At 74.1% G+C, this 56,202-nt stretch carries 46 protein-coding genes; 18 read left to right on the top strand and 28 right to left on the bottom strand.

The features are described from left to right. The 4 genes from ACFWAR_RS16005 to ACFWAR_RS15990 all read left to right on the top strand — a co-directional run. On the top strand, positions 1-2,531 hold a 2,531-nt coding region (locus ACFWAR_RS16005; RefSeq protein WP_385777385.1), incomplete at its 5' end, for a tetratricopeptide repeat protein. Beyond that, complete coding sequence (locus ACFWAR_RS16000; protein WP_385777383.1) at positions 2,528-3,340, top strand: CHAT domain-containing protein; 813 nt, start codon at positions 2,528-2,530, stop codon at positions 3,338-3,340. The genes ACFWAR_RS16005 and ACFWAR_RS16000, both read left to right, overlap by 4 nt. Before the next feature lie 106 nt (positions 3,341-3,446). Further along, positions 3,447-4,421 carry a hypothetical protein gene (locus ACFWAR_RS15995; RefSeq protein WP_385777381.1) on the top strand — a complete coding sequence of 325 codons (975 nt, stop codon included), beginning with the start codon at positions 3,447-3,449 and terminating at the stop codon, positions 4,419-4,421. Between the two features lie 92 nt (positions 4,422-4,513). After that, positions 4,514-4,906, top strand: coding sequence for a hypothetical protein (locus tag ACFWAR_RS15990; RefSeq protein WP_385777380.1), 393 nt, complete (start codon positions 4,514-4,516; stop codon positions 4,904-4,906). A 26-nt stretch (positions 4,907-4,932) separates the two neighbouring features. On the opposite strand, the gene ACFWAR_RS15985 is transcribed toward ACFWAR_RS15990, so the two are convergent. Genes ACFWAR_RS15985 through ACFWAR_RS15975 form a run of 3 tightly spaced genes read right to left on the bottom strand, consistent with a single transcriptional unit; the run spans position 4,933 to position 6,895 of the window. Then, the gene (locus ACFWAR_RS15985; RefSeq protein ID WP_385777378.1) at positions 4,933-5,571 is read right to left on the bottom strand and encodes a phosphatase PAP2 family protein; all 639 of its coding nucleotides are present in this window, start codon (positions 5,569-5,571) and stop codon (positions 4,933-4,935) included. Beyond that, entirely contained in the window at positions 5,568-6,227 is a 660-nt protein-coding gene (locus tag ACFWAR_RS15980) for a phosphatase PAP2 family protein (RefSeq protein ID WP_385777376.1), read from the bottom strand. Before ACFWAR_RS15980 ends, ACFWAR_RS15985 begins: the two co-directional genes overlap by 4 nt. Further along, positions 6,224-6,895, bottom strand: coding sequence for a DedA family protein (locus ACFWAR_RS15975; RefSeq protein WP_385777374.1), 672 nt, complete (start codon positions 6,893-6,895; stop codon positions 6,224-6,226). Before ACFWAR_RS15975 ends, ACFWAR_RS15980 begins: the two co-directional genes overlap by 4 nt. Positions 6,896-7,150: 255 nt before the next feature. On the opposite strand from ACFWAR_RS15975, the gene ACFWAR_RS15970 reads away from it, so the two are divergent. Together ACFWAR_RS15970 and ACFWAR_RS15965 are read left to right on the top strand one after the other, a co-directional pair. After that, positions 7,151-7,747 carry a hypothetical protein gene (locus tag ACFWAR_RS15970; protein ID WP_385777372.1) on the top strand — a complete coding sequence of 199 codons (597 nt, stop codon included), beginning with the start codon at positions 7,151-7,153 and terminating at the stop codon, positions 7,745-7,747. A gap of 51 nt (positions 7,748-7,798) precedes the next feature. Then, on the top strand, positions 7,799-8,734 hold the full coding sequence (locus tag ACFWAR_RS15965) for an NAD-dependent epimerase/dehydratase family protein (RefSeq protein WP_385777370.1): 936 nt from the start codon (positions 7,799-7,801) through the stop codon (positions 8,732-8,734). A 20-nt stretch (positions 8,735-8,754) separates the two neighbouring features. On the opposite strand, the gene ACFWAR_RS15960 is transcribed toward ACFWAR_RS15965, so the two are convergent. From ACFWAR_RS15960 to ACFWAR_RS15925, 8 genes are all read right to left on the bottom strand, one after another. Further along, positions 8,755-9,993 (bottom strand): cytochrome P450, encoded by a 1,239-nt coding sequence (locus ACFWAR_RS15960; protein ID WP_385777368.1) that lies wholly within the window; start codon positions 9,991-9,993, stop codon positions 8,755-8,757. Between the two features lie 25 nt (positions 9,994-10,018). Beyond that, positions 10,019-11,410 (bottom strand): NAD(P)/FAD-dependent oxidoreductase, encoded by a 1,392-nt coding sequence (locus ACFWAR_RS15955; RefSeq protein WP_385777366.1) that lies wholly within the window; start codon positions 11,408-11,410, stop codon positions 10,019-10,021. Then, positions 11,403-11,651, bottom strand: a complete 249-nt coding sequence (locus ACFWAR_RS15950) for a ferredoxin (protein ID WP_385777471.1) — start codon at positions 11,649-11,651, stop codon at positions 11,403-11,405. The genes ACFWAR_RS15955 and ACFWAR_RS15950 overlap by 8 nt, the downstream gene beginning before the upstream one ends. A 128-nt stretch (positions 11,652-11,779) precedes the next feature. Beyond that, positions 11,780-12,445 carry a hypothetical protein gene (locus ACFWAR_RS15945; RefSeq protein ID WP_385777364.1) on the bottom strand — a complete coding sequence of 222 codons (666 nt, stop codon included), beginning with the start codon at positions 12,443-12,445 and terminating at the stop codon, positions 11,780-11,782. A 99-nt stretch (positions 12,446-12,544) separates the two neighbouring features. Next, positions 12,545-14,935 (bottom strand): ATP-binding cassette domain-containing protein, encoded by a 2,391-nt coding sequence (locus ACFWAR_RS15940; RefSeq protein ID WP_385777362.1) that lies wholly within the window; start codon positions 14,933-14,935, stop codon positions 12,545-12,547. A 132-nt stretch (positions 14,936-15,067) separates the two neighbouring features. Then, complete coding sequence (locus ACFWAR_RS15935) at positions 15,068-15,484, bottom strand: VOC family protein (RefSeq protein ID WP_385777360.1); 417 nt, start codon at positions 15,482-15,484, stop codon at positions 15,068-15,070. A gap of 10 nt (positions 15,485-15,494) precedes the next feature. Next, positions 15,495-16,892, bottom strand: a complete 1,398-nt coding sequence (locus tag ACFWAR_RS15930) for a uracil-xanthine permease family protein (RefSeq protein ID WP_385777358.1) — start codon at positions 16,890-16,892, stop codon at positions 15,495-15,497. Next, complete coding sequence (locus tag ACFWAR_RS15925) at positions 16,889-18,010, bottom strand: aryl-sulfate sulfotransferase (protein WP_385777356.1); 1,122 nt, start codon at positions 18,008-18,010, stop codon at positions 16,889-16,891. Before ACFWAR_RS15925 ends, ACFWAR_RS15930 begins: the two co-directional genes overlap by 4 nt. 132 nt (positions 18,011-18,142) lie before the next feature. On the opposite strand from ACFWAR_RS15925, the gene ACFWAR_RS15920 reads away from it, so the two are divergent. After that, a complete protein-coding gene (locus ACFWAR_RS15920; RefSeq protein WP_385777355.1) occupies positions 18,143-18,718 on the top strand; it encodes a helix-turn-helix domain-containing protein in 576 nt (191 codons plus the stop codon). Positions 18,719-18,766: 48 nt separating this feature from the next. Here ACFWAR_RS15920 and ACFWAR_RS15915 read toward each other — a convergent pair whose 3' ends face one another. After that, positions 18,767-19,495: an SDR family oxidoreductase gene (locus ACFWAR_RS15915; RefSeq protein ID WP_385777353.1), complete on the bottom strand. Its 729-nt coding sequence runs from the start codon at positions 19,493-19,495 to the stop codon at positions 18,767-18,769. 75 nt (positions 19,496-19,570) lie between these two features. On the opposite strand from ACFWAR_RS15915, the gene ACFWAR_RS15910 reads away from it, so the two are divergent. Then, positions 19,571-19,948: a MerR family DNA-binding transcriptional regulator gene (locus ACFWAR_RS15910; protein WP_385777351.1), complete on the top strand. Its 378-nt coding sequence runs from the start codon at positions 19,571-19,573 to the stop codon at positions 19,946-19,948. A 209-nt stretch (positions 19,949-20,157) separates the two neighbouring features. Here the strand turns inward: ACFWAR_RS15910 and ACFWAR_RS15905 are convergent, their stop codons facing one another. From ACFWAR_RS15905 to ACFWAR_RS15895, 3 genes are all read right to left on the bottom strand, one after another. Then, the gene (locus ACFWAR_RS15905) at positions 20,158-22,239 is read right to left on the bottom strand and encodes a peroxidase (protein WP_385777349.1); all 2,082 of its coding nucleotides are present in this window, start codon (positions 22,237-22,239) and stop codon (positions 20,158-20,160) included. A gap of 164 nt (positions 22,240-22,403) precedes the next feature. Further along, positions 22,404-23,972: an oleate hydratase gene (locus ACFWAR_RS15900; RefSeq protein ID WP_385777347.1), complete on the bottom strand. Its 1,569-nt coding sequence runs from the start codon at positions 23,970-23,972 to the stop codon at positions 22,404-22,406. A 206-nt stretch (positions 23,973-24,178) separates the two neighbouring features. Then, positions 24,179-24,922, bottom strand: a complete 744-nt coding sequence (locus ACFWAR_RS15895; RefSeq protein ID WP_385777345.1) for a hypothetical protein — start codon at positions 24,920-24,922, stop codon at positions 24,179-24,181. 261 nt (positions 24,923-25,183) lie between these two features. Between ACFWAR_RS15895 and ACFWAR_RS15890 the strand changes: the two genes are divergently transcribed. Both ACFWAR_RS15890 and ACFWAR_RS15885 read left to right on the top strand, forming a co-directional pair. Beyond that, entirely contained in the window at positions 25,184-28,336 is a 3,153-nt protein-coding gene (locus ACFWAR_RS15890; RefSeq protein ID WP_385777343.1) for an AAA family ATPase, read from the top strand. 270 nt (positions 28,337-28,606) lie between these two features. After that, the gene (locus tag ACFWAR_RS15885; protein WP_385777341.1) at positions 28,607-30,466 is read left to right on the top strand and encodes a M1 family aminopeptidase; all 1,860 of its coding nucleotides are present in this window, start codon (positions 28,607-28,609) and stop codon (positions 30,464-30,466) included. Positions 30,467-30,499: 33 nt separating this feature from the next. Here ACFWAR_RS15885 and ACFWAR_RS15880 read toward each other — a convergent pair whose 3' ends face one another. Continuing rightward, positions 30,500-31,051, bottom strand: a complete 552-nt coding sequence (locus ACFWAR_RS15880; RefSeq protein WP_385777339.1) for an HPP family protein — start codon at positions 31,049-31,051, stop codon at positions 30,500-30,502. Between the two features lie 233 nt (positions 31,052-31,284). Here ACFWAR_RS15880 and ACFWAR_RS15875 point away from each other — a divergent pair, with 233 nt between their 5' ends. The 6 genes from ACFWAR_RS15875 to ACFWAR_RS15850 all read left to right on the top strand — a co-directional run bounded on the left by ACFWAR_RS15875 (position 31,285) and on the right by ACFWAR_RS15850 (position 37,306). Next, positions 31,285-31,857, top strand: coding sequence for a cupin domain-containing protein (locus ACFWAR_RS15875; protein WP_385777337.1), 573 nt, complete (start codon positions 31,285-31,287; stop codon positions 31,855-31,857). Positions 31,858-32,177: 320 nt separating this feature from the next. Then, positions 32,178-32,663, top strand: coding sequence for a hypothetical protein (locus tag ACFWAR_RS15870; RefSeq protein WP_385777334.1), 486 nt, complete (start codon positions 32,178-32,180; stop codon positions 32,661-32,663). Between the two features lie 68 nt (positions 32,664-32,731). Next, the gene (locus tag ACFWAR_RS15865) at positions 32,732-33,283 is read left to right on the top strand and encodes a hypothetical protein (RefSeq protein WP_385777332.1); all 552 of its coding nucleotides are present in this window, start codon (positions 32,732-32,734) and stop codon (positions 33,281-33,283) included. 15 nt (positions 33,284-33,298) lie between these two features. Then, positions 33,299-34,522 (top strand): MAB_1171c family putative transporter, encoded by a 1,224-nt coding sequence (locus tag ACFWAR_RS15860; protein WP_385777330.1) that lies wholly within the window; start codon positions 33,299-33,301, stop codon positions 34,520-34,522. Further along, on the top strand, positions 34,519-36,090 hold the full coding sequence (locus tag ACFWAR_RS15855; protein ID WP_385777328.1) for an amidase family protein: 1,572 nt from the start codon (positions 34,519-34,521) through the stop codon (positions 36,088-36,090). The genes ACFWAR_RS15860 and ACFWAR_RS15855 overlap by 4 nt, the downstream gene beginning before the upstream one ends. 94 nt (positions 36,091-36,184) lie before the next feature. Continuing rightward, positions 36,185-37,306, top strand: coding sequence for a hypothetical protein (locus ACFWAR_RS15850; RefSeq protein ID WP_385777326.1), 1,122 nt, complete (start codon positions 36,185-36,187; stop codon positions 37,304-37,306). Positions 37,307-37,363: 57 nt separating this feature from the next. Here the strand turns inward: ACFWAR_RS15850 and ACFWAR_RS15845 are convergent, their stop codons facing one another. The 4 genes from ACFWAR_RS15845 to fusA all read right to left on the bottom strand — a co-directional run bounded on the left by ACFWAR_RS15845 (position 37,364) and on the right by fusA (position 42,596). Beyond that, entirely contained in the window at positions 37,364-38,146 is a 783-nt protein-coding gene (locus tag ACFWAR_RS15845; protein ID WP_385777324.1) for a TIGR04222 domain-containing membrane protein, read from the bottom strand. Between the two features lie 57 nt (positions 38,147-38,203). Further along, a complete protein-coding gene (locus tag ACFWAR_RS15840; protein ID WP_385777322.1) occupies positions 38,204-38,956 on the bottom strand; it encodes an SOS response-associated peptidase in 753 nt (250 codons plus the stop codon). 42 nt (positions 38,957-38,998) lie between these two features. Beyond that, positions 38,999-40,309, bottom strand: coding sequence for a pyroglutamyl peptidase (locus tag ACFWAR_RS15835; RefSeq protein ID WP_385777320.1), 1,311 nt, complete (start codon positions 40,307-40,309; stop codon positions 38,999-39,001). Positions 40,310-40,445: 136 nt separating this feature from the next. Continuing rightward, complete coding sequence (fusA, locus tag ACFWAR_RS15830; protein WP_385777318.1) at positions 40,446-42,596, bottom strand: elongation factor G; 2,151 nt, start codon at positions 42,594-42,596, stop codon at positions 40,446-40,448. A gap of 514 nt (positions 42,597-43,110) precedes the next feature. Here fusA and ACFWAR_RS15825 point away from each other — a divergent pair. Further along, the gene (locus tag ACFWAR_RS15825) at positions 43,111-45,708 is read left to right on the top strand and encodes a SpoIIE family protein phosphatase (RefSeq protein ID WP_385777316.1); all 2,598 of its coding nucleotides are present in this window, start codon (positions 43,111-43,113) and stop codon (positions 45,706-45,708) included. 112 nt (positions 45,709-45,820) lie between these two features. Here the strand turns inward: ACFWAR_RS15825 and ACFWAR_RS15820 are convergent, their stop codons facing one another. The 7 genes from ACFWAR_RS15820 to ACFWAR_RS15790 all read right to left on the bottom strand — a co-directional run bounded on the left by ACFWAR_RS15820 (position 45,821) and on the right by ACFWAR_RS15790 (position 52,408). Next, entirely contained in the window at positions 45,821-46,201 is a 381-nt protein-coding gene (locus ACFWAR_RS15820) for a peptidase inhibitor family I36 protein (protein ID WP_385777315.1), read from the bottom strand. Positions 46,202-46,433: 232 nt separating this feature from the next. Continuing rightward, positions 46,434-47,828: an FAD-dependent oxidoreductase gene (locus tag ACFWAR_RS15815; protein ID WP_385777313.1), complete on the bottom strand. Its 1,395-nt coding sequence runs from the start codon at positions 47,826-47,828 to the stop codon at positions 46,434-46,436. 97 nt (positions 47,829-47,925) lie between these two features. Further along, positions 47,926-48,858: a 2-dehydropantoate 2-reductase gene (locus ACFWAR_RS15810; protein WP_385777311.1), complete on the bottom strand. Its 933-nt coding sequence runs from the start codon at positions 48,856-48,858 to the stop codon at positions 47,926-47,928. Next, positions 48,855-49,397 (bottom strand): winged helix-turn-helix transcriptional regulator, encoded by a 543-nt coding sequence (locus tag ACFWAR_RS15805; protein ID WP_385777309.1) that lies wholly within the window; start codon positions 49,395-49,397, stop codon positions 48,855-48,857. The genes ACFWAR_RS15810 and ACFWAR_RS15805 overlap by 4 nt, the downstream gene beginning before the upstream one ends. A 53-nt stretch (positions 49,398-49,450) precedes the next feature. Then, positions 49,451-50,707 carry an ATP-binding protein gene (locus ACFWAR_RS15800; RefSeq protein WP_385777307.1) on the bottom strand — a complete coding sequence of 419 codons (1,257 nt, stop codon included), beginning with the start codon at positions 50,705-50,707 and terminating at the stop codon, positions 49,451-49,453. Positions 50,708-50,719: 12 nt separating this feature from the next. After that, positions 50,720-51,454 (bottom strand): two-component system response regulator CseB, encoded by a 735-nt coding sequence (gene cseB, locus ACFWAR_RS15795; RefSeq protein ID WP_385777305.1) that lies wholly within the window; start codon positions 51,452-51,454, stop codon positions 50,720-50,722. Positions 51,455-51,514: 60 nt separating this feature from the next. Then, positions 51,515-52,408 (bottom strand): endonuclease/exonuclease/phosphatase family protein, encoded by an 894-nt coding sequence (locus tag ACFWAR_RS15790; RefSeq protein ID WP_385777469.1) that lies wholly within the window; start codon positions 52,406-52,408, stop codon positions 51,515-51,517. Between the two features lie 513 nt (positions 52,409-52,921). Between ACFWAR_RS15790 and ACFWAR_RS15785 the strand changes: the two genes are divergently transcribed. Next, on the top strand, positions 52,922-54,286 hold the full coding sequence (locus ACFWAR_RS15785; RefSeq protein ID WP_385777303.1) for an FAD-dependent oxidoreductase: 1,365 nt from the start codon (positions 52,922-52,924) through the stop codon (positions 54,284-54,286). 36 nt (positions 54,287-54,322) lie between these two features. On the opposite strand, the gene ACFWAR_RS15780 is transcribed toward ACFWAR_RS15785, so the two are convergent. Further along, positions 54,323-56,202, bottom strand: a 1,880-nt coding sequence (locus ACFWAR_RS15780; protein ID WP_385777301.1) for a peroxidase, incomplete at its 5' end; no start/stop codon positions are given.

The raw sequence follows: 56,202 nt of genomic DNA, 5'->3' as shown, positions 1-56,202 counted from the left end.
GACGGCGCAACGAGGCACTCCCCCCGGCCCAAGAAGCCGCCACCATCTACCGCACACTCACCGAGGCCAACCCCGACACCTACCTCCCCAACCTCGCAACGTCGCTCAACACCCTCGCCAACCAGCTCGCGGAAGTCGGACGGCATGACGAGGCACTCACCACAGCCCAAGAAGCCGCCACCATCTACCGCACACTCACCGAGGCCAACCCCGACACCTACCTCCCCAACCTCGCAACGTCGCTCAACAACCTCGCCGCCCGGCTCGCGGAAGTCGGACGGCGCAACGAGGCACTCCCCCCGGCCCAAGAAGCCGCCACCATCTACCGCACACTCACCGAGGCCAACCCCGACACCTACCTCCCCAACCTCGCCGGTTCGCTCAACAACCTCGCCGTTCAGCTCTCGGAAATCGGACGGCGCAACGAGGCACTCCCCCCGGCCCAAGAAGCCGCCACCATCTACCGCACACTCACCGAGGCCAACCCCGACGCCTACCTCCCCGACCTCGCCATGTCACTCAACAACCTCGCCAACCAGCTCGCGGAAATCGGACGGTATGACGAGGCACTCACCACAGCCCAAGAAGCCCTCCAACTCCGCCGCACACTCGCCGAGGCCAACCCCGCCGCCTACCTCCCCGACCTCGCCATGTCATTGAGCAACCTCGGCGCCCAGCTCGCGGAGACCGGACGGCATGACGAGGCACTCACCACAGCCCAAGAAGCCGTCCAACTCCGCCGCACACTCGCCGAGGCCAACCCCGCCGCCTACCTCCCCAACCTGGCCATGTCATTGAGCAACCTCGGCGCCCAGCTCGCGGAGACCGGACGGCATGACGAGGCACTCACCACAGCCCAAGAAGCCGCCACCATCTACCGCACACTCACCGAGGCCAACCCCGACGCCTACCTCCCCAACCTCGCAAAGTCACTGAACAACCTCGCCAACCAGCTCGCGGAGTCCGGACGGCATGACGAGGCACTCACCACAGCCCAAGAAGCCGTCCAACTCCACCGCACACTCACCGAGGCCAACCCCGACGCCTACCTCCCCAACCTGGCCATGTCACTGAACAACCTCGCCGTCCAGATCGCGGAGTCCGGACGGCATGACGAGGCACTCACCACAGCCCAAGAAGCCGTCCAACTCCACCGCACACTCACCGAGGCCAACCCCGCCGCCTACCTCCCCAACCTGGCCATGTCACTGAACAACCTCGCCAACCGGCTCGCGGAGTCCGGACGGCATGACGAGGCACTCACCACAGCCCAAGAAGCCGTCCAACTCCACCGCACACTCGCTGAGGCCAACCCCGCCGCCTACCTCCCCAACCTGGCAAAGTCGCTGAACAACCTCGCCAACCAGCTCGCAGGGACCGGACGGCATGACGAGGCCCTGAGGCTCTACGGGGAAGTCATCAGCTCGTGGCACGGACACCCGCGGGTCGTCACACAGCTCTCCTACAGGCGAGCCATGTTTGTCCTGAAACACAGCGGGACGACCGAAGGGGCCGAGGCGTTGTGCACGCTGCTCGCCTCGCCCGCCACGCTCGATAGGCAGATCATCTTCCAGGTTCACCGACTCCTGCAACGCGTGGTCGAATCCGACCCCGCACAGCGCGAGACCGTGATGCGCCTGTGCGGGGAAGGTAGCCGAGCCGCCGAACCACCGACGTGGCTGGACGTCAGCGAGACGGCCCTCAATCTGACAGCGGACTGGATCAACACCGAGACCTGGGCCGACTCCCGTGACTTCTTGGAAGGCCACACCGCCCTGCTCGATCCCTCATCCGCCTTGGCACTGCAGGAGTGGGCGCTGCTTGCCGGCGCCGCGGCCGAACACGCAGAGCTGCTGGACCAGGTGGCGGCCGGCGTTCCAGTGGACGTGGTCTATCGGCCGATGTTGCTGGCCGAGACCCTGACGGCGTGGATCCGGGCAGGTGCCGGGGACGGAGGTTGGGCCGGTTCGGCCGCCTTCCTGGCCGCGCACGCCGAGGGCCTCCTCGCTCCCGACGTGGACGAGGTGCTGGCCGGCATGGGCGAAGGGCCCCAAGGCGAGAGCCAAGTGATCGCCGTGCACCGCGCGATCCTGGCGCTGGCCGCGGCCGACGGCATCGAGGCCGCCTACGGCCTGTTGGAGGACCGGCAGGTACTGCACGCCCGGGTCCAGCGGGCGCTGGAGGCGGCCGACGCGGAGACGCTCGCATGGCTCGCGGTGGTCGAGGAGGGCGTCTTCGACGCGTCCTGGACGGCAACGGTGCACTGGCTGGCCGCCCGCGCCCTCGACGACGCCCCCGCGGTCGCCGACCCGACCGGGGCGGTGGTGCGTGCGGCCCGGCGGGCCGCCGTACCGGACCCGGGAGGCGTCCTGGCCGCCGCGGCGCACGCGGCCGCGCCCGGTGCCGAGGAGCGCAACCGGGCCGTGGCCGAACTCGCGGCCCTGCTGGCGGCCCGGCCCGCGCGGGCCGTCGCGCTGAGCGCCGTCCTCCAGGCGGTCCTGACCAGCACGACCCCGGCGCTCGAAGGGTGAGCGGGCCGCCACCGGCGACCGTACTGATGCTGTCCGCGGTCGCCACCCGCCTCGGCGGCCCCGACACCGGTGCGGAGCAGCGCGAGGTCGTCCAGGTGCTGCGCTCGGCCCGCTATCGCGAGGCACTGACGGTGCACACCGCCCAGGCGGTGCGCGGCGAGGACATCCTGGAGCACCTGCTGGACCGGACACCGACGGTGGTGCACTTCTCCGGCCACGCGACCGACGGGGGCCTGCGGGTCCTGACGGTGGACGGCGGCGACGCGCCGCTGGTCACCGCGGGGCTCGGCGACCTGTTGGCGGCGGCGGGCAAGGGCGTGCGGCTCGTGCTGCTCAACGCCTGTGCCACCAGCGGTGTGGCCGAGGAGTTGGCGGTGACCTCGGGATGTGCGATCGGCTACCCCGGGCGGGTCGGCGACGGGATGGCCATCACCTTCGCCTGCCAGTTCTACCGGTGCATCGGTGCGGGCTACGCGGTGGGACCCGCCCATCGCGCCGCGGTGGCGGTGACCCGGATGTACGGGGCGGAGCCGGGGGAGCTCGCTGTCCTGCACCACGGGCCGGAGGTCGACCCCGAGACCTGGCACCTGTTGCACCCCGCCCACCTGGTCCCGCTGCCCGGCACCGGCATCGTGCCCGATCCGACCGCCTTCCTCGCCCGCCGCGCCGGAGCGAAGCGCTTCACCGCCGTGGTGACCGGCACGACGAACTCCGAGGCCCTCCTGCGGTCGGCCCTCGCCTCCACCGGCGACCTGGAAGTGCAGTGGATACGGATCGACGACGACACGAGCACCGACCACCGGACCTGACGCGGACGCGTAGCTCATCCGTGGAACCGCCCCCCACCGGGGGCGCCTTGGGGCAGGATGGGCTGACGCGGCGACGCCGAGGGGGCGCGGGGTGTGGGAGAGAGTGGTGGGGGACGGTCGCTGGGCGCTGGAACTGGTCTGCGTCTGCTACCTGGGGATCGTGTACATCACCAGTAGGGGCCTGATCGCGGCCCCCCGGTACCGGCTGCTCCAGGGCCGCATCCGGGACTGCCGGGCCCGGGCGTCGGTACTGGCCGCCGCGGACGCCGACGACCCCGTCAGGACGGCGGCGCTGGTCGCCGTGACCGGGCGGTTGGACGAGCTGGAGAAGAGCGGCCTGGTGGTGTGGCGGCTGCTGCCCAGCTCATGGGTGATCGCGATCCCGCTGTCCAAACTGGCCGCCGCCTGGCGGATGCTGCACAGCGCCGAGCGCCAACTCCTGCGCCTGGAGGCACCCGGGGAGATCGCCGCGCACGTCAGGTCGGTACGCCTGCGGCTCGATGCCTCCCCGCATCCCGGTGACAAGGAGCTCGCCGCCGAACTGGCCGCGCGGCCCGCCACCGGGCCCGAGGTCGGCGCCCTCCTGTTCGCGGCCACCGAGCACCTCCACGACCGGGAGGACACCGAGTCCGAGCGCGAGTACGAGCAGCAGCGCATCGCCCTGTGGCTGGCCACGACCGGGCTCGGCGCGGTCCTGCTGATCGGCGCCGTCATGGACCACCGGCTGACGATGGTCTTCGGCGCGCTGGGCGGCTTCCTGTCCCCGCTGATCGGGGTCATGCGCGCTCAGCGCCCCTCCTCCTGGGGAGTGCTGGTGCTGGCCCCGGTCGGCGGCGCCCTCGCCTCGGTCGGCGGGCTGCTCCTGGTCCGCATGCTCGCCGACCCGGAACTCAACCTGCTCGGCCACGTGTTCCTCGACAACTCGTGGAACGCGCCCGCGGCTCCCATCGCCCTGGCGATCTCCCTCCTGTTCGGGTTCTCGGGCACCCTGTTCTCCCGGCTCGCCCTGACCGCCACCGGCCAGCTCCTGGCCACCCCGGGCGCCAGCACGCCGAGCGGCGCGGGCGGGCGCCCCCTGTAGCCGTCGTCCTGGACAATGGCACCGACGATCACGATCATGACGACGGCGCCGACCGGCCCGCACCGGGCACGGTCCCGAGGAACGAAGGATCCATGACCCTCCAAGAAGGCCAGCGGGTGCGGCTCGCGGCGGACACCAGGCTCACCGACTGGGTCGCGGTGACGGACGACTCCCCGGAGTCCCCCGGGACCGTCGTCGGATCGCTGTCCCTGGCGGCGGGCGTCGAGGGAACCGTCGAGCGGGTGGTCGTCCACGACCGGCAGGGCCCGGAGGCCGCCGATTACCTGCGGCTCTCCTCGCTCCTGGAGGACTTCGGCCCGCAGATGCCCCCGGCGAGCCGGCAGCAGCTCGTGGAGAAGGTCGCTTCCCTGGAGCCCCACTGGGTCGCCTACCAGGAGCAGCGGCTGCGCGCGACGGTCCGCGTCCGCCTCGACAACGGCTTCGTCCTGGACGACTCCCCCGAGGACGCCTTCACCCCCGCCTGAGCCCCGCCCGCTCCGGCCCGATCCCCTCAGACGAGCGGCCTCCGCAGGTGGACGTGGGCGAGGAGCGCGAGCCAGGCGGTGGCGAAGAGCCAGCCGCCGAGCACGTCGGTGAACCAGTGGACGCCGAGGTAGACGCGGCTGAGGCCGACCGCCGCGCCCCACAGGCCGATGAGCACCACGGCCGCGCGGGGCACCCGCGAGCCGCGCAGGAACAGTGCGGCGACCAGCAGCCCGGCGGTCATCGCGGCCGTGCTGGTGTGGCCGGAGGGGAAGGACCAGCCCGAGGCGTGCGCGGCCCAGTCGCCGACGGCGGGGCGCGGTCGGGCGACCAGCGCCATGACCGCGTAGCGCAGCACCTGGCCCGCGCCGAGGCACAGCAGCAGCGCGGCGGCCGTACGGGCCCCGCGTCCGGTGGTGCGGCCCGCGTACCACCCGGCCACGAGCAGCAGGACGTACGGGACGAAGCCGGTGCCGGTGTCGGTGAGCAGGCGGGCCACGGCCGCCGCGGAGGCCGGTCGGTGCGTCACGGACCAGCGGTGCAGGCCGGTGTCGGCGGGCAGCAGGTGGTCCGGGGCGCGCGTGACCCACAGCGCCAGCAGCGCGAACAGGGACGCGGCGACCAGGGCCAGCCAGCCGGCGCGGCGGGCGGCGTCGGTACGGGTCATGCGGCGGCCAGCAGGGGGCGCAGCGGGCCGCGCCCGAGCCGGTCGGCCAGCGTTTCCCGGTGGCTCCGGACCGTTCGGGCCGCCGCGGCGGCGACCGCGGCGCCGACGAGGCAGCCGGCCAGCACGTCGTGGGGGTAGTGCGCGCCCACCCACACCCGGGAGGCGGCCATCAGCGCCGCCGCGACCAGGGCCGCGGCGCCGATCCGGCGCGAGACGAAGAGCAGGGCGACGGCGGCCGCCGTCGCGAGGGCGGCGTGGTTGCTGGGGAAGGACCAGTCGCCGGGGGCGGGGCACGCCTCCAGCGTCACGGCGCGCAGGGTCCGGCAGGGCCGGTCCTCGCGCACGGCGAGTTTCAGCAGGGAGTCGACGCCGAAGGCCACCAGGGTGATCGCCGGTACCGCGAGGGCGGTGACCGCCGCGGGGGCGCCCGCGCGCCGGGCCCGCCACCAGCCCACGGCCATCAGCACGGCGAAGAGCGCCAGCCCGTAGGTCGACCAGGCCGAGACGAGGGTGTCGAGCCAGCCGGGGGCCCGGTGGGCGAGCCCGGTCACGTCGACGTAAGCGGGGCCGTCGACGCCTGAGCCGTCGTACGCCAGGGCGTGCGCGGGGACGTACGAGGGCGCGTGGGCGGGTGCGGGGAGGTGCGCGGTGGTCATCCAGCGGATCCGTTCCGGTGCTTGACGGCCCGCCGGGAGCGGAGCAGTTCGATCGCCAGGGGCAGCAGCGACACGGCGACGACGAGGGCGACGATCGGCAGCAGGTAGCGGTCGACGTCGGGGACGGCGGAGCCGAGTCCGTAGCCGGCGAGCACCAGGCCCAGCGTCCAGAGCAGTCCGCCGGCGACCTGCCAGAGGGTGAAGGCGCGGGCCGGGACCTTGAGTGCTCCGGCGAGCGGGTTCAGGACCGTGCGCACCACCGGTACGAAGCGGGCCAGCACGATCGCCTTGGCGTGGCCGTACCGGTCGAGCAGTTCTTCGGCCCGTTCGGCTCCCTCGTGCAGGCGCGGGGACCGGCTGCGGGCGAGGAGGGCTCCGCCCGCCCGGCGTCCGATCAGGTAGCCGCACTGGGCCCCGGTCAGCGCGCCGACGACGGCGGCGGTCAGGACCAGCGGGAGCGAGAGGGTCGTGACCGCTCCGGCCGGGCCCGCGCACAGCAGGCCCGCGGTGAAGAGCAGGGAGTCCCCGGGCAGGAAGAAGCCGATCAGCAGGCCGGTCTCGGCGAACATCACGACCCCGATGCCCACGACGCCGAAGGCGGCCAGGAGCGAGTGCGCGTCGAGCAGGTTGACCGCGAGGTCGGTCGCGGTGGTGACGGTATCGGCCATGGGCGGGCCTCTCGGGGAGTCGGGCGGCGGGCGGTGCGCGGCGGTCGGGGACCCGTGGCCGCGGTGGATCGGCGCTCCGCACGCGGCGCCGATCGACTACAGCCGCGTAGACGGTCTACTGCACTGTAGACGATGTGCGGGTCGAGGACCGTGCAACGGCGCGCGGGGGCGGCCGCGCGGCGGGGCCGTCCGCACCCGCACAATGGGCTCGACGACCGAGCACGGCCCGGTCGGCCGGCAGGAGGCGCGCAGAACGTGAACGACCCCGTACCGCAGGGATCGGCCCGGCCCGAGGGCTGGGCGCAGGACGTGCTGGCCCGGCTGACCGCCGTGGACGCGCTGGACCAGGACCTGATCGACGCGGTCCACGGACAGCCGGACCTGATCGCGGAGACCGGTGCGCGCCGCGCCCGGGCCCTGCACGCGGCCGCCATGGGTCTGGGCCCCGCGGGGTGCGCCGCCGCCGCGGGGGTCTCGGAGGCCCTGCTGACCCGCTGGAGGCGGGACCCGGCCTTCGACGCGGCGCTCGTGGCGGCCACCGCCCTGGCCGCTTCCCTGCCGGTGGCGCCGCACGGGCAGCTCAACGGTTTCGCCCTCGGCGTCCTGCTGCGGTCCCTGGCCCGGGACGCGCACCTCGGCACCGCCGCCCGCGCCGCGGGCCTCACCCGGGACCAGCTCACCCGGATCCGGCGGAGCAACGCCGCCGTCAACGCGCTCGTCGAGGCCGCGCTCCGCGGGGCGCGGGTCCGCCACACCGAGGAGCGGAGCCGCAAGCGCCCGTACGGCTACCGCCTGGTCCACCGCGCCGGGACCACACCGCCCGAGGGGGCGGGACCCGCGGGCGGCCCCTGAGGGGCGGACACCGCCCCGAAGTGGCGGGCGCGCGGGCGCTAGTGTGCGCCTGTGAGCCATTACGTCGTCGTAGGATTCGGGCCCGCCGGGGCCGCCACCGCCCGACTGCTGGCCGCGCGGGGGCACTCGGTACGCGTCGTCACCCGCTCGGGCCGCAGCCCCGAACCGGGCATCGAGCACGTGGCGTTGGACGCGGCGGACGGGGAGCGGCTGAGCGAGGCGGCGCGGGGCGCGGCAGCGGTCTTCGGCTGCGCCGCGCCGCCCTACCACCACTGGACGCGTGCGTGGCCCCCGTTGGCGGCGGCCCTGTGCGGGGCCGCCGAGGCGAGCGGGGCGGTGCTGGTGATGCTGGGCAACCTCTACGGCTACGGGCCGGTCGACGGCCCCCTCACGGAGGAGCTGCCGCTCGCGGCGACCGGCCCCAAGGGCCGTGTGCGCGCGGCCGTTTGGGAGCGGGCGCTGGCGCTGCACGAGGAGGGCCGGATCAAGGCGGTGGAGGTCCGGGCCTCGGACTTCTTCGGCCCCGGGGTGACCGACGGCGGGCACCTGGCCGCCCGGGTCGTGCCGCGCGTGCTGCGCGGCAAGGCGGTCTCCGCCCTCGGGGACCCGGACGCGCCGCACAGTTGGAGCTACCTCCCGGACGTGGCCGGGGCCCTGGTCGAGGTCGCGGGCGACGAGCGGGCGTGGGGACGCGCCTGGCACGTCCCCACGGTTGCCCCGCGCTCCACGCGCGAGATGGTCGACCTCCTCGCCGCCCGGGCGGCGACGGGGCCGGTCGCCGTGCGCCCGCTGCCGCCCGCCGTGCTCGGCGTCGCCTCGCTCTTCTCGCCGCTGATCCGCGAACTCAAGGAGGTCCGCTACCAGTTCGACCGGCCGTTCGTCATCGACGCGCGGGCCTACGAAGCGCGCTTCGCGCAGCGCGCCACCCCCCTCGACGAGCAGGTCGAGGCGACGGTGGACTGGTGGCGCGCACGCCCGGGGGCGTGAGCGCCGACCCGTCCGACCGCTCAGGGGCGGATCCCGTCGCAGCCGATCCTCAGGTGCCGGGGACCGCGCAGCACCGCGTTCTGCCGGTACGGCGGCGGGTCCTCCAGGAGCCGGGGGTTCTCCAACCGCCGGGCCAGCTCGCTCAGCGCGAGCTGCGCCTCCAGGCGCGCCAGCGGTGCGCCGAAGCAGCTGTGGATGCCGCTGCCGAGGCCCAGGTGCTGGATGTCCTTGCGGTACGGGTCGAAGCGGTCCGGGTTCTCGAAGCGGGCCGGGTCCCGGTTGCCGGAGGCCAGGATCAGCCACATCGAGGAGCCCTTGGGGATGGTGACCCCGCGGACCTCGATGTCGACGAGGGGCGTGCGCTGGGGCAGCAGTTGCACCGGCGGCTCGAACCGCAGCAGCTCCTCCACGAGCGGCACGGCCAGCCCCGGCTCCTTGCGGAGCTGCGCCAGGACGTCCGGATTGCGCAGCAGCGTCAGCATCCCGTTGGTGATCAGGTTCACCGTGGTCTCGTGCCCGGCGATGAGCAGCAGGGCGGCCGTGCTGAGCAGCTCCATGGTGGACAGGGTCTCGTCCGGGCCGTTTCCGACGGCCAGTTGGGAGAGCATGTCGTCGCCCGGGTTCTTGCGCCGTTCCTCGATCAACCCGGCGAGGTACATGCCGAGTTCCATCCGGGAGTCGTGGGTGCTGCGCTGGCGCTCCACCGGGTCGGAGTCCGGGTCGGGGTCCAGGCTCGCGGCCAGGGTGTCGGCCCATACGTGGAAGCGGGCCTCGTCCTCGCGGGGCACGCCCAGCAGTTGGCAGATCATCGTGACGGGGAACGGGTAGGCGAACTGGTCGACCAGGTCGATCTGCCCGGGGTCGCCGAGGTTGTCGATGAGCCCGGTGACGATCCCCTTCAGCCCGTCGCGCATCCCGTCGACGCGGTGCGGGGAGTGCGGCGGCCCGAAGGGCCTGTTGGTCATCCGGCGCAGCCGGTCGTGTTCCGGCGGGTCCAGTTTCAGGAAGCTCGGCGGCAGCGCGGTCTCCTCCTCTCCCCCGCCCTCGGCCAGCGGGTCGCCGGCCATGGCGGTCAGGTTGCGGGAGTCGGAGCTGAGTCGCGGGTCGTGCAGCAGGCTGTGGATGTCGTGGTAGGTGCTGATGACGTACGGCCCGGTCCCGTCGTGGAAGACGGGCGTCTTGCGCAGCTCCTCGTACAGCGGGTACGGGTTGGCGCGGTTGGCGTAGTCCAGGATCTGGCTCAGGATGCCGTCGTTCATGGCGGGTCCTCCGTGGGCGTGCGGGTCAGTGCCCGGCGGGGGTGAAGGTGATCCGGCGGTCGGCCGGGGAGTACCCGCTGAGGGTGATGGTCGGGCCGTGCGTGGGCACGGAGGGGTCGGGGAAGTCCGCGGGGATCGGCTTCTGGCCCTCCGAGCGGCGGTCCACGGTGGTGAAGGGGAGCGGGAAGGGTGCGGTCGCCTCGATCTGCTGCTCGTAGAACTGCAACCAGCGCGAGTTGTCGAAGGTGACCGCTCCGATCACCCGGCCCTGGTAGCCGTAGACGCCGGTGAAACGGCGCTCGGCGCGCGAGCCCTGGGCGATCATGATCTCGGTGCCCATGGAGGGCACTCCGACGGACTTGATGTTCACCCCGAACTGGGAGGACCAGAACGCGGGCACCCACAGGTGCGGGCGGCGGTCGGTGCTCTCGCTCAGCATGTTGTGGGCCGCGGTCTCGGCCTGGGCCACCGCGTTGCCCCAGTGCTCCAGGGACAGGAACTGGTAGCCGAAGAGCGCGTGCGGGGAACGGGCCACGTCGCCCGCCACGTAGATGTCGTCGGTGACGATGCCCCGGATGTCGAAGGCCCGGCAACCGGCGTCGCAGGCGATCCCGCGCGGGCCCGCCCCCAGCCCGGAGCCGGTCAGCCACTCGGTGTTGCGCTGGGCGCCGAGCGAGACGACCACGACGTCGCACTCCAGGGTGGTGCCGTCGGAGAAGTGCGCCGCCCGGACCCTGCCGGTCGCGTCCCCCTCCAGGCCCGTGACCATGACGCCGGTGCGCAGGTCCACGCCGTTCTCGCGCTGCATCTCGGCGGCGACCGCACCGATCACGCCGCCCAGGGCGCCGACCAGGGGGCCGTCCCCGCGCTCGGCGACGGTCACCTCCAGGCCGCGTTCGCGGCAGGCGGAGGCGATCTCGGAGCCGGTGAAACCGGCGCCGATGACCAGGACCCGGCTCGGTCCGGCGGCGAGCGCCCGGGCCAGGGCCGCTCCGTCACCGCGGGTGCGCAGGGTGAAGACGCCGCCGAGTTCGCGTTCGGCCTCGTTCGGCCAGGGCCGGGCGCGCACTCCGGTGGCGATCAGCAGCCGGTCGTAGGGCACCTCGTCGCCGTCCGCCAGTTTGACCGTACGGGCCGCCATGTCGAGGCCGTCGGCCGGTACGCCCAGGCGCCACTCGGCGCCGAGGTCGCGGCGCCGTGGCAGCAGGGTGTGATCCGCGTCGGCCCGGCCCAGCAGCACCCCCTTGGACAGGGGCGGGCGGTCGTACGGTTCGTGGGGCTCGTCGCCGATCAGGGTCAGCGAGCCGGTGAAGCCCTTCTCCCGCATGGTTTCGGCGGCCCGCAGGCCCGCCAGTGAGGCTCCGACGATGACGATCCGGCCGGACCGCTTGAGCTGTTCGAGGGCGCTGTCAGCCATCGGAGACCTCCCCGGATCCGGTGGAGGTGGCGGCGCCGGCCGCGGCCAGGTCGAGTTCGTCCACGAGGATCGCCTGTACGGGGCAGGCGGCGGCGGCCTGGAGCACGCGCTCGCGCTGGGCGGCCTGGGCCATCGGGTCGTAGAGCAGCCCTTCGTCCCCGTGCATCGCGAAGACGTCGGGGGCGAGGAAGGCGCACTGCGCGTATCCCTGGCACCGGTTGAGATCGACGACGAGCCTCAGCAAGGTGTGGTCCTTTCGGTGACCCCCCGCGGCTTCCCCGGACCAGCCTGCGGGCCGTGGCGCGGCGGGGCCCGTCGGGCGCCTCCGTCGGAGTGAATCGCCGAGGGTGACGCCGGTCGGGGGGCGGGTCAGGCCGCGGGGCCGGGCGGCCGTGGCGCGGCCAGGCCCGACTTCAGGACGTACACGCTGATTATCAGGGCCCAGGCCGGGAACACCAGCTCGGACCACGGCACCGAGGACCCGACCACCAGCAGCACCAGACCGGCGAGGGTCCCGAGGAGGACCAGCGGCCGCGGGAAGACCCCGAGCCTGCGGCCGATGGTCGAGGTCGCGAGGACGAAGACGGCGGCCATCCGCATCGCGTAGGTGGTGAGCAGGGTGTAGGAGAAGTGGCGGCCGAAATCCTGGGGTTGGTCGGCGTCGAGCACCGTGCCGGCGGCCGCGGCGGCGCCGAAGAGGCAGGCGACGAAGACCAGGCCGCTGCCGAGGAAGACGGTGGAGACGAAGCGGTCCTCGGCGTCGCCGCCGTGCGCCCGCAGCGCCCCCATGAACCAGAGGAAGGCGATCCCCGCGAAGGGTACGAGTTCCACGGCCGCCGTCACCGCGTCCCGCTGGCCGGAGGTGATGGCCACGCGCGCCGCGCCGCCCCCTTCGGGCAGGGCGATCCGGGCCAGCACGATGGCGCCCGCGAGCAGGATCGCGAAGAGCACCCCCGCCAGCCCGGCCATCCGCGGGGTGCTCAGGCTCTGCCCCGGGGGCGTCGTCGGTCGTCCTGTCGGTGGTCCTTGTCTCATGCCTCCAGCAAGCCGGGCGCCGTGCGGGGCCGCCAGCGGGGCCGGACCACCCGGGTGACGCGGCGTCACCTCGCCCGGGTGGACCGGCGCGGGCCGCCGTCAGGTGCCGACGTAGGCCGCGAGGTGCTCGCCGGTGAGGGTGCTCCGGGCGGCGACGAGGTCGGCGGGGGTGCCCTCGAAGACGATCAGGCCGCCGTCGTGGCCGGCGCCCGGACCGAGGTCGATGATCCAGTCGGCGTGCGCCATCACGGCCTGGTGGTGCTCGACGACGATGACCGACTTGCCGGAGTCCACGAGCCGGTCCAGCAGTCCGAGCAACTGCTCGACGTCGGCGAGGTGCAGGCCCGCGGTCGGCTCGTCGAGGACGTAGATCCCGCCCTTGTCGGCCATGTGCGTCGCGAGCTTGAGCCGCTGGCGCTCGCCGCCGGACAAGGTGGTCAGCGGTTGGCCGAGGCTGAGGTATCCGAGTCCTACGTCGGCGAGCCGGACCAGGACGGCGTGCGCGGCCGGTGTGCGCGCCTCGCCGTCGCCGAAGAACTCCCGCGCCTCGGTCACCGACATCGCGAGCACCTCGCTGATGTCGCGGCCGCCGAGGTGGTAGTCGAGGACGGACGCGTCGAAGCGCTTGCCCCCGCACTCCTCGCAGACGCTGGCGACCCCGGCCATCATCGCCAGGTCGGTGTAGATCACCCCGGCGCCGTTGCAGGCGGGGCACGCGCCCTCGGAGTTGGCGCTGAAGAGCGCCGGCTTCACCCCGTTGGCCTTGGCGAAGGCCTTGCGGATCGGGTCGAGCAGACCCGTGTACGTCGCCGGGTTGCTGCGCCGCGAGCCGCGGATCGCGCCCTGGTCGACGTGGACCACCCCGGCACCGCGCGGGATCGATCCGTGCACCAGGGAGCTCTTGCCGGAACCCGCGACGCCGGTGACGACGGCCAGCACCCCGAGCGGGACGTCGACGTCGACGCCCCGCAGGTTGTGCGTGCGCGCGTCGCGGATCTCCAGGGTCCCGGTGCGCTCGCGCACCTCGGTCTTGACCGCGGCCCGGTCGTCGAAGTGGCGGCCGGTGACGGTGGTGCCCGCCCGCAGGCCCTCGACGGTGCCCTCGAAGCAGACGGTGCCCCCGCCCGCACCGGCGCCGGGACCGAGGTCGACGACGTGGTCGGCGATCGCGATCGTCTCCGGCTTGTGCTCCACCACGAGCACGGTGTTGCCCTTGTCCCGCAGCCGCAGGAGCAGGTCGTTCATCCGCTGGATGTCGTGGGGGTGCAGGCCCGTGGTGGGCTCGTCGAAGACGTAGGTGACGTCGGTGAGGGGGGAGCCGAGGTGGCGGACCATCTTGACGCGCTGCGCCTCGCCCCCCGAGAGCGTGCCCGACGGCCGGTCGAGGGAGAGGTAGCCCAGCCCGATCTCCGTGAAGGAGTCAAGGGTCTGGCGCAGCGTGGCGAGCAGCGGCGCCACCGAGGGTTCGTCGAGGTCGTGCACCCATGCGGCGAGGTCGCTGATCTGGAGGGCGCAGGCGTCGGCGATGCTGATCTTCTTGATCTTCGACGAGCGGGCCTCGGCGCTGAGCCGGGTGCCCTCGCACTCGGGACAGGTGGTGAAGGTGACCGCGCGGTCCACGAACTCGCGGATGTGCGGCTGCATCGCCTCGCGGTCCTTGGACAGCATCGACTTCTGGATCTTGGGGATCAGCCCCTCGTAGGTGAGGTTGACGCCCTCGACCTTCACCTTGGTCGGCTCCCGGTAGAGGAAGTCCTGCATCTCCTTCTTCGTGAACTTCGCGATCGGCTTGTGGGGGTCGAGGAGGCCCGACTCGGCGTAGACGCGCACGGTCCAGAAGCTGTCCGACTTCCAGCCCGGGATGGTGAACGCGCCCTCGGCGAGCGACTTCGAGTCGTCGTAGAGCTGGGTCAGGTCGATGTCGGAGACCGCGCCCCGGCCCTCGCAGCGCACGCACATGCCGCCCGTGCGGGTGAAGGTGGCCTTCACCGTCTTCTTCGCGCCGCGCTCGACGGTGATGGCGCCGCTGGCCCGGACGGAGGGGACGTTGAAGGCGAACGCGCCGGGCGGGCCGATGTGCGGCGTGCCCAGGCGGCTGAAGAGGATGCGCAGCATGGCGTTCGCGTCGGTGGCGGTGCCGACCGTGGAGCGGGGGTCGGCGCCCATCCGCTGCTGGTCGACGATGATCGCGGTCGTCAGCCCGTGCAGGACGTCGACCTCCGGGCGGGCCGTCGTGGGCATGAAGCCCTGGACGAAGGCGCTGTAGGTCTCGTTGATCAGGCGCTGCGACTCCGCGGCGATCGTGCCGAAGACCAGCGAGCTCTTGCCCGAGCCGGAGACCCCCGTGAAGACCGTCAGGCGGCGCTTGGGGATCTCGACGCTGATGTCCTTGAGGTTGTTCACGCGCGCGCCGTGCACGCGGATCAGGTCGTGGCTGTCGGCGCCGTGCGGCGCGGGCGGCTGCGCGTCCGTCGTCGTGCGCTTGCTCATCGTCTCTCCATGTCTGCTGCGTCGGCGCGGTCGCGGCGCCGGTCCACTCCCCCTGTCTACCGGATCGGCGCTCCGCCCGCGCCGGTCGGCGGGTGCCGACCGGCGCGGGGGCGCCCGTTCACGGGGCGGGGGTCACCGCCCCCGCGCCTGGCTGAAGCGCAGCATGTTCCCGGCCGGGTCGCGGAAGGCGCAGTCGCGGACGCCGTACGGCTGGTCGATCGGCTCCTGGACCACCTCGCCGCCGGCGGCGCGGATCCGCTCGAAGACGGCGTCGCAGTCGTCGGTGCGGAAGATGGCCCCGCGCAGCAGGCCCTTGGCCAGCAGGTCGGCCACCGCCTCGCGGTCGGCGGCCGAGGCGTTCGGGTGCGCGAGCGGCGGTTCGAGGACGATGTCCACGTCGGGCTGCGACGGCGCGCCGACCGTCACCCACCGCATCCCGTGCGCCGCGACGTCGCCCCGCACCTCCAGGCCGAGCACGTCCCGGTAGAAGGCGATCGCCGCGTCGTGGTCGTCGACGGCGATGAAGCACTGCGAGAGGTTGATGTCCATGGGTTCCACGCTAGGTTCCCGGGATCGGCTCCGGCTTCTCCGTTCCTGACCGATCGCGGGCCCCCGGCGGGTGAGCGGCGGCGAACAGGGCGTGGAGCAGGACGGCCGCGAGGGTGCCGGCGACCACGCCGGAGCCCAGGACGGTACGGACCCAGCTCGGGAAGGCTCCGTAGAGGTTCGGGGCGAGCACCGGCAGGAGGCCCGCGGCGAGGGCGAGGGCGGCGACCATCGACCTGCTCCCCTCGGCCAGGTCGGCGCGCGCGAGCATCTGGACGCCCATGACGGCGATCACCGCGTAGACGACGAGGGCGGATCCTCCCACCACCGCCGGTGGCAGGCCCGCGACCGCGCGGGAGAGCGGGGAGAGCAGGCCCAGGACCACGAGGAGGCCGCCGGCCGCGGCGGTGACGAACCGGCTGCGGACGCCGGTCAGCCGGCCGATGCCGATGTTCTCCGAGCTGGTCACCATCAGGGACGTGCCGAGCGCCCCGGCGAAGAGCGAGGTCAGCGCGTCGGCGCGGGCGATCTTCGGGACGTCTCGGCCCGGGTCGGCCGCGCGGCCGACCGTCTCGCTGTTGAGGACGCTCTGGCCGGTGATCTCGGCCAGGGTGGTGAGGCTGAAGAGGAGCAGGGGCAGGGCCGCGAGGAGGTCGAACCGCGGTGTCCCGTAGGGGAAGGGGTGGGGCAGGGCGAAGCCGCTGCCCGCGGCCGGGGCGAAGGTCCCGAGCCCCGTCGCCACCGCGATCAGGGTCCCGGCGGCCATGCCGATGAGGACCGCGCTCTGGCGCCAGACGCCGCGCAGGAGCAGGTACGCGGCCAGGGTCGCCGCCACCGTGACGCCCGCCAGGACGACGGCCCGGGGCGGCGGGTTCCCGGTCGGCCCGGCGATGAGCTGGGCGGCGACGCGGATCATGGCGATCCCGATCAGCAGCACGGTGACCCCCATGACCAGGGGCGGGAAGAGCCGCACGATGCGCGCGTACAGCGGGACCACCGCCAGGAGCAGCGCGGCGGCCAGGAGCACCGAGCCGGAGGCGACGGCCGGGCCGTGGTCCTTGGCCGTCTGGATGAACAGCGCGGTCGCGGCGCCGCCGGGGAGCATGACGAAGGGCAGCCGCGCCCCGAACTTCCAGATGCCGAGGGACTGGAGCAGTGATCCGGCTCCGGACAGCACGAGCACCGCGCTGAGCAGCGCGGCGCTCTGCGCACCGGTCAGCCGCAGGGCTGCGGCGGTGAGGAAGACGGTGGAGACGGGCGCGGCGGCCATGGCGAGGACGTGCTGGACGGCGAGCGGGGCGAGGCGGCGCAGGGGTATCCGCTCGTCGACGGCGTCGGGCGTCGTCGCGGCGGCCGGTGGGGCCGCCGGGGGCGCGGTGGCGGACGCGGCGGGCGTGGGCGTCGTACTCATGATCCGGACTCCAGCCAGGGCAGTTCGTCGGCCGCGTAGCGGTAGGCGCGGAAGACCGCGTTCGGCTCGGCGGGGAAGAGGTCGCGGACCTCGGACTCCTCGTAGCCGCCGAACTGCGGGACGACGAACTCCCAGACCAGCACGGACTCGGCGGTGACCTCGAAGAGGCGCCCGGCCGGGGAGTCGGTGATCAGCGTGTTGCCGTTCGGGAGGCGTTGCGCGGCGCCCATGAAGGGGGCGAAGAAGGACTCCTTGGCGGGGTCGTGGTACTCCCACACCACCTTCCCGGAGCCGCGGTCGATCTCGATCACCCGCGAGTAGGGGACGTCGTGCCCGGGGCGGAACACCCCGTTGTCGAAGACCAGCAGGTTGCCGTCGGCCAGTTCGGAGGGGTGGTGCTGCTGGGAGACGGTGCCCGGCTCGGTGCGCCACAGGACCTCGCCGGTCTCCCGGCTGATGATCACGACGGCGGACGCGCTGCGGAGGCTGGCCAGGACGTTGCCGTCCGCGAGCGGGACCACGGAGTTGATCAGCGGCCAGTGCTCCCGGGCGTAGTCGGGGTGCAGCGGGTACGCCTCGCGGTCCAGGTGTTCGGCCGCGCGCCAGGACCACACCTCGTTCCCCTCGGCGTCGACCTGCTTGATCGTGTCGGCCCACACGGTGCCGTCCGCCTCGGAACCGGCGACGCCGCCGCGGACGGCGGCCGCCTCGCGGCCGGTCAGGGGTTCGAGGGCGGTGTAGAGGATCCCGCCGTCGTCCAGGTGGTGGGCGTCGTGGTGCTGGAGCGGGTCGCGGTGCTCGCGCAGCACCGTCCCGTCGGGTGCGTGGACGCCCATGACGCCGCCGCGGTACTTGTGCCACATCGGGAAGAGGGCGTCCTCGCCGGGCAGCACCCCGTTGTAGGCGAGGAGTCCGCCGGGCAGGATCCGGGCGTGGCGGCCGGGGCGGTGCGGCAGTTTCCAGGTGTGCACGGTCTCGCCGCGCAGGTTCACCAGGTACACCTCGCCGCCGCCGGTCAGCGGTGCGTAGAGGGTGTGGCCCTCGAACGCGGCGTCGGGATCCAGGGCGATGAGACCGGTGCCGCGGCGGCGGCGCTGGTTCTGGTCGACGGTGGGCACGACTACCCCTCCTCAAACTTTCTTTGATGTACTCGAACGAGTTCGAAGGTAGGGCTCCGTTGTGTCAGCCGTGTGACGGGCGTACGAAACATCTCCCGGCCGCACGTAGGGTGGCCCGGGGAGGACGCGATCATGACGGAGACACCCACCGCGGGCGGTGCGGCGAGCCCTGGGCTCGGTGGCGCCGTGCGCCGCCGCCGACGGGCCCTCGACCTGACGCTGGCCGCGGTCGCGGAGCGCAGCGGCCTGTCCGTGCCCTTCCTCAGCCAGATCGAGAACGAGCGCGCGCGGCCCAGCATGCGCTCGCTCCAACGGATCGCGGACGGCCTGGGCACCACCGCCGTGGAACTCCTCGCCGCCGCCGACGCCGCGGACCGCTCCGTGGACGTGGTCCGGGCCCGGGAGGAAGCGGGGCTGGCCTCCGACGGCGGGGTCCGCCCCCTGGTCCGCGGTCACCACCAGATGCACGCCCTGGAGTTCACCGGCCCGCAGCACGCCGACCGCGAGTTCACGCACCGGGGCGACGAGTTGATGTACGTCGCGGACGGCGCGGCCGAGGTCGAGGCCGAGGGGCGCACGTACCGCCTGGAGCGGGGCGACACCCTCTACCTCACCGGCGGGGTGCGCCACCGCTGGCGCGCGACCAGCGCCGACACCCGCGTCCTGCTGGTCTCCGTCTCGGACGACTGCGGATGGAGTGTCAGTTGACCGAGTTTCGAAGCGACCGACCGGAGTCAGTGCGGCCCGAGGGGCCCCTCATGCCGCCGTCAGCGCCGCCAGGGCGCGGTCCATCGCGTCGTTGAATTCTTCCGGCGTCAGCGGCAGGCGGGACTTGACGTCTCGACTCCACTGGTCGGCGAGGACCTCGGCCAGGCCCGCCTCGACACCGTCGAGCGCCGCGTCGGCCAGGTCCGACGGCGCGATCTTGGCCACGGGCCAGCCCGCGGCCATGTCGGTGTCGGCCAGGCCGAGGTGCACCGCTGTCACGAGCGTGCCCTGATCGGAGAGTTCCAGGCGGACGCCGTTGGTCATGGCCCAGGCGGCGGCCTTGGTCAGGTGGTAGGCATTGGCGCCCTTGCCCCCGAACCACGACATGGCGGAGAGGACGTTGACGATCGCGCCCCCGCCGTTCCTGGCGAGCGCCGGCGCGAACTCGCGGATCATTCCCAAGTGGCCGAACACGTTGGTCTCCAGCTCGCGCCGTACCGCGTCCAGCGAACCGGTCACCAGGTCGGTCCCCGTCTGGATCCCCGCGTTGTTGATGAGCAGCGTGACGTCCGGGGCGGCCTCGGCGGCGGCCCTGACGGATGCGGGATCGGCGATGTCGAGGGGCAGCACGTCGACCCCGGGCAGGTCCATGGTCTCGGGCCGGCGGGCCGTCGCGTAGACCTTGCGGGCGCCCCGTTCGAGCAGACGCTGGGCGAAGGCGCGGCCCAGGCCGCGGTTGGCTCCGGTGACAAGGGCAACTGAGTTGTTGATGTCCATGCCCGGTACGCTAAAACCTGACGTTGGCGTCAGGGGCAAGTGCTGGTCATCAGGGCCGGGAGGAGAGGAATCACCATGACCGCCACAGAGGCCGCGGCCGAGCGGCTGATCCGTATCGGCGAGGTGGCGCGGGGTGCCGGCGTCTCGGTGCGCGCCGTGCGCTACTACGAGCAGCAGGGGCTGCTCATCGCGGAGCGCAGCCCATCCGGCCAGCGCCTCTACCGGCAGGATGCCGTCCCCCTGGTCCGTTTCTTCCAACAGATGTTCGCCGCCGGCCTGACCAGCCGAAGGATCACGGAACTCCTGCCGTGCTGGAACTCCGGGCACACCGACGCCGACCAACGAGCCATGCTGCGCGCCGAGCGGGACCGCATCCGGGCCAAGATCGACGACATGCAGGCCGCCCTGGACCGCCTCGACGGGGTCATCGCGATCACGGACACGCACCCGTAGGCACGGTCGGTCGGACGTCGCACCAGCGATCTACGGCTGGAGTACCAGGTCGTCTCCTTCGGATCTCGTCCCCGGACAAGACCCCTCCGGGGACGCCTCGATCGCCGGCGGGGCTGCATTTTCCAGCCCCGCCCGGGGGCGCCTCCCAGCGGTGGCCGGGGGAGGTTGAGGCGCCCCCGGAGGGCACGCCGAGGACCGGCGAGCTCCGCTCAGTGGGCCGGGGTCGCCCCCGCGGCGCGCCACAGCGTCGTGCCGCCCTGGAGCAGGACCACGTCCCCGGTGGGGCGGACCAGGAGGCGGGTGCCCGGGTGACCGGCGGTCTTGGAGGACCAGCTCACCGCCCCGGCCTCGGTGCGCACGCTCAGCTCCCCGTCGGCGGAGAAGTGCGCCTCGGCGCCCGCTCCGGAGGTGCCCGCGCTCCACAGGCTGCGGTCGTCGCGGTCGCGCAGCACGAGGTCCCCGTTGGACTCCAGGGCCAGCCGGGCGGCGCCCGCGTCCAGGACGTCGCCGGGGCGCAGCACGGTGCCGGGGTGCACCTCGATCGCGGTGTCGAGGCGGCCCTCGGCGAGGGCGCGCAGGGTGGGCAGGGACGGGGTGAAGGCGTAGACCGTGCCCTCGGTGCGCACGTGTCGGCGGAAGGTGAGGGTGGTGGCGCGGCCGCCGCTCGCCGACGGGCACTCGAAGGTGGCGGCGGAGCCGGATCCGATGACCGGGTCGGCGCCGGGGAGCGGATGGCGGGCCGGGGGGAAGTCCGCGTTGTTGACCCAGCGCTTCGCGATGAACTCGAACTGCTCGACGAGGTCGGCCTGGTGGCTGATGAAGAGCAGGCCGCGCGGGGCGTCGTCGGGGGAACCGGCCCCGGCGGCGGGGCCCCCGTGGCCGCCGGGCCCGCCGCCCGGGCGCAGCGGGGGGCCGAAGGGGATGCCGCGCCGGATGATGCGGCGGTTGTCCAGGGTGGCGGCGGGCAGCGGCGGGCGGCCGGGGACCGTGGTGAGACCGGCGCGGGGGTTGCTCTTGCGGATGTGGGAGAACAGGGGCGTGGTCCAGCCCTGCGGGTCCTCGCGGAAGTCGAGCATTCCGTCGATGTCCTCGCCGGGCAGCGGCACCCGTTCGGCGGCCGGGCAGGTGGCGACCGGAGCGCCGCCGGGCCAACGGCCGACCATCCGGGAAGCGAGCCAGGCCGTGGTCGCGTCGGCGGGCGCCGCTCCGGACCGCTTCAGCTCCGCGAGGCACTCCGCGGCCTGCTCCCACCAGCCCGCGACGTCCTGGGCCAGGCGCCGCACGACGGTGAACGAGCCGCCGGTGGCCCATGCGGGCAGTCCGGCGGGTCGGGCGCCGACGCGTTCCTGCCCGATCACGAACTCACCGGCCGGGATCAGCCGGGAGCCCGGCTTGCCGCGCACGCCCGTGCCGTTGACGGGGTCGGGCGCGTCGAAGCCGCGTACGCCGGGCTGGCTGATGGCGTCGAGGAAGCCGAAGTGCTCGTGGCCGCGCAGCGCCCCGGGCAGGGTGGCGCCGTCCTGGCGGAAGAGGACCTCGGCCTCGGCGCGGTCGAGCGCGCGGCCGTGTCGGCCGACGGCCTCGGCCAGGCTCTTGGGATCGTCCGCGGCCAGGGTGAGGACGGCGTGCACCTCCTCGCCCCCGGCCCCGAAGAGCCACGCCTCGGGGGCGCTGTCCCCGGTGTCCCCCAGCTCCTCCGCGCGACCGGCGGCGCCCTCGCGGAAGGCCTCGGCGGTGCTGCCCGCGAGGACGGCCGGGAAGGGGTCCTTCTCGGCGAGCGCGCTCAGGCCGGGGTGGGTGAGGCTCACGCCGACCCACGAGGCCGACATCGAGGCCGGGTCCACGCCGTTGCGCAGGTGGCGCGCGGCGCTGAAGTCGCTGTTGAAACGGGTGACCTTGTCCGTGGTGGACAGTTGGGGAACGAGCTTGCCGAGCCAGCTCCGGCCCTTCGCGGGCGCGTGGAAGTGGATGAGCAGCAGGCAGACGTGGTCCTTGCGGAAGCCCGCGAGGACGTCGCCCTGGGTGGTGGTGTCGGCCCGCAGGGGCAGGTCGGGCGCCGCGGCCCGGGGGGCCGCCGGGGCGCCCGGGGCGGCGGTGGGCGCGGCCGTCGCCGGTGCCGGGCAGGCGCCCACGGCGAGCACGGCCGCGGCACCGGCCCCGGCCCGTACGACGTGACGGCGGGTGGGGTGGTGCGGGGAGGGCGGGCTCTGCAAGGTGTCCTCCGGGCGGGGAAGGTGGGTGCACCGCCGGGTGACGCCGGGGAGGCGGGCCGGGCGGCCGATGATCGTCACCCTGGCGGATCGGAGGGGCCCGCGCGAGGCGGGCACACCGATGGGGTGACGGAGTGTCGGCTGACGGTCCGCCAGTCGGAGGAGTCACGGGCCCGCGCCCCACACGAACGGCCCCCCGTACGCGAACGGCTCCCGGTACGGGACCGGGGGCCGCCGCGCCCGACTCAGCGCCGGTGCATGGTGTGCAGCGCTTCCAGCAGCACCTTGGGGTCGTGGCCGCCCTTGTACACCGGCGGCGGCCGCCGGTCGAGGTGCAGCAGCTCCGCCACCGCGGTCCAGGCGGTGCGCACCGAGTACTCGACGGTGAACACCACGTCGTCGGGGACCTCGGCGTACTGCCCGATGAAGGCCAGGTTGGTGGAGCCCTCGGGGACGACCCGGGGCCGGTCGCCGGCCTTGCGGACCAGGAACTGGCTGGTGATGTAGGGCATCAACGCGGGCCGCACGACCGAGGATTCGAGGATCTGCTCGCTCTGCGCGAGGCGCAGGTGCCCGAGCACCTCGGACAGGATCTCCCGGCCCGTGCACGCGGCCATGGGCTTGTGCACGTGGTCGCCGGGCTTGTCCGGGAAGAGGGCGTAGCCCCACCAGACGAAGGTGTCGTCGGGCTGCTCGTGGAAGTGCGGCTGGTGGTTGAGCACGATGGTCAGCAGCCAGCCCGAGTCCTTGAAGGTGATCAGGCCGCCCTTGCCGGCCTCGCTGCCGGAGAACTCCTCCATGGCCTTGAAGAAGGTGGGGTCCTTGGTGGTGACGGTGAACGACCCCCAGGTGGAGTCCGCGACGGAGGTGTCGAAGACCGACGGGTCGCCGAGGTGGGGGCGCTTGGCCGCGAGGGTGTGCCACAGCCGCCACGAGGCGTCCGGCGCGGAGGTGTCCAGCACGGCGGGGGTGTCGGTGGTGCCCAGGGTCGAGTTCGCGGTCATCGAGCCGTTGGTGACCAGGACGAGGTCCTCGGGGGCGAGCGCGACCCGCTCGACCGCCCCGTCGGCCCGCGCGAGGACCAGGGCGGTGGCGGTGATGCCGTCGCCGTCGGCCAGCTCGACGTCGGTGACGGTGGTGTTCATGGTGAAGCGCACGCCCTGGGTCCGCAGCCAGGCCTGGAGCGGGCGCACGATCGAGTCGTACTGGTTGAAGCGGGTGCGGTAGATGCCCGACATGGTGTCGAAGGTCTTGAAGAGGTGGACGAACCGGTTGAGGTAGCGCCGGAACTCGATCGCCGAGTGCCAGGGCTCGAAGGCGAAGGTCGTGCACCACATGTACCAGAAGTTCGTGGTGAAGAACTCCGGTGCGAAGCAGTCGGAGATGCGCTTGCCGTCGAGGCGCGACTCGGGGGTGCCCACGCAGGCCACCAGGTCGAGCCGGTCGCGCTCGGAGAAGCCCATGGAGCGCGTGGGAACCGGTCGGCCGGTGGCGTCGACCAGGCGGGCCTTGTCGTTCCACGCGAAGTCCTCGTGGAAGGCGAAGGTGTCCTCGGTGACGGAGGTGTCGGGTGCGTCGAGCGAGGGGATGGAGGAGAGCAGGTCGTAGGTGCACTCGAAGTGCAGCTCGAACATCCGCCCGCCGCGCATGGTGTAGCCGGTGTCCGGGTCGCCCGCCGCGTCGAGGCTCCCGCCGGTACGTCCCTGCGCCTCCAGGATCGTGATGTCCGCGCCCTCGAAGCCGCCCTCCCTGATCAGCAGCGCCGCCGCTGACAGGGAGGCGATCCCCGCACCCACCAGATAGGCCTTGGCCACGACGTGTCTCCGCTCGCCCGGCCGCGCGGGCCCCGGTCGGCCGCGCGGTCACCCTGCCAACCCAACAGGCCCCGGCGCCCCCCGCAACCCGGGTGGGCCGCCTGGCAGGCCCGCCCGACCGCGGGACGACCGGCGGCGCGCACCCCCGCGGTGCGCCGCCCCGCGTCGTCGCCGCGATCCCGGGGCGTCGGCGGCGGGCCGCTCCCTCAGCAGGAGCCCGCGTCGGCCGGTGGCTTGAAGACGGCGTCCAGCACCCGGTCCGCGGAGACGTCGGCCAGCGTCCAGTCCAGCGTGGAGTCCGTCTTCGGGAACTGCAGCTGGGACGGCAGCTCCCGGGCCGTCACCTCGTCCCCCAGGTAGGAGACCGACAGCGTGCCGCCGCACTTCTCGGTGGCCGGGGGCTTGCTGCCCTCGGCGAAGCCGTCGCCCGGGCCCGCCGACACGGTCAGGGTTTCGAGCGGCGTATAGGTGAAGGAGAAGCCGCCCGTCGAGGATCCCGGCGTGGCCTTGGCGATGTGCACCCGGAAGTGGCTGAGCCGCACCCGGATCGGCTCGCACGGGCGCTGGGCGTCCTTCAACCGCAGGTACACCCCGGTGTCGACCATGAAGAGCGCCGAGTACGAGGACGTCGTGCGGTCGCTGGCCCGCAGGGCCTTGATGTAGGCGCCCAGGCCCGCCGCGTCCAGGGCGGCGATGGGCGTGCACGGTCGGGACGCCGCGCCGGTGGGCACCGGCGCCGTTCCGGGGGCGGGAGCGGACGCGGAGGGAGTGGGCGGGGCGGACGCGGAGGGCGACGCCGAGGGCGACGCGGAGGCGGACGGGGCGGCACGGTCCGGCCCCAGGCCGAGGCCCAGTCCCGCGCCCGAATCGGAGCCCGAGCCGGAGCACGCCGTGAGGGCGAGCAGCGGGACGGTCAGGAGCAGAGCGGCGGACGCGGGTAATCGGGGCATGCGGACTCCTCGTCGGGCGCGGTGTCGGGTCGGGGCACCGGCGCGGCATCGGGACCGCACTCGGTACGACACCGGGTGGGTCACCAGGTACGTCGTCGAATGGCGGCCGGGAGCGTCCGGCCCCCACTCCGGCGTTCCCGGCCCCCTCGATGCTGACAGCGGCGCCCGCCGCGCGGCATCCGTAGGACCGCCTACGTATCCTCGGTCCCGAATGCGGGTAGCGGACAGCGGTGCGGGTAACGGACACCGGGGGGTGGGGCCATGACGCACGGGAGCGTGTTGCTGGGCCGGGGGGCCGAGCTGGACCGGCTGGACCGGGTGCTCGACGGGCGCGCCGGCGTGCCGTCCGTCGTCGACCTCGTCGGCGCGGCCGGGATCGGCAAGAGCCGGCTGCTCACCGAGGTGTGCGCGCGGGCCCGCGCGCGCGGCCTGACCGTGCTGCGCGGCCGGGCCACCGAATACGAACAGCACATTCCCTTCCGCCTGTTCACCGATGCCTTCGCCGATCTGGATCCGGAGGCGCTGCGGGCGGTGGCGGCCGAGGCCGAGCCGGTGGGGCCCGTGCTGTACGGGGTCTCCGCGGGCGCGGAACCCGGGCCGGGCGCGGACGCGGGCGCCGGTACGGGTACGGGCGCGGGTACGGGTACGGGTACGGGTACGGGCGCGAGCGCGGGCAGTGGCCACGAGCCGGGGCCGGGGCCCGGCCCGGGTGCGCCCGGGGCGGCGGGACCGGCGGCGGAGGGGGGCGCGGACCGTACGGGTCCGGGTGCTCGGGGCCGGGACCGGCGGGACGTCTCGGCCCCGGTGGACCGGTTCTCCCTGCACCGCGCGGTGGCCCGGCTGCTCGGCGCCCTCGCCACCCTCGGCGGCGAGCACGGCGGCGGACGCGGCCTGCTCATCGCCCTCGACGACCTCCACTGGGCCGACCCGGCCTCCCTGGAGCTGCTGGACCACCTCGTGCGGCACCCGCCGCGCGCCCCCGTCACGATCGTCGTGGCCCGGCGCGACCGCCAGACCTCGCCCTCCCTCGCCGCCGCGCTCACCCGGGGCGCCGACACCGGCGCCGTACTGCGCCTGGACCTCGGCCCCCTCGACGAGCGCGTCTGCGTGGAGCACCTCGCCCCGGGGCTGCCGCCCGCCCGCGCCGCACGGCTGTACGCCGCGAGCGAGGGCAACCCGCTCTACTTCCTGGCCCTGCTCCAGCAGCAGCCCGGCCCGTCGCTGCCCACCGGCGACCTCACCGCGCTGCTCCTCGACGAACTCACCCCGCTCACCGCCGCCCAGCGCCGCACGGCCGAGGCCGTCGCCGTGCTCGGGGACCGCGCCACGCCCGCGCTGCTGGCGGTCGTCGCCGAGGCCCCGGACGCCAGCGTGCTCGACGCGGACCTGGCCGTACTGGCCCGGCGGGACCTGCTGCGGCCCGCGCCCGGCGGCAGTTGGTCACTGCGCCACCCGGTGCTGCGGACCGTGGTCCACGAGCACACCGAGCACCGGCGGCGCACGGGGATGCACCGGCGGGCCGCCGCCGCCCTGGCCCGGGCCGGCACCTCGGCCGCCGCGCGGGCCCCGCACGTCGAGCGGGCCCTGACCGGGTGGGACCCCGAGCTGGCCGCGGTCCTGCTGGAGGCGGCGGGGCAGTCCGAGACCACCGCCCCGGCCAGCTGCGCACACTGGCTGGAGGTGGTGCTGCGGGTGCTGCCGGACGCCCCCGGCCACACGGCGCGTCGGCTGGACCTGCTGTTGCGTCGGGCGCGCGCGCTGAGCGTCTGCGGCGAACTGCGGGAGAGCCGCGACCTGTTGCGGGAGCTGATCGCGCAGACGTCCGCCGGGGAGGACGACCGGGTGCGCGCCGATGCCGTGACCCTGTGCGCCTCGATGGAGCGCCACCTGGGCCACTACGGGGCCGCGGTCGCCCTGCTGCGGCGCGAGCTGGACCGGCTGCCCGCGCCCCGACCGGCCGCGGCGCTCGCCCTCGGGCTCGAACTCAGCTCCTCGGCGCCCCACTCCCTCGCCTACGCGGAGGTGCGGAGCACCGTGGTGCGGACCTTCCACCTGGCGGAGCGGCTCGGGGACGCCCCGGCCGCCGCGGGCGCGCTGGCGATCTCGGCGCTCGGCGAGGCGTACGGCGGGAACGTGAGCACCGCCCTGGGCTTCATCGACCGCGCCGCCGCCCGCGTGGACGCGCTGGCCGACCACGAACTCGGCGACATGTGCGAGCCGTTGTCCCGGCTGAGCCTGGCGGAGTTCTACCTGGAGCGGTTCGAGGACGCGGAGCGGCACGCCGATCGCGGACTGGCCGTCGCCCGCCGCAGCGGCCCCCTGCACATCATGGCGCACCTGCTGCTGTGCAAGGCGGCCGTCCACATGAACACCTGCCGGCTCGGCACGGCCCTGGACCAGACGGACGAGGCGGAGAGCATCGCCCGCGGCATCGGCAGCGACCAACTCCTCGCCCTGGTCCTGGCGAACAAGGCGCAGGTGCTGATCGCGTCCCTGCCGCCGGGCGACCGCGCCTCCCTCGCCGTCGCCGAGGAGGCGGTCGCCCTCGCCGGACCGTCGACCAGCTGGTGGAGCTCGCTGGTGTGGTACGTGATGAGCTACGCCGCCCTGCACAGCGGTGACCCGGTCCGGGCCCGCGCCGCGATGCTCCGGGCGGGCGGCGGACCGGAACTGGCGGGCCTCCAGCCCTCGATGCGCCCCCTGCTGCTGGAGGCCCTGGTCACCGCCGCGGTCACCACCGGTGACCTGGCCGCCGCCACCGGGTGGGCCGCGCTGGCCGGGCAGGACGCGGAACGCCTCGGGCTGCCCGGCCAGCGGGCCTCGGCGCTGCGCAGCGCCGGCCAACTGCTGGCCGGCCGCGGGGAGCCCGCCGCCGCGGCACGGCAGTACGCCCGCGCGGCCGAGGAGGCCGCGCGCTCGGGCGCGAGCCTCTGGGAGGCCCAGGCCCTGCTGATCGGCGCGGCGTTGACGGCGCAGGCCGGTGATCCCGGCGCGGCGGCGGGCCCGTGGGAGCGGGGCCGCGCGATGGCCGAGGCGGGGGGCTCCCGCCTGCTCACGGGACTCGCCGACCTGTTCCCCCCGGCACCCGTGGTCCCGCGGCCGCTCGCGACGCTCGCACCGTCCGCCGCTCCCCCGGCCGAGCCCGCCGACGCCACCGGCCCCTCCCGTAGCGGCCCTTCGCCCGCGACCTCCCCGTCCGCTCCCGCCCCGCCCGCTCCCGCCCTGCCCGGGCTCACCCCGCGCGAGCGGGAGATCGCGGCCCTGGTGACGGAGGGCCTCACCACCCCGGCGATCGCGGCCAGGCTCTACCTGAGCCCGCGCACGGTCGACACCCACCTCTCGCACATCTTCCGCAAGACGGGCGTCGCCAGCCGTTCGGCGCTGGCCGCCCTCGCGGCCCGCACCGGCAGATGAGGCGCCAACACCCCGCCTCCTGACCGGACTTCGCCCCCGGGCGGAAGGTGGTCAACAGCTGGGAACACCTTTACCTCTCCCGGATGGCATGTACCGATCATGTCTGCCAGGCTTCCGCCTGCGTCCCCTGACCCAAGGGGACGGGCCAGACATCTCACCTCAGCGATCGCGCGAGCGATGCGCGCAGCCCGCGGCTGCCCGCCGGCCCACCCGAGCCGACCGGGCCGCCACCGAGCAGGCCGTCATCCGGCCGTCTCAAAGGAGTTCCGAGTGAGAACGACCCCCCACAAGACCCTCGCCGCGACGGCACTCGCCGTCGCGGCGCTGACCGCCACCACGCTCTGCGGCGGCCCGGCGACGGCCGCACCCCGCCCCGCCCCGGTCGCCGCCGCCTGCACCCCGACCCAGGTCGTCGCCAACGGCGGTTTCGAGAGCGGCACTTCGCCCTGGACCCAGTCGCAGACCAGCATCATCACCAACCGCACCGGGCAGGGCGCCCACGGCGGCACCCGGTTCGCCTGGCTGAACGGCGTCGGCAGCACCCACACCGACACCCTCTCCCAGAGCCTCACGATCCCCTCCGGGTGCAGCACCGCCACCCTCACCTTCTGGCTGCACATCGACACGGCCGAGACGACCACGTCGACGAAGTACGACAAGCTGACGGCGAAGATCGGCACCACGACGCTGGCGACGTACTCCAACCTCGACAAGAACACCGGCTACGTGCAGAAGTCGCTGGACGTCTCGGCCTTCGCGGGCCAGACCGTGAGCCTCGCCTTCACCGGCACCGAGGACTCCAGCCTCCAGACCAGCTTCGTCGTCGACGACGTGGCCCTGGACACCTCCGGCGGCACCACCCCGCCCGGGGACTCCACCCGCACCCCGTCCGCGCCCGCCTACACGGTGAACCTCACCAGCAACGCGAGCGGCACGGGCTGGACCGGCCACGAGAGCGCCACCTTCACCAACGCCTCGGCCACCGCGCTCGGCGAGGTGTACCTGCGGCTGTGGGACAACTACCACGGCACCTGCGCCGCCATGCCGATCTCGGTCACCAATGTCACCGGCGGCACCGCGGGCGCCCTCTCGGTCGGCTGCACGGCCCTGCAGATCACCCTGCCCACCCCGCTGGCCCAGGGCCAGAGCGCCACGATCGGCTTCGACCTGGGCATCACGGTCCCCAGCGGTGCGGACCGGTTCGGCTACGACGGCGCCTTCAGCATGGTCGGCAACGCCCTGCCCGTGCTCGCGGTCAAGGACGGGGCCGGCTGGCACCTGGACCCGTACACCAACAACGGCGAGTCCTTCTACGCGCTGGCCTCCGACTTCAAGGTGACCCTCGACCACCCGAGCAGCCTGCTCGTACCGGCGACGGGCGGCTCCGTCGACACGCCCGGGACCAGCGGCCGGACGGTCACCACCGCGACCGCCACCAAGGTCCGCGAGTTCGCCTGGGCGGCCGGTCCCTTCAGCAAGATATCCGGCACCTCGGCGGCCGGCACCCCGGTCAACATCTACTCCGTCTCGGGCATCAGCTCGGCCGACGCGCAGTCGATGCTCAGCACCGCCAAGTCCGCCGTGGACGCGCACTCCGCCCGGTTCGGCGCCTACCCGTACGGCGAACTGGACGCGGTGATCGACAACAACTACTGGTTCGGCGGCATGGAGTACCCCGGCTTCGTCCTCGACCTGGTCAGCACCACGGCGCTGACCCACGAGATCGCCCACCAGTGGTGGTACGGCATCGTCGGCGACGACGAGTACACCAGCCCCTGGCTCGACGAGTCGTTCACCGACTACGCCACCGACCTGGCCCAGAACAAGACCGGCGCGAACTGCTGGAACAGCGTCTCCTGGTCCGGGACGGGCGAGAAGATCACCAACTCGATGGGCTACTGGGACGCCCACTCGTCCCGCTACTCCACCGTCGTCTACGGCTACGGCAAGTGCGCCCTGCACGACCTGCGCCGCGTCCTGGGCGACACCGTCATGGCCAAGCTGCTCAAGGACTACGCCGCGGCCCACTGGTACGGCGTCTCGACCACGGCCGAGTTCAAGGCGGCCGCCCAGGCCGCCACGACCACGGACCTGACCTCCTTCTGGACCCAGCACCGCATCGAGGGCTGATGCCACCCCGCTAGCGCGTGACCGGTGCCCCGCCTACCACCAGTAGGCGGGGTACTTCGGCGCCTTGGGCCGGACGCGCGAGGCGGCGTACCCGGCGCCGACCAGGAGCACGCTCGCGCCGAGCAGCAGGGGCACGAAGCGGGCGGGCGCGGGGCTCTGGAGCACGACGATGACGGCGGTGGCACAGGCCGGCGAGTGCGGGGTACGGGCCACCATCAGCACCGCGAGGGTGATCCCGGCCGCCACCGCGGCGGCCCACGCGCTGCCGCCGGCCGCGGCGAGGATCCCGTACCCCACGACGGCGCCCAGCAGGTGTCCGACGACCACGCTGCGCGGCTGGGCCAGCGGGAGGGTCGGCACGCTGTTCACCAACGCCGCGCTCGCGGCCAGCGGCGGGATCAGCACCGGCTCGTGGATCATGGCGCCGATCGCGACCAGCCCGAGCAGCACGGCGGTCGCCGCGCTGGTGATGTGCAGCGCGGCGAGCGGCCCGGGCCGGGCCGGGGGCCGCGGCGGCAGCGGGTGCGCCGGGGGACGGGGGTGGGGCACGGCGGTGGGCACGGCGGCGGGGGCGTCGGCACGCATCTGAACGATCTCCGGGAAAACGGCTGGCAGGCCGGGGACGGGCGGGCACGGGATGGAAACGGTCTGTGCCGCGAGGGCGAGCCTGTGATCGACAGCTGCTGTGACCCGGCACGCTCCCCGGTCGGGGCGGGTGCCGTCCGCCGGCGACTCTATCCGGCGGCCCGCGCGGAGCGCCGCGGAGGGTGTATGACATCCCCTGACCCCGTTTCCGACGCACCGGGAGACAGACCGCCATGGCGATGCAGCCGCCGCCCCCGACACCGCGGCCCGATCCGGCGCCCGTCCCGCCCGGCGGGCCCGCGCGGGTGCTCGCCGAGCTGGCGGCCGTGGTGGCCGCCGCGGGCCCGGAGGCCGGCGGAGTGCTGTGGCGCATGACACAGACCCCGCGCGGCCTGGACGCCAACATCGTCCGGCTCCGGCCGGGCGCGGTCATCGCGGAGCACACCGATCCGGCGCTCGACGTCCTGCTGATCGTCTTCGAGGGCGACGGCTACCTCGGCACGCCCGGGGGCCGCACCGCGCTGGGCGCCCGTACGGTGCTCTGGCTCCCCCGGCACGCCCGGCGCTCGCTCGGCGCGGGCCCGGCGGGGATGCTCTACGTCACCGTGCACGTCCGCCGTCCCGGCCTCGCCATCACCTCCGCGCCCGACCCGGGGACCCCCGGGAGCGCGCGGGGGCCCGAGCGGGGCGAAGAAGGCGGAGAAGCGGCTTGCCTGCTGGACCGGGTCTGTGCCGACTGCGGCCGCCTCGCCGGCGAACGCGACGCTCTGTACTGCTCACGTTGCGGAGCGCGCCTGCCCCACTGACCCCGGGCACCCCGGGACCGCGCCCGCGGCCGGTCAATTCCCGTCCTTCGCGGAGGGAGATGGAGATATGCCCTCCCGCCCGACTAAGGTGGTCGTGAGAGCCCGGATACCGCACCCCCGTCGGTATCCGGGCTTTCGTCGTGCCCGAAACCGGCTCCCGTCGCGTCGAAGCCGTGCGGTGCGACGGCCCGCTCGCCGCGGCCGAAGCCTTCCGACTCCCACAACATGCCACTTTCGGACACCTGTTGGCCTGATCCACTGCGCCGCGCCGGGCAGAGCGTCAACTATAGTTTAGCCCGGTCCAGAGGAAGCAGCGCACCGTGGCACCAGCAGTCGAGGGTCCGGACGACGGGACCGCGGAGAGGTCCCCGGCTCCCGTTCCGGGAGCGGGAGCGCCGTTCAGCGATCGACTGAACTACCTGTTCGACCGCGTACGTCCGCCTGGCGCGAAGGAGTTCAGCAACGCCCACGTGGCCCGGACCATCTCGTCGTACGGCAAGGAGAGTTGTACCGGTGCCTACGTCGGCATGCTCCGCAAGGGCGAACGGACCCCGACCATCACGCTCGTGCCCCTCTTCGCCCGGTTCTTCGGCGTGGAAGCGGGCTACTTCGTCGAGGACGAGGTCACCAGGAAGGTCACCGACCAGTTCGAACTGCTGCGCAAGCTCAGCGAAGCGGGCGTCAAGGAGATCGCCCTGAGGTCGATCGGCCTGTCCGCCAAGAGCCTCGGCAAGGTCCTGGAAGCGATCGAGGTCGTGCGGGAACAGGAAGGGCTGCCCCCGCCCGGCGGGAAGCACGCGCCGTGACGCGCCGCCGCCGCTGCCGTACCCCCGTCCATCCCTCCGTCCGTCCGCCGATCCCGAGAGGAAGCCGCATGTGGCGACGCCGTCGCGACCGTCGATCCGACATCGGAGCCGCCGACGCCTTCGCGGCCGAGCGGCGCAGCAGGGCGTACCTCGACGAGTTGCGACTACCGGCCGTGGACAGCGTGTTGGACCTCGTGCCGTTCATGGAGGAGCGGCTGGAGCGTTCGATCCGGCTCGTGCCCTTCACTCCTGACGCCTCGGACCCGGACGCCCTCGACGCCTCGGCCCCCTGTGGGCTCTGGCTGGCCACCGAGTCCACGGACTACGTCTTCTACGACACCGGCATCAGCAGGCCGCACGCCGAGATCATCGTCGCCCACGAGTTCGCGCACATGCTCAGGCAGCACCGCGGCACGGCGTCCTTCTCCACGGGGACCCTGGGCGGTCTGATCACCGACATCGATCCGAGCACCGTGCAGCTCGTCCTCGGCCGCACCCGCTACGACAACCCGGAAGAGTTCGAAGCCGAGATGCTCGGTTCGCTGCTGCAGGAGCACGTGAGCACGCCCCGCCGCGGCGACCAGGACACCGACCCCATAGCCCGTACGCTGCTGCGCTGACCCGGATACGAGCCCGTGAAAGACATACTGCACCCTTTGTGCCTGCTGATCGCCGGGACGGGATTCCTCTTCCTCGTGCGCGACCTCGGCAAGAGCCGCCGCGACCCCGCGCTGGTCGCCCTGGCGTTCACCTACGGCTTCTCCGCCCTCAGCTACGCCATCTCCCTCACCTGGGTGTGGGTGCGCATCGACGGCACGCTCGGCGTCACCAACATCGCCGTACCGCTCGCGCAGAGCTGCGTGGTCCTCGTCCTCGCGCTCCAGGGCACGGTGCTGGCCCACTGGTCCAAGCCGCCCGCCGAGGCCCGGCGCCGCGGCCGCCTGCTGCTCACCGCGGCCGCCGTGGTCATCGTCTGCATGGGCGTGCTGTTCGTCCTCCTCACGCCCGCGACGCAGCGGCCCACCGACTTCTCCCTCTACTACGCCCACGACCCCTTCTTCCAGACGTACCTGACGCTGTACATCGCCACCTACACCGCCGCCGAGTTCTACCTCGCCCGGTCCTGCTGGAAGTACGCCCGCACCGCCTCCAGCCCCTCGATCGCCCGCGGGCTGCGCCTGACCAGCATCGGCGCCGTCATCACCCTGGGGTACAGCGCGATCCGGATCGGCGCCGTCCTCGGCGCGGTCTTCGACTTCAGCGTCCAGCACCTCGACCCGTACGCCTGGCTGTGCGGGGACATCGGGGCCGCCCTCACCCAGGTCGGCTACTTCCTGCCCACCCTCACCCAGCGGACCGCCGCGGTGCGCGGCTGGTGCACGGCGCACCTGCGCTACCGGCGGCTGCACCACCTGTGGTCGGCCATGGACCGGGCCGATCCGGGGATCGCCCTGCGCCGCCCGGCCCGCCAGCGCGACGAGCTGCTGCGCGGCCGCAGCGCCCACTTCCCGCTGCTGCGGCGGCGCGTGGAGATCCGGGGCGGCCAGACGCTGCTGCGCCGCTACCTGGACCCCGCCGTCCGGGCCGACGCCGAGGTCCGGCACGGCGCGGCGGGCCTGACCGGCGCGGTGCTCGCCGCCGCGGTCACCGCCGACCAGATACGCGCGGCCCTCGTCCGCCACCGCGCGGGCGAACCGGTCGACGCTCCCGCCGACTACGCGGACGCCGACCTTCCGCTCGCCACCCCGGAGGACGAACTGCTGCACCTCCAGCGGGTCGCCGCCCACTTCACCCCGCCGGGACAGGGGACGCCCGCTCCCGGCGACCCGCACAGCGCCCCGTCAGGAGCCCGCACGTGATCTTCCGCCGCACCCTGCTCGTCGCGTCGACCGTCGTCGCCGCGGCGGCCGCCATGACCTCCTCCGCCGACGCCCGGCCGCGCGCCACCGGCACGCCCGCGCGCACACCGCTGCACCTGGCGCCCGCCCATGAGCAGCTCGCCGCGCTGCGCCGGGGCGAGATCACCAGCCGTGCGCTGCTCCAGCGGTACCTGGACCACCACGACGCGGTGAACCCCGGGCTCACGGCGGTGGCCACCCTGGACGTCGACGCCGCCCGGGACGCCTCGGACCGGGCCGACCGGCACCTCGCGCGGACCGGGAAGCCCCTCGGCGCCCTGCACGGCCTGCCCATGACGGTGAAGGACGCCCTGGAGACGCGGGGCCTGCGCACGACGTGCGGTTCGCCCGACCTCGCCGACCACGTGCCCGCCCGGGACGCCGACGCGGTGGCGCTGCTGCGGGCCGCGGGGGCCGTCGTCTTCGGCAAGACCAACGTGCCGGTGATGTGCCAGGACATCCAGACCTCCAACCCCCTCTTCGGGACCACGAGGAACCCCTTCGCCGCCGACCGTACGGCGGGGGGCTCCTCCGGCGGCCCGGCCGCGGCGGTGGCCGCCGGGCTCAGCGCCGTCGAGGTCGGCTCCGACCTGGCCGGTTCGCTGCGGCTGCCCGCCGCCTACTGCGGGGTCTACGCCCTGCGCACCTCCCGCGGCGCCCAACCGATCGTGCCGACCCGCGGCCACATCCCGCGTCCTCCCGACTGGGCCACCAGCAGCGACATGCTCGCCCTGGGGCCGGTCGCCCGTACGCCGGAGGACCTCGAACTGCTGCTGGACGTGCTCGCCGCCCCGGCCCCGGCCGACGGAGCCGCCTGGAGGATCGACCTCCCCGCCGCGCGCAGGACCCGCCTCGGCCAGTACCGCGTCGGCGTCTGGGCCGATGACGCGTACTGCCGCGTGGACGCCGACACCCGCGCGCTCCTGGGCCGGGTCACCGATCTCGTGCGCCGGGCCGGCGCGCAGGTCGACGAAGCGGACCGGCCGGTGGACTTCGCCGAGAGCGACCTGCTGTTCCAGCGGCTGCTGTACGCGACCTCGGCCGCCAGTGCGACGGACGCGGCCTACGCCGCCGAGGTCGCGGCGGCGGAGAAGGTCCCGGCCGATGATCCCGGTGCCCTCTACCTGCGCGCGCGGACCATGCGGCACCGGGACTGGTGCGTGGCCGACGAGGCCCGCCAGCGGCTGCGCGCCGCGTGGGCCGGGTACTTCGCCCGGCACGACGTCCTGATCACCCCGGCCGCTCCGACGGCCGCCGTCCCCGACCAGACCTCCGTTCCCGTGCCGGGGCGGTTCATCACGGTCGACGGCGTGCGGCGGCCGTACTTCGACCAGACGAGCTGGGTCAACCTGGCCGGGCCGGTCGGCCTGCCCGCGCTCGTCCTGCCCGCGGGCACGACCGCGGCCGGACTGCCCCTGGCCGTGCAGGTCATCGGGCCGTACCTGGCGGACCGGACGGTGATCTCGGTGGCGAAGCTGCTCGCGCGGGTCCTGCCCGCACCGCCCCAGGCCCCGGCGCTGCGCGTCTGAAGGGCCCCCAGAACCGGGGCCGTCTCGCCTGACACGGGGGTGCAGACGGGGCGGCCCCGCACTACGCACGTGATCGACGAACAGGGGGAAGCACATGCGCAGGAGCATGTCCGCGGCCGGGGCCGCGGTCGTCGCGGCCGGGCTGATCGCGGTGGCGGGACCGGCCGCCGCGTCCGGAGCGGGTGCGACGGCGGGCGCCGTCTGCAAGCCCGCCGTCAAGGCGCTGGAGGAACTGGGCACCACCGGTCGGACCCGGCCCCACGCGCTGGGCACCTCGGACCGGACGGTGGGCACCTCGAACGACGTGCCCGCCTTCTGGGAGGGCACGCGCGTCTTCCGGGTGCCGCTGCCGACCGGCTGGGCGAAGGGCAGCGTCCGCGCGATCAACGCCAAGGGCCTCATGGTCGGCGTCCTCGACCGGGCGAACGACCAGGAGCACGTGCTGTTCAGCTACCGCAAGGGGGACCGGCAGGTGACCCTGCTGACCGCTCCCGCGCGGGGCCTGTACGCCGGGATCGGCGTCAACGACGCGGGGCGGGTGGCCGGCTTCGACGGCCTGACCGCCCGGGAGTGGCAGGACGGCCGGCTGGTCCGCGAGCTCCCGGTGCCGCCGGGCGCCCAGCCGTCCACCAAGATCCAGCAGGTCACCGGGATCAACAGGCGCGGCGACGTGCTCGGCCTGGCCGACGCGTACTACAGCGACGACAACGGCAACGAGATCTGGGAGACCTACCCGGTCGTCTGGCCCGCGGGCGGCGGCCCGGCCAAGGCCCTCGCGACGAGCGGCGTGCCGTACATCGGCCGCTCCAACACGCTCGCGGGCATCGACGACCGCGGTGTGGTCGCGGCCACCGACGTGGAGGGCTACCACGGCGGGTCCCACGAGCGGGGCTTCGTCTGGAAGGCGCCCTACACCGCCGCGCCGACCGCGCTGGCGAAGCTCCCGGGGCGCGACGAGCTGGAGGTGACGGGGATCAGCCCCACGACCGACAGGCTGGTGGGGACGGCCCGGACGTACCTCGAGGGCGGCCAGCCGCGGCCCGCGGTGGCGACCTTCCAGGCGGGTGCCGGACCGGTGCGGGCGCTCCCGGTGCCCCGCCGGGACATCGACGAGGGCGCCGCCTTCGCCGTGTCCGACGACGACCGGGTCGCCGGCACCGTCTCCGGCAAGCCGGTGGTGTGGACCTGCGCGAGCAAGCAGGCCTACGCGCCCTAGGTCGTCTCTTTCGGACCTTGAGACGTCGCGGGCCCGGCAAGATCCGAAAGGGACGCCCTAGCCGCCGCAGGTCGCGACGCCGCAGGAGGAGCCGCCGCCGCGGTCCATGGGTTCCTTCGGCGGGCGGGTGAGCAGGCCGCTCTCCTCGGTGAACCTCGGCAGCTGCTCGCGCAGCACCGGGGCTCCGAACAGGGCGACGTTCAACAGGAGTTCGGCGGGCGCGCGGACGGTCGCCCGCCGGACTCCGATCCGCTCGCCGCGCAGTCGGGCCAGCAGCGCCGCGCCCTTGCGGGTGCGGCGGGGCAGGGCGCCCAGCACCAGGGCGCACCCGCCCGCGAGGAGGGCGAGCAGGCGCCACGGCGCGTCCGCCCCCTCGACCGCCGCCCCGACGACCGCCGCGCACAGGGCGGGCAGCAGCACGACCCGTACGGCGACCACCCGGCGGCGGGTCAGGAGCAGTCCGGTCCGTTCCGCCTCCCGGGCCTCCGGCGCGACCGCCCGGCCCACCCGCTCGATGCCCCACAGCCGCCGCGGGTGCATGTGCCCGAACAGCACGTTGTACTGGGCCCGGGCGAGCCCGGAGCCGCCCCGGGGCGCCGCGGTGTCGACGCGCCGGACCGCCCCCGGCCACGTCGCCTCCACCGCGCCCGCCAGGTGCAGCTCCACCAGTGCCGTCCGCATCGCCGCCCGGCGGCCCCCGCGCAGCAGGGCGATCTCGACCGGCGTCAACGGCCGCCGCCGTGCCGGTTCGGGCGCGGGCCGCGCGCCGAACCCGAACCGCATCAGGGCGGCGGCCGCCACGAGCGACCAGGCCGCGCCCACGGACACTTCGGCAATCATGGCCTGCGACCAACTCCCCCACGGCTGGGCCCACATGGCCCCGCCCTGGCGCCGAGGCTACTCCGGGGGCGCGGGCGCCGCACCGCCGGCCGGGTCGAGGAGCCGGGGGCCGTTGTTGCGGACGCTGTTGACCTCGGTGGACACCGCGCGCACCGCGAGGCGCCCGTCGGCCGGGGTGTGCAGCAGGGCGCGCAGTTCGTGGGTGTCGTGCCGGGTGGGGTCGAGCCAGGCGCCGTAGTCGTCCCGGTGCAGGGCGAGCGGCATGCGCGGGTGCACGCGGCCCGCCGCGTCGGTGGCCTCGGTGGTGATGATCGTGCAGGTGGTGAGCCACGCGGTCGGATCGTCGGCGTCCAGGACGGCCGGATCGCGCCAGAACTCGTACAGTCCCGCCATCGCCATCGGCGCGCCGTCCTCGGGCGCGATGAAGTACGGCTGTTTGTAGGCCTTCGCCCGGTCCGTGGCGGGGACGGCCTCCCACTCGTAGAAGCCGTCGGCGGGCAGCAGGCACCGGCGTTTCGTGAACGCCCTGCGGTAGGCGGGCTTCTCGTGGACGGTCTCCACCCTCGCGTTGATCATCCGGGAGCCGACCCCGGGGTCCTTCGCCCACGAGGGCACCAGGCCCCAGCGCACCGGCCGCAGCCGCCGCTCCACCGCGCCGCCGTCGCGGTCCGCGCGTTCGAGCACGGCCCACACGGGGTCGGTGGGCGCCACGTTCCAGCTCGCGGCGAGCGCCTCGCCGGGATCCCAGTGGGCATCGAAGAGCCCGGCGAGGTCGGCCGGGGCGCGGGTCGAGGCATAGCGGCCACACATGGTGTCCACTGTGCCATCCCGACACCCCGGCCGCCCGCGCCGTCAGGGCCGGGTCGGCGTGGAGCCGGGGGCGGCGGGCCGGGAGGAGTTCCGCAGGATCGCCAGCACCTCGTCGGCGATGGCCGTCTCGTTCTGCTCGAAGGCGGCGTCGCTCAGCCGGGCCGGGTCCGCGGGCAGCCCGGTCAGGACGGGGGTGTGCAGGTGGCCGCCGGGGAGCCGGGGGTTCAGTTCCGTACGGAGCCGATTGGAGCGGTAGGCGACCTCGTTGGAGAGGTAGCCGCCGCCACCACCCGCGACGGCGCGGGAGCCGGGGGTGGGTCCGTCCTCGCGGTCCACGGGCCGCTGCTGCCCGGCGGGTATCTCGGTGACGGCGGTGTTCAGCCGGACCGGGAAGGGGCTCTGGACGGCGGTCATGGCGTCGGTGGGCAGGGTGGTGCGCAGGAACTCCGCCCCCGGGCCCATGCCGGGCGCGGTGACGGGGTGGTCGTAGGTGCCTCCCGACAGGGCTGCCGCGTTGTCCGGGTAGGGGTCCGCCGACCGGGCGCGACCGGCCCAGGCCTCCAGGGTGAAGATCCCGGGATAGCCCTGGCTGATGCTGGTGATCATGTCGGCGCCCCGGGGCCCGGCCGCGAGGCGGGGGCCGTACGCGCGCTCCACGATCCCGGCGTCGAAGTCGGCGTAGCGCACGGGCAGGACGACGGCCCGGATCTCCACGGGTGTTCCGTCGGCGAGCGTGAGGCGGCGGCCGTTGAGCCGCAGGACCGCGGAGCCGGAGGGGTTGGCGCGGCGCGGTTCGGCGTCCAGGCCGAAGGGGTCGAATCCGCTGACGAACAGGCGCCTGACCCCCGGGGTGCCCCGGAAGTCGTTGGCGGACAGCCCTCGGGAGGCGTCCTCGAACCGGGTCCGCAGGGCGGCCCGGTCGACCGGGAACCCGGGCTTCCAGTCGGCCAGTTGGACGGTCATCCGCAGCCGGGTCCAGTACAGCGGGCGATCGTCCCCGGCGGGCAGGTCCCCGCCGGGGCGCCGCCCCTGGGCCCGGTTCACGGAGGCCTGCCACAGCGCCTCGCCCCAGGCGTCGAGGAGCCGGCCGGCCTCGGCGGCGTCGCGCGCGCCGCAGAGCGCGGCCGGGAAGCGGCGTACGAAGTCACCGAGGGCGGCGCGCTCGGTGAAGGCGGCGGTCCGCGGGTCGGCGAGCCGGGCCTGTTCCGGGTCGACGGTGGCGGCGGGGGCCGCGGCGGCGGAGGCGGAGGAGCCGCAGCCGGACGGGGCCGCGGCGTGCGCGACGGCGGGCGGGAGGAGCGCGGTCACGCCCAGCAGGGCGGCGGCGAGGGCCGTACTACGTAAGATCATCATGCCATGTGACATTACATAGCAGGGTGGTGGCGGGGTCAGTCGAATTCGGGGCAACCGCGCGACGCGCACGCAGGGCCCCCGCCCGAAGGCGGGGGCCCTGCCCGTTCCCGAGGTTCCCGACGGGAAGGTCGGCCGGCTAGCCGGCCGTCAGCACCTGCTCGCGCACCGTCGCCGGTACGGGGGCGTACCCCGTCGGCCGGGAGGTGAAGGTCCCCCGACCCTGGGTCCGGCTGCGCAGGCGCGACGCGTAGCCGAAGAGTTCGGCCAGCGGCACGGCCGCCGTGACGGTCGTGGTCCCGGCCCGGGTGACCGAGCCGCTGACCCGGCCGCGCCGGGCCGCCAGGTCACCGAGCACGCCACCGACCGCGTCCTCGGCCACGCTGACGACGACCTCCACCACCGGTTCCAGCAGCTCCATCTCGGCCGCGCGCAGCGCCTCGCGCAGGGCGAACCGCCCCGCCGCCCGGAACGCCATCTCCGAGGAGTCCTTGGAGTGCGTGGCCCCGTCGGTCAGCGTGACCCGCAGCCCGGTCACCGGATGGCCGCCGAGGGGACCCTCGACGAGCGCGTCCCGGCACCCGGCCTCGACCGCGCGGACGTACTCCTGCGGCACCCGGCCGCCGACGACCGACGAGCGGAAGACGAGTCCGCCGTCGCCGCGGCCCGCTCCGTCCGCGGCCCCGGCGTCCGGACCCTCGACCTCCAGGGGCTCGACGTCGATCACCACGTGGGCGAACTGACCGGCCCCGCCGTCCTGCTTGACGTGCCGGTAGACCAGCCCGGACACCCCGCGCGCCACCGTCTCCCGGTAGGCCACGCGGGGCCTGCCGACGTCGACGAGCAGGTTGTGGCCGCGCCGCAGCTTCTCCACCGCGACCTCCAGGTGCAGCTCTCCGAGACCCGACAACACGGTCTGGCCGGTCTCCCGGTCCGTCCGCACGACCAGCGAGGGGTCCTCCTCGACCAGGCGGGCCAGCGCCGTGGACAGCCGTCCGGTGTCCGTGGCGCCGCGCGCCTCGACGGCCACGGACACCACGGGCGCCGCGACCGTGGGGGGTTCCAGGACCAGAGGTGCGCCCGGCGCGCACAGGGTGGCACCGGCGCGGGTGGACTTGAGCCCGACCACGGCGACGATGTCCCCGGCCACGGCCCGGTCCACCTCGGCGTGCCGGTCGGCCTGCACCCGCAGGATCCGGCCGATGCGTTCGGTGCGGCCCGCCGTCGTGTCCAGCACGGTGTCCCCCTTCCTCATCGTTCCCGAGTAGACGCGCAGGCAGGTCAGCCGCCCGGTCGCCGTCGCGTTCACCTTGAAGGCCAGCGCGGCGAACGGCGCCGAGGGATCGGCGGCGCGTTCCTGCTCCGCACCGTCGAGCGTGCCCCGGACCGGCGGTACGTCCGTCGGTGCGGGCAGGTAGGCCACCACGGCGTCGAGCAGCGGCTCGACGGCCCGGTCGCGGTACGCCGATCCGCACAGCACGACCACGCCCTCGCCCGCGTGGGTCAGCTCGCGCAGGGCGGTGACCAGGGTGGCCGCGCCGAGCGCCGCCGTGGCGCAGTACTCCTCCAGGGCAACCGGGTGCAGCTCCGCCACCCGCTCCTCCAGCAGGCGTCGTCGGCGCAGCGCCTCCTCGCGCAGTTCCTCGGGCACGGCGAGCACCTCGAAGGTCTGCGGACCGCTGCCGGTGGCGGCGGCGCTCCAGACCAGCGCGCGCATCCGGACGAGGTCGACGACGCCGGTGAAGCCGTCCTCCCGCCCGATGGGCAGCTGGACCACCAGCGGGACGACGTGGAGCCGCTCGCGCAGCGAGGCGACGGCCGCGTCGAGGTCGGCGCCGACGCGGTCCATCTTGTTGACGAAGGCGATGCGCGGCACCCGGTGGCGGTCGGCCTGGCGCCAGACGGTCTCGCTCTGCGGTTCCACGCCCGCGACGGCGTCGAAGACCGCGACGGCGCCGTCGAGCACGCGCAGGGACCGCTCCACCTCGTCGGAGAAGTCGACGTGCCCCGGTGTGTCGATCAGGTTGATCCGGTGGTCGTCCCAGGTGCAGCTGACCGCCGCCGCGAAGATGGTGATCCCCCGGTCGCGTTCCTGCGGGTCGAAGTCGGTGACGGTGGTGCCGTCGTGGACCTCGCCGCGTTTGTGGGTGGCGCCGGTGGCGTAGAGGACCCGTTCCGTGAGGGTGGTCTTCCCCGCGTCGACGTGCGCCAGGATGCCGAGGTTGCGGATCGCGGCGGCGGTGGTCGCGGTCGTCGTCGTGGTCGTGGTGGTGGTGGGTTCGGTGCGCATGGCCCGAGGCCTTTCCGAGGTGTGCGGCAAGAGGGCTGCGCGATGGCGGGCGAAGCCGCGGCGGCGGCCCGCGGGCACGCCGCGGGGCCGGATCACCGGTCGGAGGGGAGGAAACCTTCACCCGTCGCCCGGACTTCCGGTGACGGCCGCGCAGCCGTCACCGGGAAACCGAGGACACCAAGATCACGTCGTACCGCGACCGGGGAACGAGGACGGTGGTGTGCTCACACACGGCCCTGCTCCCCTCGTTCGGTGGATCGACGACATGCGCAGCGCGACCTCGTGGCGGCACGCAGTAGCGAGTGTAGGGAGCCCGTACGGGCACGGCACCGGGTTTTTCCGGCCCGTCCGCACGACCGGACCGCGTGGGAAACGCCGTCGGTCGTACCCCGGGCGCCCGGCAGTGCTACAAAGGGTTGGTGACCCATCCTTGCAACCCGTACCGGGGACGTCGGTGCGGTCACTGAGCCGGAACCGCCCGCGCAGCGTCGCCCGACAGGTATTCATCCTCCAGGTGGCGATCGTGGTGCTGCTCGCGGCGGGTGCGGTGCTGGCCCTGCTGCTCCAGTCCCGGCACGACGTCGACCGCGAGGCCCGCAACCGGTCGGTGGCGGTCGCCCAGACCTTCGCCCACTCCCCCGGCCTGCTCGACGCGCTGCGCGCTCCCGACCCGTCGAAGATCCTCCAGCCGCTCACCGAGGTCGCCCGGAGGGACGCGGGGGTGGACTTCATCGTCGTGATGGACACCCACGGGATCCGCTACACCCACCCGCTGCCCGACCGGATCGGCAAGCGGTTCGTCGGCACGATCGAGCCCTCCCTGGCGGGCCGGGTGCAGACCGAGAGCGTCCGGGGTCCCCTGGGCAAGGAGATCCAGGCCGTGGTGCCGGTCTTCGCCGAGGGCGACAGCGGGCCGGTCGTGGCCCTGGTCTCCGCCGGGCTCACGGTGAACAACGTCACCGGGGTCTTCGACCGGCAGCTCCCCGTCATCCTCGGGGCCAGCGCGGCCGGCCTCGGCCTGGCCACGGCCGGTGCGGCGCTGATCAGCAGGCGGCTGCGCCGGCAGACGCACGGGCTCGGGCCGCTCGAGATGACGCGGATGTACGAGCACCACGACGCGGTGCTCCACGCCGTCCGCGAGGGCGTGCTGATCACCGACGGCACGGGACGGCTCCTGCTGGCCAACGACGAGGCGAAACGGCTGTTGCGCCTGCCCTCCGACGCCGAGGGACAGCTCGTCGGAGAGCTGCCGCTGGACGGGCACGTGGCAGACCTGCTGCTGTCCGGCCGGGTCGCCACCGACGAGGTGCACGAGGCCGGGGAGCGCCTGCTGGTGATCAACCAGCGGCCGACGCGGCCCGGCGGCGGGCCCGAGGGCGCGGCGGTCACCATCCGGGACTCGACCGAGATGCGCGTGCTGAGCACCCGTGCGGAGGCGGTCCGGCGGCGGCTGAAGCTGCTCTACGACGCCGGGGTGGGCGTCGGTACGACCCTGGACGTGGAACGGACGGCCCAGGAGCTGGCCGACGTCTCGGTACCGCGCTTCGCCGACTTCGCGACCGTGGAGCTGGCGGAGGCGGTCCTGCACGGCGACGAGCCCACCAACGCGGCTCCGGACCTGCGCCGCACCGGGTTCAGCGGGATCCGGGACGACGTGCCGCTCTACCCGCGCGGACGGCTGATCGTCTTCGCCCCCTCCACCCCGCAGGCACGGGCCCTGGACACCGGGCGCGCCGAGCTCATCCCCCGGCTCGCCGACGCGGCGGGCTGGTACGCGCAGGAGCCGGCGCGGGCCCAGTCCATCCTCGACTACGGGGTGCACTCGCTCATCACGGCGCCGCTCAAGGCCGGGGGCGTGGTCCTCGGCCTGGTCAACTTCTGGCGCTCCGACAAGCCCGAGCCCTTCGACGAGGAGGACCTCTCGCTCGCCGAGGAGCTCGTGGCCCGGGCGGGGATCACCGTCGACAACGCGCGGCGCTACACCCGGGAGCACGCCCTGGCGGTCACCCTCCAGCGCAGCCTGCTGCCGCGCGAGCTGCCCGAGCAGAGCGCGGTGGAGGTGGCCCACTTCTACCTGCCCGCCCAGTCGGGGGTGGGCGGCGACTGGTTCGACGTGATCCCGCTGCCCGGCAGCCGGGTCGCGCTGGTGGTGGGCGACGTCGTCGGCCACGGACTGCACGCGGCGGCGGCCATGGGGCGGCTGCGCACCGCCGTGCTCAACTTCTCCTCCCTGGACCTTCCCCCCGACGAGCTGCTGTCCCGGCTGGACGACCTCGTGCAGTACATCGGCCAGGGCGGCGAGGGCGGGGCCGACACCGGCCTGCTGGGCGCGACCTGCCTGTACGCCGTGTACGACGCGGTGAACCAGAGGTGCACGGTGGCGCGGGCGGGGCACATGCCCCCGGTGCTGGTGCGGCCGGACGGCGCCGTGGAGATCCCGGAGCTGCCCGCGGGGGCGCCGCTGGGACTGGGCGGTTTCCCCTTCGAGGCCACGGAACTCCAGCTGGGCGAGGGCACCCAGCTGGTGCTGTACACCGACGGCCTGATCGAGGACCGCACCCGTGACATCGACGAGGGGCTCGACCTGCTGCGGACCGCCCTGGCCCACACCGATCCGCAGTCGAAGCCGCAGGACACCTGCCGGACGGTCCTCGCGGCGCTGCTGCCCGCGCGGCCCCGGGACGACGTGGCCCTGCTGGTCGCCCGTACGTCGGCCCTGGACCTGGACCGCATCGCCGAGTGGGAGGTGCCGTTCCACGCGAGCGCCGTGGCGTCGATGCGGGCCCGCGCGGTGGCGAAGCTGGCGGACTGGGGCCTGTCGGAGCTCTCCTTCGCCACGGAACTGGTGCTGAGCGAGCTGATCACCAACGCCATCCGGCACGGCGCGGAACCGGTCCGCGTGCGGCTCCTCTTCGACCGCGTGCTGACCTGCGAGGTCTTCGACGCCAGCAGCAGCTCGCCCCGGCTCCACTACGCCACCACCACGGACGAGGGCGGTCGTGGACTGTTCCTCGTCGCCCAGCTCAGCCGCCGCTGGGGTGCCCGGTACACGCCCGAGGGCAAGGTCATCTGGTCGGAGCAGCCGCTGCCGGGTCCCCCGCAGGACGACTGAGGCCGGGTGCGGACCGAGGGTTCCCGGTCCGCACCCGGCCACGGGCCGGGGCCCGTTCGCATGCGCCACCGGGACGCATTCGGTAATTCAATGCTGGATTACCGAAGGGGCGTCATTGGGGCTTGAAGGAACGGATCTGATAACTGCCCTGGAGATTCCCGCTGCCGCCGGAGGGCGTCGAACCGACGCGGTTGTTGTAATTGGTTCCGGTGTAGTACTGCTTTCGCTGGCCCGTGCTGTTGGCGACGGACCGGACGTTCTGGCCGTTGCGGATGAAGCTGCAGTCGTCGGCCGTGTTCGCGCGCTGGGCGCTCTGCCACTGGCAGCGCGTTCCGGTGCCGTCCCAGCCGCTGTAGATGCAGAACCAGCCGGTGGAACAGTTGTAGGCGCTCGGGCCGGGCGGAGCGGCCGGGGCCGCGAAGGCGACGGGGGCCGTGCCGAGGGCGGCGACCAGGGCCAGGGAAGCCATGACGAGGGGACGGGCGATGCGCATGATGGAATCGATCCCTCTTCCATTTCGAAGCGAATGTTCCGTGGATCGTTCGCATCATGGAGGCGTCCGCGGCGCGCGCCCAGTGCCCCTTTCGTGAAAACGACGCATTCGCGCCGCGCCCGGATCCGGTGGAATATCCCCGGACCTGCCGCGCAGGCGCGTCCGGGGAGGTGCGTTCCGTCCGAAAAGCCATCCGCCATCCGGGTTCGCACCCCTGCGGGCGCGCCCCCGGTCAGCTGGGCGTGCGCCGGGGCGCTCGCCGCCCGGACAGCGCCTGGGCGATGACCTTGCGCACCACCGACGGGTGGAAGAGCGCCGCGGGCGGGGCCACCATGTTCACGACCCCGACGAAACGGGTCCACACCCGCGGGTCCCGGGCCGACACCGCGAAGAGGTGCTTGTTGTACCAGTGGGCGATCCGGGCCGGGAGCGGCCGGCCGTCGCGGTTCCACATCAGGTCGGAGTTGCTCGACAGGGTCCAGGGGGCGACCAGCAACCGGGCCACCCGCCCCTGGTACCGGCGACCGAGCCCGTCCAGTCCCCGACCCTTGACCCGCAGCTCGGTCAGCATGCCCTGGAGGAGCTCGGCCTCCATCGCGGCCACGGTGAGCCCCTGCCCGTAGACCGGGTTGAAGACGCAGACCGAGTCCCCCACGGCGAGCAGGCGCTCGGGCCAGGCCTTGCTCCGGTGGAAGAGGTTCCACTGGTTGTTGACGTTGACGTAGCGGTGGAGGCTCTCCGGACGCTCCCGCTGTTCGAGCTGGCCCGCGAGGTGGGGATTGTCCAGGCTCCGGGCGAAGCCGAGGTAGCCGTCGTCGTCGGTGGGCGGTGCCTCGTCCCCGAATCCGAACAGGGAGCACATCCAACGGTTGTTCTCGACGGCCAGGATGACGCCGCCGCGGGAGACCCGGGGCGCGAACGTCATCTGGTAGGCGACGTCGAAGTCCGGCGGGTTCTTCTCGGGCCGGTCGAAACTCATCGAGGTGTACGTGATCTTCGCCTTGACCACGCGCTTGTCGGGCACGGGCACGCCCAGGTCGGCGAGGCGGCGGTCCAGTCCGCCGGCCCGCCCCGAGGCATCGACGACCAGGTCGGCCGCCAGCTCGACGCTCTCCCCCGCACCGTCCGCACCGACCACCCGGTAGGCGACGCCGCCGACGCCGCCGGACCGGCCCGCGACCAGGGCCTCGCAGTGGGCCGAGGGCACCAGCCGCACCCCGGGCAGTGCCATCACCCGCCGCCGTAGCCTGCGTTCGAGCTCGTCGCGGGTGAAGGACTGGACCCGGACCCCCGTCCGGCAGCGCGGCGCGAGCCCGGCGGGCAGCAGGAAGTCGATCCGCTCCCCGTAGTCGAAGACGGGCGCGCCCCGCTCCTCCATCTCGGCGCGCAGGCCCGGGAAGAGCGCCTCCATGACCTGCGATCCCTTGGCCAGTACGGCGTGGGCGTGGTAGCCCTGCGGCACGTGCGGATGGGTGCCGGTGTCCTCGTCGACCGCGTCCCGCTCCAGGATCACCACCTCGCGGAAGTGGTCCGCCAGGACGCGGGCCGTGACCAGCCCCGCGTGCCCGCCGCCGACCACCACGGCCGTGCCCCACCGATCGCCCCGCGTGCGCATGCGTTTCCCCATGATCCCCTCCTTCTCCGACGACTTGTTACCCGACGACTACACCGGGTAACCCGCACGGGAGGGGGCGCGAGAGGGGGGCGCGGGCGCTCGGCGCGCGCTACTCCTTCGTCACGCGCCGCTGGTGCACGCGCAGCTGCAGGGTGGCCAGTTCGAGCAGCGGGACGGGGACGGACAGGGCGCGGGCGCGCGCGATCAGGTCGCCGAAGACGTGCTCGACCTCGGTGGGGCGACCGCTCCGCAGGTCCCGGTAGATCGAGGGGGTGAGGGGGGAGCCCGCGGTGGTCACCGTCGCGGCCGTCGCGGCGCGTTCGGCCTCGGGGACGGGGTACCCGGCGGCGGCCGAGACCGCGGCGGCCTCCGCGAGGACCGCACGGCCCAGTTCCGCGCCCCCGGGGACGGCGCTGACCTCGCCGACGGAGCCCCGCATCAGGCAGGTGACGGCGGCGAGGGTGGTGATGAAGACCCACTTGTGCCACATGGCGGCGACGATGTCCTCGACGTCGGGGCTGGTGATCCCGGCGCCGTTCAGCGCCTCGCGGATCTCCCGGACGCGGGCTGAGGGGGCGGCGGACGCGGGGTCGGTCTCCCCGACGAGCAGGGCCCGGGGCGGGGCCATGCGGAGGATGTCGCCGTCGTCGTCGAGGGTGGTGACGACCTTGGCCACGCCGCCCAGTACGGACCGCTCCCCGAACCGCGCGCCGAGGGCGTCGAGGTGGGCCATGCCGTTGAGCAGCGGGACGATGGTCGTGCCGGGGCCGACGGCCGGGGCGAGGTCGTGCGCCGCCGCTTCGAGCGCCGTCGACTTCACCGAGAGCAGGACCAGGTCGTAGCCGCCCGAGAGCGTGTCGGCCGTGGCGAGCCGGGGTTCGAGGACGAACTCCTCGCCCTGTCCGCTCACCCGCAGCCCGCGCGCGCCCAGCGCCGCGGCGCGGCCGGGGCGCACGAGGAAGGTGACGTCCTGCCCGGCCCGGGCGAGGAGGGCGCCGAAGTAGCCGCCCGCGGCGCCCGCGCCGACTGTCAGGATTCTCATCTGGAAGGTCCTTTCGTGAGGGGCAGCGGCCGCAGCAGGCGGTGCGGCCGGTGGAGGGCGGCGGTGACCGGGTCGTCGTCCGGGGACGGCGGCGCCAGCCCCGGGCCGGGCACCAGCACCAGGTCCGCCGCCCCGACGGAGGCTCCGCACCCGGTGCACCGGCCGTCGGGGGCGACGTGCGCGTCGTCGTCGGCGTGCCGGAAGGCGCGGCGGGGGCCGCCGGGCGCGGGGTGGTGTTCCTCGCCCCACAGCGTGAGGGCGCGGACGGCCGGCCAGAGCCCGACGCCCTTGTCGGTGAGCACGTAGACCTCGCGCTTGCCGCCGTCGGGGACCCGGGCGAACACCCCGGCCCCGGTCAGGCCGGTGAGGCGGTCGGTGAGGACGGCGCGCGGGACGCCGAGGTGGGCGACGAAGTCCGCGAACCGGCGCACCCCCAGGAAGGCGTCGCGCACGATCAGCAGCGTCCAGCGCTCACCGATCACCTCCAGGGAGCGGGAGAGCGCGCAGGCCTGGCCCTGGTAGTCGCGAGGGAGCGTCATGGCGCGACCCTACCCGAAGAGTTCGGTCACCGAACCGATTTCCCGTGCCGGGATCAGGCCGTCGGCGCCGCGGGGTCCAGGTCGAGAGTGGCGACCGCGCCGCCGTCCGGAGCGTTCGCGAAGTCCAGCCGGGCGCCCAGGACTTCGGCCTGACCGGCCGCGACGGTCAAGCCCAGGCCCTGGCCGCTGCCGCGGTCGGCGGCCCCGGTGCGGAAGCGCTGCGGACCCTCGGCGAGCAGGATCGCGGGGAAGCCGGGGCCGTGGTCCCGGACGACGATCCGCGCGCCGGTGACGGTGATCTCGACGGGTTCCGCGCCGTGCCGGTGCGCGTTGGTGACGAGGTTGGCCACGATCCGTTCCACCCGCCGCGGGTCCGTCTGCACCACCCGCGCGTCCTGGACCAGGACGCGCTCGCCCTCTTGGCCGCGGCGCAGCACGTCGACGACGAACTCGCCCAGCGGCACCGCGTCGAGCCGGGCCCGCTCCGCCCCGGCGTCGAGCCGGGAGATCTCCAACAGGTCCTCGACCAGGGCGCCCAGCGTCCGCACCCGGTCCCGGACCAGCCCGGCCGCCTCGTCGTCGTCGGGGAGCAGCCCGGCGGCGGTGACCAGGCCCATCAGCGGGGTGCGCAGTTCGTGCGCGACGTCGGCGGTGAACCGCCGCTCGGCCTCCAGCTTGCGTTGCAGGGCGGCGGCCATCTCGTCCATGGCGGCCGACATCTCGGTGATCTCGTCCCGGGCCCTCCCCCGGACCCCGATCCGCGCGTCGAGGTCGCCGTCGGCGATGCGTCGGGCGACCCGGGCGCCGCCGCGCAGCCGCCGGTTCATCGGCTCGGTGGCGAGGGCCGCGAGCGGAACGACGACGGCGAGGGCGGCGAGCACGGACGTGACGATGCTGCGGTCGAGGAGTTGGAGGCCGCGCACCTCCATGCTCATGTCCGTCCGCAGCACGAGCACCCGGTCGCCGCCGACGGGCCTCGCGGCCCACAGCCAGTACCAGTTGGGGGCCTTCACGTCGTACCAGGTCGCGTAGAGGGCGCCCGGTTCCTTGCGCGCGAGCTCGCGCGCGAGCGGGGCGTCGAGCTTCCCGGGCTCCAGCACCTCGACGTCGAGCGGCGCCTTGCCGGTACGGTCGTACTCCCGCTCCGCCGCGGCCAGTCGGGTGGCGATCCGGTCGAGCCCGGCCCGCCGCCCGCGCTCGGCCGTCGCGTCGTGCACGAGCACGCCGATGACGGCGGCGACCGCGCAGCAGGCGGCGGCGGTCAGCGCGGCGACCTTCCAGCGCAGGGCTCGGGGGTTGGGGAACGCCATGGCGGCCGGCCCTCAGCCGCGGACGAGCTTGTAGCCGAAACCACGGACGGTCTCGATCCGCTCCGCGCCGATCTTCTTGCGCAGCCGCAGCACGCAGAGGTCGACGACGCGGGTGTCGCCCTCCCAGCCGTAGTCCCAGACGTCCCGCAGCAGTCTCCGGCGGTCGAGCACGGCGCCGGGGGACCCGGCGAACTCCAGCAGGAGGCGCAGCTCGGTGGGGGTGAGCGGGACGGGGCGGCCCGCCCGGTGGACGGCCATTCCGCGGGTGTCCACGGTGAGGTCGCCGAAGGTCAGTACGGCGGGCGGCGCTCCGTCGGGCGGGGCCCCGGCGTCCGCCTCCCCCGGCGACCGGCCCGGGACGAAGGTCGCGCGGCGCAGCAGGGTGCGGATGCGGGCGACCAGGACGGCGGTGTCCACGGGCTTGACGACGTAGTCGTCGGCGCCCGCCTCCAGTCCGGCGACCACGTCGAGCGCGTCACCGCGCGCGGACATCATCAGGACCGGTACGAGGCTCTCCTCGCGGATCCGGCGGCACAGCCCGATCCCGTCGAGCTGGGGCAGCATCACGTCCAGGATCAGCAGGTCGTGCCCGCCCGCCCGGAAGGCCTCCAGGCCGTCGAGCCCGTCGCCGGCGACCGCGACCCGGTAGCCGTAGCGCTCCAGGGCCAGTTGGACGGCGCGCCGGATCGTGGCGTCGTCCTCGACGAGGAGGATGCTGACGGGGTCCGGGCCCCGGGTTTCCGACATGTCATCCACCTGTCGGTATGCGGACGTCGTTCCCCGCATCGTAGTCAGGGTTCCCACTGGTCAGAGCCTCAGCGCGGCCGCGACCGGCAGGTGGTCGCTGCCGGTGGCGGGCAGGGTCCAGGAGGAGACGGGGGCGAGCCCCTTCGTCATGACCTGGTCGATGCGGACCACGGGGAAGGACGCGGGCCAGGTGAAGCCGAAGCCGTCGCCCGCCTCCCGCTGCGCCGACCGCAGGGACGAGGTCAGCCCGCGCAGGGCCGAGTCGTCGACCGAGCCGTTGAAGTCGCCGAGGACGATCACCCGGGACAGCGGTTCCGCGCGCAGCGCCTCGGCCAGCTTTCCGGCGGCTTCGTTGCGGCGCCCCGTGGTGAAGCCCGCGGTCGGGAGGACCCGCACCGAGGCGAGGTGGGCGGCGTAGACGGCGACGGGGCCCTTCGGGGTGTCCACGGTGGCGCGCAGGGCGCGCGTCCACGGCATGATGTCCACCGGCTCGACGTCGGTCAGGGGGCGTTTGCTCCACAGGCCGACGCCTTCGCGCACCTCGTGGTGCGGGTAGGCAGCCGCCAGTTCCCGCGCGTAGGTCGGCGCGGACTTCCGGGAGAGTTCCTGCAGGGCCAGCAGGTCGGCGCCGGAGGCGGCCAGGGAGCGGGCGGTGCCCGCCGGGTCGGCGTTGCCCTCGTCGACGTTGTGGCTGACGACGGTGAAGTCGCCGCCCGCGGCGCGCTTGTCGGTGAGCGCCGGGCCGTGGACGCAGGCCCAGGCGACGGCGGGGACCAGAACGGCCGCGGCGGCCGCCCGGGAGCGGCGTACGACCGCCGGAGCGAGCAGCACGGGGACGGCGAGCCCGGTCCAGGGCAGCAGGGTCTGGAGCAGGCTGCCGAGGTTGCCGAAACCGTTCGGGACCCGGTCGGGCAGGACCATCGGCAGGGTGCAGAGCAGCGCGGCGACCACGATCGCCCGGCCCCGGTCCCAGCCCCAGCCCCGGTCCCAGCCCCGGCGGGGCGGGAGGGCGCGCGGTCCGTCCGGGTCGGGGGCGCTCGGGTCGGTGCCCGTCGGGTCCGTCGGGTCCGTCGGGTCCGTCGGGTCCGTCGGGGTCGGAGCGGGCGGCTCCGTCGTGGGATCCGAGGAACTCGGTGGAGAACTCAGCACGGAAACAACCGCCTCCCGGTGTCGTGTACACCGGCCACCGGGTACCCCCACAGCCTGGTGGCGGATCCCTTCTGGCTGGTCAGGGGCGTGCTTCGGGTACCGCACGACCATGTTTCAGTCGGGTATCGGCGGCGGCGCGGGCGCACCGGAGATTGTGTCACTTACCGCCATTTGCTTATGTCTGACATTCTTGTTTGGATTTTGGCGGCGGGTCATAAGCGCGAGTTATGGACCCATAGGTCGCCACCGGCTACCGGGGACCCGTCGAGCGAGCTTGTCTCGAACCATCCGTCCCCGTTGCCTGGAGGAACGTCTCGCATGTCCCGCCCCATCCGTGTAGCGATCGTCGGCGCCGGTCCGGCCGGCATCTACGCCGCCGACGCCCTCCTGAAGTCCGACGCCGCCCAGGCCCCGGGGGTCTCCATCGACCTGTTCGAGCGGATGCCCGCCCCGTTCGGCCTGATCCGCTACGGCGTGGCGCCGGACCACCCGCGGATCAAGGGCATCGTGACCGCGCTCCACCAGGTGCTCGACAAGCCCCAGATACGCCTGTTCGGCAATGTGGACTACCCCAACGACATCGCCCTGGACGAGCTGCACCGCTTCTACGACGCCGTGGTGTTCTCCACCGGCGCCACGGCCGACCGGGCCCTGGACCTGGCCGGGTCCGACCTGGACGGCTCCTACGGCGCCGCGGACTTCGTCTCCTGGTACGACGGCCACCCGGACGTCCCGCGCACCTGGCCCCTGGAGGCCGAGAAGGTCGCCGTCCTCGGCGTGGGCAACGTGGCCCTGGACGTGGCCCGGATCCTGGCCAAGACCGCGGACGAGCTGCTGCCCACCGAGATACCGCCGAACGTGCACGCCGGGCTGGGGCTGAACAAGGCCGTCGAGGTCCACGTCTTCGGCCGCCGCGGACCCGCGCAGGCCAAGTTCAGCCCGATGGAGCTGCGCGAGCTGGACCACTCCCCCAACATCGAGGTCATCGTCAACCCCGAGGACATCGACTACGACGAGGGCTCGATCGCCACCCGCCGCGCCAACAAGCAGGCCAACATGGTCGCCTCCACGCTGGAGAACTGGGCCATCCGCGACCCCGGCACCCGCCCCCACAAGCTGTTCCTGCACTTCTTCGAGTCCCCCGAGGAGATCCTCGGCGAGGACGGGCGCGTGGTCGGGCTGCGCACCGAGCGCACCGAACTCGACGGCACCGGGAACGTCCGCGGCACCGGCCGCTTCACCGAGTGGGACGTCCAGGCCGTCTACCGGGCGATCGGCTACTACTCCGACGAGCTGCCCAAGCTGCCCTTCGACCCGCTCTCGGGCACCGTCCCGCACGAGGCGGGCCGGGTGATCGGCGCCGACGGGACCCACCAGAGCGCCGTCTACGTCACCGGCTGGATCAAGCGCGGCCCGGTCGGTCTCATCGGCCACACCAAGGGCGACGCCAACGAGACCGTCGCCTGCCTCCTCGACGACCACGCCGGGGGACGCCTGCCCGGCGCGAGCGACCCGGAGCCGGACGCCGTGACGTCCTTCCTGGGCGAGCGCGGCGTGCGCTACACCACGTGGGACGGCTGGCACCTGCTCGACGCCCACGAGCGGGCGCTGGGCGAGGCGGAGGGCCGCGAGCGCGTCAAGGTCGTCGAGCGCGACGACATGCTCCGCCACAGCGGGGCCTGACCGGGAGCGGCCGTGGACCGGCGCGCACGCGCCGGTTCACGGCCGGGCGGCGCCCGCGGTGGTGGGTGCGCGCCACAGCGTGCGGTCCCCGTACAGGAGGACCAGTTCCCCGGCGGGCCGCAGCAGCAGCCGTGCCCCCGGGTGCCGGGAGGTGCCGCTGCTCCACGCCGGGCGCCCCGCGGCGGTGCGCACGACGAGCTCGCCGTCGTGGGTGAGGACGGCGTCGCGACCGGCGCCGCCGGTGCCCGCGCTCCAGAGGCCGCGCCCCCGGCGGTCGAGGAGCACCAGGTCTCCCGAGGCGTCCAGGACCAGCCGGACGGCGCCCGCGTCGAGCACGTCCCCGGGGCGCAGCACGGCGCCGGGGTGGAGCTCGATCGCGTCGTCGAGCGCGCCGGACGCCAGCGCGCGCAGGACGGGGATCGCGGGGCTGAAGGCGTACACGGCGCCCTCGGTCCGCACGAACCGGCCGAAGTAGAGCGCCGTCGCACGGCTGCCGGTGGCCGAGGGGGTTTCGAAGGCGAGCGGCGCGTCCGGGCCGAGCACGGGATCGGTGCCGGTCCGGGGGTGCCTGCCGGGCGGGAAGTCCGCTTCGTTCAGCCAGCGCCGGGCCACGAACTCAAACTGCTGGACCAGGTCGGCCTGGTGGCTGACGAAGAGCAGCCCGCGCGGGGTGTCCGGGCCGTGGCCGGAGCCCCCCTCCCGGCGGTGCGCGGGTCCGTAGGGGATGCCCCGTCGGATCATCCGGTGGCCGTCCAGCTCCGCGTCGGCCAGCGGCGGCCGGCCCGGGGTCAGGACGAGGCCGCCGCGCGGGTTCGCCTTGCGGATGTGCGCGAACAGGGGCATCCGCCAGCCGTGCGGGTCGGCCCCGAAGTCGAGGGCCGCGTCGGGGTCCTCGTCCGGTCCGGGCGGTCGTTCGGCCGCCGGGCAGAGCGCGACCGGCATGCCGCCCGGCCACCGGCCCACCAGTCGGGCCGCCAGCCAGGTCGGGGTGGCGTCGGCGGGCGCCGCACCGGAGCGCTTCAACTCCGCCAGGCGCAGGCCGACCTGGGTCCACCAGGCCGGTACGTCCTGGGCCAGGCGGCGGACCACCTGGAAGGAGCCGCCGGTGGCCCAGGCGGGCAGCCCGGCGGGACGCTGACCGACCCGCTCGGGCCCGACCACGAACTCGCCCGCCGGGAGCATCCGGGTGCCCGGCCTGCCGAGGGCCGTGGTGGCGGTGGCCGGGTCGGCCGGGTCGAAGCCGCGCACCCCGGGCTGGCTGACGCAGTCGAGGAAGCCGAAGTGCTCGTGCCCGCGCAGCTCTCCGGGCAGGGTGGCGCCGTCCTGCCGGAAGAGGACCAGGGCGTCGGCCCGTAGGGCCGCGTCCCGGTGCCGCGCGATCGCGGCGGCCAGCCGCTCGGGGTCGTCGGCGGCGAGGGTGAGCACCGCGTGCACCGCCTGCTCGGGCTCCTCGGCGCCGAAGAGCCACGACCGCGGTGCGCTGGGGCCGGTGTCCCCGAGGGCGGGGGCGCGCACCGCGGCGCCCTGGGCGAACGCTTCGGCGCAGCTGCCCGGCGGGGTGGCGGGGAACGGTTCCCTGCCCGCGAGCAGGCGCAGGCCGGGGTGGGTGAGGGCGAGCCCGGTCCACAGGGCCGACAGGGACACCGGGTCGCTGCCGCCGCCGCCCCGGCGGGCCGCGCTGAACGCCGCGTTGAAGCGGGCCACTTCCGCGGTCGTGGAGATCTGCGGCACCAGCGCGGCGAGCCAGCGCCGGGCCCGGGAGACCTCCCGGAAGTGCAGGAGGAGCAGGCAGACGTGGTCCTTGCGGAATCCGGCGAGGACGTCGCCCTGGATGCGCTCGTCCGCGCGCAGCGGCAGGTCCGGGTCGGGCGCCGGGGCGTCCGGCGCGGCGGACGCCGCCCGCGCGGGCCCGGCCC

Origin of the sequence: Streptomyces sp. NPDC059917, assembly GCF_042730635.1 — a bacterium.
Classification (GTDB): Bacteria; Actinomycetota; Actinomycetes; order Streptomycetales; family Streptomycetaceae; genus Streptomyces.
This window is presented reverse-complemented; position numbering and strand designations above follow the sequence as displayed.

Coding starts and splice junctions, on each gene's coding strand:
- ACFWAR_RS15990 (WP_385777380.1), top strand. CDS start 4,514: ATGACCCTCCAAGAAGGCCAGCGGGTGCGGCTCGCGGCGGACACCAGG.
- ACFWAR_RS15985 (WP_385777378.1), bottom strand. CDS start 5,571: ATGACCCGTACCGACGCCGCCCGCCGCGCCGGCTGGCTGGCCCTGGTC.
- ACFWAR_RS15980 (WP_385777376.1), bottom strand. CDS start 6,227: ATGACCACCGCGCACCTCCCCGCACCCGCCCACGCGCCCTCGTACGTC.
- ACFWAR_RS15975 (WP_385777374.1), bottom strand. CDS start 6,895: ATGGCCGATACCGTCACCACCGCGACCGACCTCGCGGTCAACCTGCTC.
- ACFWAR_RS15960 (WP_385777368.1), bottom strand. CDS start 9,993: ATGAACGACGGCATCCTGAGCCAGATCCTGGACTACGCCAACCGCGCC.
- ACFWAR_RS15955 (WP_385777366.1), bottom strand. CDS start 11,410: ATGGCTGACAGCGCCCTCGAACAGCTCAAGCGGTCCGGCCGGATCGTC.
- ACFWAR_RS15945 (WP_385777364.1), bottom strand. CDS start 12,445: ATGAGACAAGGACCACCGACAGGACGACCGACGACGCCCCCGGGGCAG.
- ACFWAR_RS15940 (WP_385777362.1), bottom strand. CDS start 14,935: ATGAGCAAGCGCACGACGACGGACGCGCAGCCGCCCGCGCCGCACGGC.
- ACFWAR_RS15935 (WP_385777360.1), bottom strand. CDS start 15,484: ATGGACATCAACCTCTCGCAGTGCTTCATCGCCGTCGACGACCACGAC.
- ACFWAR_RS15930 (WP_385777358.1), bottom strand. CDS start 16,892: ATGAGTACGACGCCCACGCCCGCCGCGTCCGCCACCGCGCCCCCGGCG.
- ACFWAR_RS15920 (WP_385777355.1), top strand. CDS start 18,143: ATGACGGAGACACCCACCGCGGGCGGTGCGGCGAGCCCTGGGCTCGGT.
- ACFWAR_RS15915 (WP_385777353.1), bottom strand. CDS start 19,495: ATGGACATCAACAACTCAGTTGCCCTTGTCACCGGAGCCAACCGCGGC.
- ACFWAR_RS15910 (WP_385777351.1), top strand. CDS start 19,571: ATGACCGCCACAGAGGCCGCGGCCGAGCGGCTGATCCGTATCGGCGAG.
- ACFWAR_RS15895 (WP_385777345.1), bottom strand. CDS start 24,922: ATGCCCCGATTACCCGCGTCCGCCGCTCTGCTCCTGACCGTCCCGCTG.
- ACFWAR_RS15890 (WP_385777343.1), top strand. CDS start 25,184: ATGACGCACGGGAGCGTGTTGCTGGGCCGGGGGGCCGAGCTGGACCGG.
- ACFWAR_RS15880 (WP_385777339.1), bottom strand. CDS start 31,051: ATGCGTGCCGACGCCCCCGCCGCCGTGCCCACCGCCGTGCCCCACCCC.
- ACFWAR_RS15875 (WP_385777337.1), top strand. CDS start 31,285: ATGGCGATGCAGCCGCCGCCCCCGACACCGCGGCCCGATCCGGCGCCC.
- ACFWAR_RS15865 (WP_385777332.1), top strand. CDS start 32,732: ATGTGGCGACGCCGTCGCGACCGTCGATCCGACATCGGAGCCGCCGAC.
- ACFWAR_RS15850 (WP_385777326.1), top strand. CDS start 36,185: ATGCGCAGGAGCATGTCCGCGGCCGGGGCCGCGGTCGTCGCGGCCGGG.
- ACFWAR_RS15845 (WP_385777324.1), bottom strand. CDS start 38,146: ATGATTGCCGAAGTGTCCGTGGGCGCGGCCTGGTCGCTCGTGGCGGCC.
- ACFWAR_RS15840 (WP_385777322.1), bottom strand. CDS start 38,956: ATGTGTGGCCGCTATGCCTCGACCCGCGCCCCGGCCGACCTCGCCGGG.
- ACFWAR_RS15835 (WP_385777320.1), bottom strand. CDS start 40,309: ATGATGATCTTACGTAGTACGGCCCTCGCCGCCGCCCTGCTGGGCGTG.
- fusA (WP_385777318.1), bottom strand. CDS start 42,596: ATGCGCACCGAACCCACCACCACCACGACCACGACGACGACCGCGACC.
- ACFWAR_RS15820 (WP_385777315.1), bottom strand. CDS start 46,201: ATGCGCATCGCCCGTCCCCTCGTCATGGCTTCCCTGGCCCTGGTCGCC.
- ACFWAR_RS15815 (WP_385777313.1), bottom strand. CDS start 47,828: ATGGGGAAACGCATGCGCACGCGGGGCGATCGGTGGGGCACGGCCGTG.
- ACFWAR_RS15810 (WP_385777311.1), bottom strand. CDS start 48,858: ATGAGAATCCTGACAGTCGGCGCGGGCGCCGCGGGCGGCTACTTCGGC.
- ACFWAR_RS15805 (WP_385777309.1), bottom strand. CDS start 49,397: ATGACGCTCCCTCGCGACTACCAGGGCCAGGCCTGCGCGCTCTCCCGC.
- ACFWAR_RS15800 (WP_385777307.1), bottom strand. CDS start 50,707: ATGGCGTTCCCCAACCCCCGAGCCCTGCGCTGGAAGGTCGCCGCGCTG.
- cseB (WP_385777305.1), bottom strand. CDS start 51,454: ATGTCGGAAACCCGGGGCCCGGACCCCGTCAGCATCCTCCTCGTCGAG.
- ACFWAR_RS15785 (WP_385777303.1), top strand. CDS start 52,922: ATGTCCCGCCCCATCCGTGTAGCGATCGTCGGCGCCGGTCCGGCCGGC.